41 protein-coding genes, 1 tRNA gene and 1 pseudogene are annotated in these 44,658 nt (G+C 68.4%); 28 read left to right on the plus strand and 15 right to left on the minus strand.

The window, feature by feature from the left end; genetic code table 11:
* The 3 genes from ABIC51_RS39320 to ABIC51_RS39330 all read left to right on the plus strand — a co-directional run.
* The coding region (locus tag ABIC51_RS39320; protein ID WP_502916293.1) for an AMP-binding enzyme at positions 1-303 on the plus strand (303 nt) is incomplete at its 5' end.
* 83 nt (positions 304-386) lie between these two features.
* Positions 387-740: a DUF4212 domain-containing protein gene (locus ABIC51_RS39325; protein WP_175852513.1), complete on the plus strand. Its 354-nt coding sequence runs from the start codon at positions 387-389 to the stop codon at positions 738-740.
* Positions 734-2,749: a sodium:solute symporter family protein gene (locus ABIC51_RS39330; protein WP_027786903.1), complete on the plus strand. Its 2,016-nt coding sequence runs from the start codon at positions 734-736 to the stop codon at positions 2,747-2,749. Before ABIC51_RS39325 ends, ABIC51_RS39330 begins: the two co-directional genes overlap by 7 nt.
* A gap of 63 nt (positions 2,750-2,812) precedes the next feature.
* Here the strand turns inward: ABIC51_RS39330 and ABIC51_RS39335 are convergent, their stop codons facing one another.
* From ABIC51_RS39335 to ABIC51_RS39350, 4 genes and pseudogenes are all read right to left on the minus strand, one after another.
* A complete protein-coding gene (locus ABIC51_RS39335; protein ID WP_226153356.1) occupies positions 2,813-3,466 on the minus strand; it encodes a hypothetical protein in 654 nt (217 codons plus the stop codon).
* Positions 3,467-3,468: 2 nt separating this feature from the next.
* Complete coding sequence (locus ABIC51_RS39340; protein WP_226129833.1) at positions 3,469-3,630, minus strand: hypothetical protein; 162 nt, start codon at positions 3,628-3,630, stop codon at positions 3,469-3,471.
* 324 nt (positions 3,631-3,954) lie between these two features.
* A tRNA-Ser gene (locus ABIC51_RS39345) sits at positions 3,955-4,045 on the minus strand.
* A gap of 57 nt (positions 4,046-4,102) precedes the next feature.
* Positions 4,103-4,291, minus strand: a pseudogene (locus tag ABIC51_RS39350) (hypothetical protein); the annotation flags it as partial.
* Between the two features lie 155 nt (positions 4,292-4,446).
* Between ABIC51_RS39350 and ABIC51_RS39355 the strand changes: the two are divergent.
* From ABIC51_RS39355 to ABIC51_RS39390, 8 genes are all read left to right on the plus strand, one after another.
* Entirely contained in the window at positions 4,447-5,076 is a 630-nt protein-coding gene (locus tag ABIC51_RS39355; protein WP_091925877.1) for a LysE family translocator, read from the plus strand.
* A gap of 45 nt (positions 5,077-5,121) precedes the next feature.
* Positions 5,122-5,538, plus strand: a complete 417-nt coding sequence (locus tag ABIC51_RS39360; protein WP_027786908.1) for a hypothetical protein — start codon at positions 5,122-5,124, stop codon at positions 5,536-5,538.
* A 353-nt stretch (positions 5,539-5,891) separates the two neighbouring features.
* Positions 5,892-6,983, plus strand: a complete 1,092-nt coding sequence (locus tag ABIC51_RS39365; protein WP_027786909.1) for a toxic anion resistance protein — start codon at positions 5,892-5,894, stop codon at positions 6,981-6,983.
* Positions 6,984-7,003: 20 nt separating this feature from the next.
* Positions 7,004-7,750 carry a VWA domain-containing protein gene (locus ABIC51_RS39370; RefSeq protein ID WP_027786910.1) on the plus strand — a complete coding sequence of 249 codons (747 nt, stop codon included), beginning with the start codon at positions 7,004-7,006 and terminating at the stop codon, positions 7,748-7,750.
* 45 nt (positions 7,751-7,795) lie between these two features.
* Positions 7,796-8,812 (plus strand): DUF475 domain-containing protein, encoded by a 1,017-nt coding sequence (locus ABIC51_RS39375; protein ID WP_027786911.1) that lies wholly within the window; start codon positions 7,796-7,798, stop codon positions 8,810-8,812.
* Between the two features lie 101 nt (positions 8,813-8,913).
* Entirely contained in the window at positions 8,914-9,570 is a 657-nt protein-coding gene (locus ABIC51_RS39380; RefSeq protein WP_021163605.1) for a TerD family protein, read from the plus strand.
* Positions 9,571-9,621: 51 nt separating this feature from the next.
* Positions 9,622-10,488, plus strand: coding sequence for a hypothetical protein (locus ABIC51_RS39385; RefSeq protein ID WP_175901677.1), 867 nt, complete (start codon positions 9,622-9,624; stop codon positions 10,486-10,488).
* 142 nt (positions 10,489-10,630) lie between these two features.
* Positions 10,631-11,251 carry an HAD family hydrolase gene (locus tag ABIC51_RS39390; protein ID WP_021162444.1) on the plus strand — a complete coding sequence of 207 codons (621 nt, stop codon included), beginning with the start codon at positions 10,631-10,633 and terminating at the stop codon, positions 11,249-11,251.
* A gap of 23 nt (positions 11,252-11,274) precedes the next feature.
* Here the strand turns inward: ABIC51_RS39390 and ABIC51_RS39395 are convergent, their stop codons facing one another.
* The gene (locus tag ABIC51_RS39395) at positions 11,275-12,384 is read right to left on the minus strand and encodes a fatty acid desaturase (protein ID WP_124920140.1); all 1,110 of its coding nucleotides are present in this window, start codon (positions 12,382-12,384) and stop codon (positions 11,275-11,277) included.
* Positions 12,385-12,588: 204 nt separating this feature from the next.
* Here ABIC51_RS39395 and ABIC51_RS39400 point away from each other — a divergent pair, with 204 nt between their 5' ends.
* The gene (locus tag ABIC51_RS39400; RefSeq protein ID WP_060084097.1) at positions 12,589-13,626 is read left to right on the plus strand and encodes an AraC family transcriptional regulator; all 1,038 of its coding nucleotides are present in this window, start codon (positions 12,589-12,591) and stop codon (positions 13,624-13,626) included.
* Between the two features lie 61 nt (positions 13,627-13,687).
* On the opposite strand, the gene ABIC51_RS39405 is transcribed toward ABIC51_RS39400, so the two are convergent.
* The 5 genes from ABIC51_RS39405 to cysD form a co-directional block, all read right to left on the minus strand.
* Positions 13,688-14,737, minus strand: coding sequence for a lactonase family protein (locus ABIC51_RS39405; protein WP_175901679.1), 1,050 nt, complete (start codon positions 14,735-14,737; stop codon positions 13,688-13,690).
* Positions 14,724-16,091, minus strand: a complete 1,368-nt coding sequence (locus tag ABIC51_RS39410; protein WP_027786917.1) for an MFS transporter — start codon at positions 16,089-16,091, stop codon at positions 14,724-14,726. The genes ABIC51_RS39405 and ABIC51_RS39410 overlap by 14 nt, the downstream gene beginning before the upstream one ends.
* 257 nt (positions 16,092-16,348) lie before the next feature.
* Positions 16,349-17,536, minus strand: coding sequence for a helix-turn-helix transcriptional regulator (locus ABIC51_RS39415; protein WP_124547036.1), 1,188 nt, complete (start codon positions 17,534-17,536; stop codon positions 16,349-16,351).
* 138 nt (positions 17,537-17,674) lie between these two features.
* Positions 17,675-19,588 carry a sulfate adenylyltransferase subunit CysN gene (gene cysN / locus ABIC51_RS39420; protein WP_175901682.1) on the minus strand — a complete coding sequence of 638 codons (1,914 nt, stop codon included), beginning with the start codon at positions 19,586-19,588 and terminating at the stop codon, positions 17,675-17,677.
* Positions 19,588-20,568 (minus strand): sulfate adenylyltransferase subunit CysD, encoded by a 981-nt coding sequence (gene cysD / locus ABIC51_RS39425; protein ID WP_226129810.1) that lies wholly within the window; start codon positions 20,566-20,568, stop codon positions 19,588-19,590. The genes cysN and cysD overlap by 1 nt, the downstream gene beginning before the upstream one ends.
* Positions 20,569-20,698: 130 nt before the next feature.
* Here cysD and ABIC51_RS39430 point away from each other — a divergent pair, with 130 nt between their 5' ends.
* From ABIC51_RS39430 to ABIC51_RS39445, 4 genes are read left to right on the plus strand one after another with little or no spacing between them, the layout of a single operon-like run.
* Positions 20,699-21,808, plus strand: coding sequence for a DUF1214 domain-containing protein (locus ABIC51_RS39430; RefSeq protein ID WP_175901686.1), 1,110 nt, complete (start codon positions 20,699-20,701; stop codon positions 21,806-21,808).
* A complete protein-coding gene (locus ABIC51_RS39435) occupies positions 21,805-22,998 on the plus strand; it encodes a sulfotransferase family protein (protein ID WP_175901688.1) in 1,194 nt (397 codons plus the stop codon). Before ABIC51_RS39430 ends, ABIC51_RS39435 begins: the two co-directional genes overlap by 4 nt.
* Positions 22,999-23,039: 41 nt before the next feature.
* A complete protein-coding gene (locus ABIC51_RS39440) occupies positions 23,040-23,831 on the plus strand; it encodes an SDR family oxidoreductase (protein ID WP_021162436.1) in 792 nt (263 codons plus the stop codon).
* A gap of 17 nt (positions 23,832-23,848) precedes the next feature.
* Positions 23,849-24,829: an acetyltransferase gene (locus tag ABIC51_RS39445; protein WP_175852525.1), complete on the plus strand. Its 981-nt coding sequence runs from the start codon at positions 23,849-23,851 to the stop codon at positions 24,827-24,829.
* Positions 24,830-24,879: 50 nt separating this feature from the next.
* On the opposite strand, the gene ABIC51_RS39450 is transcribed toward ABIC51_RS39445, so the two are convergent.
* Complete coding sequence (locus tag ABIC51_RS39450) at positions 24,880-25,332, minus strand: nuclear transport factor 2 family protein (protein WP_175901690.1); 453 nt, start codon at positions 25,330-25,332, stop codon at positions 24,880-24,882.
* 13 nt (positions 25,333-25,345) lie between these two features.
* On the minus strand, positions 25,346-25,825 hold the full coding sequence (locus ABIC51_RS39455) for an SRPBCC domain-containing protein (protein WP_175901692.1): 480 nt from the start codon (positions 25,823-25,825) through the stop codon (positions 25,346-25,348).
* Positions 25,826-26,184: 359 nt separating this feature from the next.
* Between ABIC51_RS39455 and ABIC51_RS39460 the strand changes: the two genes are divergently transcribed.
* Positions 26,185-27,663, plus strand: a complete 1,479-nt coding sequence (locus tag ABIC51_RS39460) for a cryptochrome/photolyase family protein (protein WP_175901695.1) — start codon at positions 26,185-26,187, stop codon at positions 27,661-27,663.
* Between the two features lie 135 nt (positions 27,664-27,798).
* Here the strand turns inward: ABIC51_RS39460 and ABIC51_RS39465 are convergent, their stop codons facing one another.
* Entirely contained in the window at positions 27,799-29,031 is a 1,233-nt protein-coding gene (locus ABIC51_RS39465; RefSeq protein ID WP_175901697.1) for an MFS transporter, read from the minus strand.
* A 191-nt stretch (positions 29,032-29,222) separates the two neighbouring features.
* Positions 29,223-30,164, minus strand: coding sequence for a LysR substrate-binding domain-containing protein (locus ABIC51_RS39470; RefSeq protein WP_175901699.1), 942 nt, complete (start codon positions 30,162-30,164; stop codon positions 29,223-29,225).
* Between the two features lie 202 nt (positions 30,165-30,366).
* Between ABIC51_RS39470 and ABIC51_RS39475 the strand changes: the two genes are divergently transcribed.
* Together ABIC51_RS39475 and ABIC51_RS39480 are read left to right on the plus strand one after the other, a co-directional pair.
* The gene (locus tag ABIC51_RS39475; RefSeq protein WP_175901701.1) at positions 30,367-31,407 is read left to right on the plus strand and encodes an alpha/beta hydrolase family protein; all 1,041 of its coding nucleotides are present in this window, start codon (positions 30,367-30,369) and stop codon (positions 31,405-31,407) included.
* A gap of 183 nt (positions 31,408-31,590) precedes the next feature.
* The gene (locus ABIC51_RS39480; RefSeq protein WP_175901703.1) at positions 31,591-32,346 is read left to right on the plus strand and encodes a 4'-phosphopantetheinyl transferase family protein; all 756 of its coding nucleotides are present in this window, start codon (positions 31,591-31,593) and stop codon (positions 32,344-32,346) included.
* 21 nt (positions 32,347-32,367) lie between these two features.
* Here the strand turns inward: ABIC51_RS39480 and ABIC51_RS39485 are convergent, their stop codons facing one another.
* Positions 32,368-33,300 (minus strand): glutamate/aspartate ABC transporter substrate-binding protein, encoded by a 933-nt coding sequence (locus ABIC51_RS39485; protein WP_175901705.1) that lies wholly within the window; start codon positions 33,298-33,300, stop codon positions 32,368-32,370.
* Between the two features lie 213 nt (positions 33,301-33,513).
* On the opposite strand from ABIC51_RS39485, the gene hutH reads away from it, so the two are divergent.
* From hutH to ABIC51_RS39535, 9 genes are all read left to right on the plus strand, one after another.
* Complete coding sequence (gene hutH / locus ABIC51_RS39490) at positions 33,514-35,037, plus strand: histidine ammonia-lyase (protein ID WP_027786934.1); 1,524 nt, start codon at positions 33,514-33,516, stop codon at positions 35,035-35,037.
* Between the two features lie 4 nt (positions 35,038-35,041).
* Positions 35,042-35,737 (plus strand): histidine utilization transcriptional repressor HutC, encoded by a 696-nt coding sequence (gene hutC, locus ABIC51_RS39495; RefSeq protein WP_027786935.1) that lies wholly within the window; start codon positions 35,042-35,044, stop codon positions 35,735-35,737.
* A gap of 38 nt (positions 35,738-35,775) precedes the next feature.
* Positions 35,776-37,464, plus strand: coding sequence for a urocanate hydratase (hutU, locus tag ABIC51_RS39500; RefSeq protein WP_027786936.1), 1,689 nt, complete (start codon positions 35,776-35,778; stop codon positions 37,462-37,464).
* A 2-nt stretch (positions 37,465-37,466) separates the two neighbouring features.
* The gene (locus ABIC51_RS39505) at positions 37,467-38,117 is read left to right on the plus strand and encodes a HutD/Ves family protein (protein ID WP_175901707.1); all 651 of its coding nucleotides are present in this window, start codon (positions 37,467-37,469) and stop codon (positions 38,115-38,117) included.
* Positions 38,118-38,121: 4 nt separating this feature from the next.
* The gene (gene hutI, locus ABIC51_RS39510; protein WP_124840969.1) at positions 38,122-39,345 is read left to right on the plus strand and encodes an imidazolonepropionase; all 1,224 of its coding nucleotides are present in this window, start codon (positions 38,122-38,124) and stop codon (positions 39,343-39,345) included.
* 8 nt (positions 39,346-39,353) lie between these two features.
* Positions 39,354-40,730 (plus strand): formimidoylglutamate deiminase, encoded by a 1,377-nt coding sequence (locus ABIC51_RS39515; RefSeq protein ID WP_175901709.1) that lies wholly within the window; start codon positions 39,354-39,356, stop codon positions 40,728-40,730.
* A 60-nt stretch (positions 40,731-40,790) separates the two neighbouring features.
* Positions 40,791-41,588: an N-formylglutamate deformylase gene (gene hutG, locus ABIC51_RS39520; RefSeq protein ID WP_175901712.1), complete on the plus strand. Its 798-nt coding sequence runs from the start codon at positions 40,791-40,793 to the stop codon at positions 41,586-41,588.
* Positions 41,589-42,345: 757 nt separating this feature from the next.
* Complete coding sequence (locus ABIC51_RS39530; protein WP_059693038.1) at positions 42,346-43,152, plus strand: gamma-glutamyl-gamma-aminobutyrate hydrolase family protein; 807 nt, start codon at positions 42,346-42,348, stop codon at positions 43,150-43,152.
* Positions 43,153-43,164: 12 nt separating this feature from the next.
* Entirely contained in the window at positions 43,165-44,502 is a 1,338-nt protein-coding gene (locus ABIC51_RS39535; protein ID WP_027786942.1) for a glutamine synthetase family protein, read from the plus strand.
* Positions 44,503-44,658 lie beyond the last annotated feature (156 nt).

Here is a 44,658-nt window from a genome sequence, read left to right on the forward strand (position 1 = left end):
GTCGGCCGTCCTGACGACACGACGGGCGAGGCGGTGGTCGCGTTCGTGGTGCTCAAGCGTGCGCGTCCGGAAGGCGAGGAGGCCGCGGCGCTCGCCAAGACGCTGCGCGACTGGGTCGGCAAGCAGATCGGGCCGATCGCGAAGCCGAAGGACATCCGCTTCGGCGACAACCTGCCGAAAACGCGCTCGGGCAAGATCATGCGGCGCCTGCTGCGCTCGCTCGCCAAGGGCGAAGCGATCACGCAGGATACGTCCACGCTCGAGAACCCGGCCATCCTCGAGCAGCTCGCCGAAGTGCGCTGACCGTACCGGTTGCGCATCACGCGTACGAGCCCCTGCGCGGCAATCCCGATTGCCCGCGCAGGGGCTTTTTGTTACATAACGGCATGACCGTTCCGACCCGATCCGCGCCTGCCGCGCCACCGCCCGTTCCCGAGCCGCTCGCGCGTGCCCACGCACGCTACTGGCGCTTCAATGTCGCGCTGATCGCGGTGCTGATGGCGATCGGTTTCGCCGTGTCGTTCATCGTGCCGTTCTTCGGGCCCGCGCTCGCGAGCGTGCGCTTTGCCGGGTTCAGCCTGCCGTTCTACGTCGGTGCGCAGGGCGCGATTCTCGTGTATCTCGTGCTGATCGTCGCGTATATCGGGCTGATGCAGCGCGCCGACCGCACGCTGCGCCGCGCGTACGACGATCATGCGGGCGTACCGGCCATCCGAACGGCGGGCGCTGATTCATGCTGACGCATCGACTGATCCGCGCGTATGCGCTCTACACGCTGGGGTTTCTCGGATTCGTGCTGCTGATGTGGCGGATCGAGCGCGCCACCGGCTCCGGCGTCTGGATCGGCTACGTGTTCCTGTTCGTGCCGATCGCGGTGTACGCGGTGATCGGGTTGCTGTCGCGCACGTCCGATCTCGTCGAATACTACGTGGCCGGGCGGCGCGTGCCGTCCGCGTTCAACGGGATGGCGACGGCGGCCGACTGGCTGTCGGCCGCGTCGTTCATCGGCCTGGCCGGCTCGCTCTATACGACCGGCTACGACGCGCTCGCGTACGTGATGGGCTGGACGGGCGGGTTCTGCCTCGTCGCGTTCCTGCTTGCGCCGTATGTGCGCAAGCTCGCGCGCTACACGATTCCCGATTTTCTCGGTACGCGCTTTTCGAGCACGGCAGTGCGTGCGCTTGCGGCCGGCGCGGCGATCCTGTGTTCGTTCGTGTACCTGGTCGCGCAGATCCAGGGGATCGGCCTGATCGCGACGCGCTTCATCGGCGTCGATTTCGCGATCGGGATCTTCTGCGGGCTCGCGGGCATTCTCGTGTGCTCGTTTCTCGGCGGGATGCGCGCGGTCACCTGGACGCAGGTCGCGCAGTACATCATCCTGATCAGCGCGATCCTGATTCCGGTGTCGCTGATCGCGATGAAGAACGGGCTCGGCCCGGTGCCGCAGTTCAGCTACGGCAAGCTGATGGAGCGCGTCGCGGCGCGCGAGGCGCAGGTGCGCGATGCGTCCGACGAACAGCAGGTGCGCGACGCATATCGACGACAAGCCGCGGACATCCAGACGCGGCTCGACCGGCTGCCTTCGTCGTATGCGGATGCACGCCGGCATCTCGCCGACCAGTTGGCCGACCTGCGGCGCCACAACGGACCGCTGCGCGAGATCAGCCAGCGCGAGCGCGAGCTGGCGGACTTTCCGCGCGATCCGGCGGCGGCGCGGGTCGCGTGGACGCAGGCGCGTGACGACCTGCTGGCCCGTGCCGAGCCGCCCGTGCCGATGCACGAACCGTTTCCCGCCGCGAGCGATGACGAGCGCAAGCCGCGCGAGCGGAACTTCCTCGCGCTGCTGCTGTGCCTGTCGCTCGGCACCGCGAGCCTGCCGCACATCCTGACGCGTTACAACACGACCACGTCGGTCGCGTCGGCGCGGCGCTCGGTCGGGTGGACCCTGTTCTTCATCGCGCTGTTCTACCTCAGCGTGCCGGTGCTCGCGGTGCTGATCAAGTACGAGATCCTCGCGAACCTCGTCGGGCGGCCGTTCGCCGAATTGCCGGCGTGGGTCACGCAATGGCATCACTTCGAGCCCGACCTGATCAGCGTCGTCGAGGTGATTCGCGATGGCATCGTGCACTGGTCGGAAATCCAGATGCAGCCGGACATGGTCGTGCTGGCCGCGCCGGAGATTGCCGGGCTGCCGTACGTCGTGTCGGGACTGATCGCGGCCGGTGCGCTTGCCGCGGCGCTGTCGACCGCGGACGGGCTGCTGCTGACGATCGCCAACGCGCTGTCGCACGACGTCTACTACTGCATGGTCGCGCCCGACGCATCGAGCCAGCGGCGCGTGACGATCTCGAAGGTGCTGCTGCTCGGCGTCGCCCTGTTCGCGTCGTATGTCGCGTCGCTCAATACGGGGAAGATCCTGTTTCTCGTCGGCGCTGCGTTCTCGCTGGCGGCCTCGAGCTTCTTTCCGGTGCTGGTGCTCGGCGTGTTCTGGAAGCGCACGACGACGCGCGGTGCGATCGCCGGGATGGTGACCGGGCTCGCGGTGTGCGTGTACTACATCGTGTCGACCTATCCGTACTTCACGCAGCTGACGGGATTCGCGGGGCGCACGTGGTTCGGGATCGAGTCGATCAGTTCGGGCGTGTTCGGGGTGCCGGCGGGGTTCGCGGTGGCGATCGTCGTGAGTCTGTTCGATCGTAAGCCGGATGACTATACGCGGGCGCTGGTGGATTACATCCGGCATCCGTGACGCGGGTGTCGTTCGGCATGCTCGCGTGCCAGGGCAGCCAGTGCCGGCGCCGTGACGGGCGGGTCAGAGCGCGGAAATGCCGAGCTCGGCGCCCTTGGTCGTCTGTACCCGGCTGAAATCGCAGCTTCCGTCCGTCATGCCCTTGGCGTTCGGTATCGCGACGCACACATACGCACGGATGCCATGCGGCAGTGCCACGTGGCGAAACTCGCCGACCTTGATCGTCGCGACCCGGTCAACGGCAAAGCGATCGTTGATCGGTGTCGCGCTCGACGGGATCGACATCGTCACTTCCGACGCGGCGTTCCCGGTTTGCGATTTCAGAGTCTGGCTGCTGCCGATCTCTCCGCTGACCGAGAAGCGTATCGCCGCCTGTCCTTCGGACACGCGTTGAACCGTGACCGCGAGCGTCGGCATGGCGATTCCCGCCGCGCATTTGCCGGCAGCGCACTCGCGAACGGAAAGCAGCGTGCGAAACGGGGATGCAGGCTGACCGATGACCGACAGGTCGGTGGACGATCCGCCGTCGCGCAGCGCCTTGTCGACCGGCGGGGGAGAGGTCACCGCGACGGTGGTGGTGATCGACGGCGGCGAAAATGCCGTTGCGCAAGCTGACAGCATCGTCGAAGCGACAATCGTCATGGCGAACCCTGGATTGAATCGCATGGATCTGACTCGCGGAGCTGAAACCTCGGATATCGTCAGAAGAATACACATCTTTAGCGAGCGGGGTTCGGGGGGCGATGTGCGATGGGTGCCGGCGAAACCGCCGTGTCGATGACCTGATTCGCAAAGCCCATGGCCATCATCATTCCCGGGCCGGCGAATGCATTTCCGTTCATGGCGGGCGAATGCGCCATGTTCGCTTGCATCATGGTCATGAACTGCGCACGCAGATTTTCGCGCAGTGGCGGACAGTCGACGCGGGATGAAAAACGAGTCGGCATCCTTGTCGGCGATGCCGAAATGCGATCGTTATCGAGTTCGGAACGATGGATTGAATGGCGCTGTCGTCGCGTCGAGAAAAACGATGAAGCGATGAGTCGCAGTATTGAACTGCATGGCCGACCCGCTTGCCCGATGCCTGAAGGCGGAAGTCGATGCGAAGCGCATGATGGCGGGCATGTCGGCGCAGCGACGATTGTCGGGCGCTTGGGCGTGCAGAAACGAAAAACGGGCCGAGCGGCCCGTTTTTGCTGACATCCTGGCGGAGAGAGGGGGATTCGAACCCCCGATAGGCGATTAACCTATACACGCTTTCCAGGCGTGCGACTTAAACCACTCATCCATCTCTCCGGAAGACCGAGAGTATAGCAAACTCTGGCGGCAGCCCGCCACTCCCTTCCGCAATCGTCAAAAATCCGTCGTCATCGACAGCCACACCGACCGCGGATCGCCCTGTGTCAGGTACCCGCCGGTCGTCGACGACCAGTACGACTTGTTCGTGACGTTGCGCACGGCCGCTCGGAACGTCGTCTTCCTGCCGAACAGCGCCGTCGCATAACGCGCACCGAGATCGTAGCGGTCCCCCGCCGGGATCGACGCCACGCAACCGCCGAGCGGATCCCGGGGCGAACATGCGATCATCGGCCGTTCGAATGCGTCGTCATGATTCGCGCGCGCCGGCAGCGGCCCGCGCGGCCGAAGACGGCGACGCCATCCCGTTCGCAAGCTCCCTTCAGAAGGAACGCCACGCCATGTCGCTGTCCGCCTTGCTCGCTTTTGCCCTGATCCTCTCCGTCGGCGTCGCGACGCCCGGTCCGACGGTGTTGCTCGCGATGAGCAACGGCTCACGGTACGGATTGCGTCACGCGCTGGTCGGCATGCTCGGCGCCGTTACCGCCGATGTCGTGATGGTCGCGCTGGTCGGGTTCGGTCTCGGGATGCTGCTCGACGCATCGGAAACGGCGTTCGTCACGCTGAAGCTGGCCGGTGCCGCGTGGCTTGCCTATGTCGGTGTGCGGATGCTGCTCTCGTCCGGCGGTCGTGCTGCCGCGCAGGCAGTCGATCAGGCGATGCCCGATCGCCGGACCGCGTTCCTGAAGAGTTTTTTCGTCGCAATGAGCAACCCGAAGTATTACCTGTTCATGTCCGCGCTGCTGCCGCAGTTCGTCGACCGGTCGCACGCGATCGCGCCGCAGTACGCGATCCTCGCAGCGACGATCGTCGCGATCGACGTCGTCGGGATGACCGGCTACGCGCTGCTCGGCGTGCACTCGGTGCGCGTGTGGAAAGCGGCCGGCGAGAAGTGGCTGAACCGCGTCAGCGGGGCGCTGCTGCTGATTCTCGCGGGATATGTCGCGTTGTACCGCAAGGCCGCGAACTGACGCGCCGATGCTTCCGGCACACGATCTCGGCCAACCGGCCCGGCGATGAAGCCGATCGAGCGTTTCGCGCTCGAAACGCACGACGGTCCGTACGAAACGTGGCCGTCGCGTACCGCCGTGCTCGTGAACGGCGAGCGCTCCGGCCTCACGGTTTCCGGTTACGTACTGCTTCGCCAGTTCGAGACGCCGGCCGCTTATCTGCTCGTCACCGACTACGACTGCCTGTTCGAGGAGGCCGTCACGTTCACGCTCGTGTCGAAGGATCCATTGAAGGAAATCGCGCGGCGCACGGTCGGCGCGATGTATGCGTCGTGCCATCTGGACGACCTCGCGTGGGCCGACGACCGGCATTTCAGCGCGACGTTCGTGGACATCGACGGACGATGGGATTTTACGATTCGTGACCGATCGGTGCCGTTCATCCTGCCCAGGCTCGGGATGAGTCGCGTGCGGGATCGGTAATGCGCGATCGATGCCCGCGAGGGGCTTGGCCGCGTGTGTGCGCCGTCTGAAACCCGCTCAAACAGGCGGTTTCATTTCTCTTTCGCATTGATCCGACATGTAAGTTTCGGCGCGTCCGAATCTCGCGTGGCCAGCCCGCATCGCGGCAGGAGCGGCGGCGCTCCTGCATGACGTCCGTTCGCCACCTTACAAAATGAATGGAAATTGAAAGAATTCCTTCCCTTGACGCAAGGCGCTCGGGCCATTTATTGTCCGTCTGCCGCCCGTGAGAGAGCACGGCGGCAATCGCGGATGCGCGCCACGCGCGCACGACAACACGCAGCAGAAAGCAGAAAAGGAAACGTGGTAGCCACATGAAGCCGCTATTCGATGACAAGAACTCCGATGCGGTCAGCGATCGTCCTTCCACCCCGTCTTCGTCACCCGTCGCCGTGCCTGCCGCCGCCGTCACCGTGCCGGCCGCGCGCCCGGCGGAGAATGTCCGCCTGATCACCGTCGACGAGATCGACCAGCTCGGCGCGACGCAGGGCACGCGAATCGCCGCTTTTTCCCAGCAGATTCTCGCGAGCGTCCGCGCGTCGGATGCCGACCAGTTCGGTGACAAGCTCAACGAACTGATCGCGACCGCGAAGGGGCTCGATCCGCGCGGCGCCGACAAGGGCGGGCTGCTTACGCAGGTCACGCGGCTGTTTCGCTCGACCAAGGAGAAGCTGCTGTCGCAATACGAATCGGTGAGCAAGCGGATGGACACGCTCGTCGTCGAGCTCGAGAGCCATGCGCGGCGCCAGAAGGCCGGCATCGACGAGCTCGAGCGGATGTACAACGACAACTACGCGCTGCACCAGGAGCTCGCGCAGTCGAAGGCGCACGGCGAAACGGCGCTCGCGACGCTGCGTGCGCATCTCGCGGCCGGCCAGCAGCCGGCGGACGACGCGTTCGCGGCACAACGCCTGCTCGACGTGAAGCGCAAGGTCGACGCGCTCGAAAGCAAGCTCGACGACCTCGACCGCGCGATGCTGATGTCGAAGCAGCTCGCGCCGCAGATCCGCATGGAGCAGGACCAGAAACGCACGCTGACGTCGAAGTTCATGACGATCAAGACCGTGCTGATCCCCGCGTGGACCAATGCGTTCGCGCTCTACCTCGAGCAGCTCAGCACGAAGCGCGCGGCGGCGCTCGCGAACGCGACGTACGACGCGGCCGACGAGGCGATCCGCGCGCAGGCCGACCTGAACCGCCAGAACGCGCAGGAAGTCGCGAAGCTCGGCCAGCGCCCGGTGATCTCGACCGACACGTTCGAATACGCGCAGCAGCAGCTGTTCGGCGCATTCGACGACATCACGCAGATCATCGCCGACGGCAAGCGCCAGCGCGAGCAGGACGCGCCGCGCCTGCGCCAGCTCGAACAGGACCTGATCACCCGATTCGCTCCGAAGCACAACTGAGAGAACTAAGAGAACACCGCATGATTACGCTTGAGAAACGCGCGGCGAAGGTCGCGATCGTCCTCGAAAAACGCCAGATCCTGAAGCCGCCCGTCGTGCGCGTCGGCGCGGCGCTCGACATCTCCGGCTCCGCGAAGCCGCTCTACCAGTCGGGCGTGATCCAGGAGACGCACGACCGGATCCTCGGCATCGCACTGAAGTTCGACGACAACGGCGAAGTCGACACGTGGACCTTCACCGAAGGCTACAACCGGCTGCCGACCGCGACGCCGGACAACTACGGCTCGTACATTTCCGACCACGTGCTCGAAGCGCGGATCGACAAATGGGGCGGCACGCAGTACGCGCCGGTGATGAACGACATCGTCGACTTCTTCTTCCGCGCGCCTCAGCCGTCGCCGCAACGCGAAGAGAAGCGCGGCTTCCTGAGCCGGCTGTTCGGCGGCGCGGACGAGACGCCGGCACCGGCGGCTTCCGCGCCGGTGAACGGCCATCTACCCGCATGGGTGCTGTTCGTCACCGACGGGCAGAACCCGAAGAACGATCGCAAGCGCGTGCGCCAGTTGCTGGCCGAGTCGCAGCACTACCCGCTGTACTGGTCGCTCGTCGGCGTCGGCGACCCGAGCGAATTCGGCTTCCTCGCGGAAATCGCGGAAGAGATGCCGAACGTCGGCTTCCTGCATCTCGAATCGCTCGACATCAGCGACGAACAGATCTACGAACAGTTGATCACGCAGGAATTCTGCGACTGGGTGCGCGCGAAGTAAGCGCGGCCCGCACGTCATTTTTCACGAAACTCGAAACTCCACATCATGTTGAAAGACTTCAAGATCCCGCTGTCGCTCACGGCGCTCGCACTGGTCGCCGCGTATTTCCTCGGCGGCGTGAAAGACATGCTGATCGTCGCGGTCCTGTGCGTGCTCGAAATCTCGTTGTCGCTCGACAACGCGGTCGTCAACGCCTCCGTGCTCAAGAACTGGTCGGAGAAGTGGCGCAACCGCTTCATGGTGTTCGGCCTGCCGGTCGCCGTGTTCGGCATGCGGCTCGTGTTCCCGCTGCTGATCGTCGCGGTGATCGGCCACATCGGCATGTGGGATGCGCTGACGCTCGCGATCGAGTCGCCGGAGAAGTACGCGGCGATCCTGACTTCCGCGCATCACCAGGTGTCGGCGTTCGGCGGCGCGTTCCTGCTGATGGTGTTCTTCAAGTTCATGCTCGACACCGAGAAGGACGAGCACTGGATCGGCTTCCTCGAGGGCCCGATGCGCCATCTCGGCCGCATCACCGCGCTGGAAGTGGCGCTGACGCTCGCGATCGTGATCGTCGCGTCGTTCTACGTGCCGTCGGCGGAACAGGTCGCCTTCCTGCTGGCGGGCGCGTTCGGCGTGATCAGCTTCGTGATCGCGCACGGCATCGGCGACCTGATCGGCGGCGAGGAAACGGGCACGCGCGTGGTGCGCGAAGGCGTCGCGGGTTTCATGTATCTCGAGGTGCTCGATTCGTCGTTCAGCTTCGACGGCGTGATCGGCGCATTCGCGCTGTCGAACAACATCTTCCTGATCGCGCTCGGCCTCGGCGTCGGCGCGGCCTATATCCGGGAGATGACGCTCGTGCTGCTGAAGAAGGGCACGCTCGCGCAATATCGCTATCTCGAGCACGGCGCGTTCTGGGCGATCGGTGCGCTCGCAACGATCATGTTCCTCGGCGTGAAGTTCGAGGTGCCCGAGGTCATCACGGGCCTGGTCGGCGCGGCGATGATCGCCGCGGCCGTGTGGTCGTCGATCGTCGTGCAGCGCAAGGAAGACCGCACCGCGGTGGCCGGCGAATAAGCACGCGCCGCACGCGGCACGCAAACCATCAACGAGGGGGCCGCGCAGGGCGGCCCGGCATTGCCGCCGGCGCAACGGCGGTTCCAGCAGAAGAGGTTCAGATGATCAATTTGTCGAAAGGCGGTCGCGTCAACCTGTCGAAGGAAGCGCCCGGCACGCAGAAATTCCGCATCGGTCTCGGTTGGGACGCGAACGCGACGGACACGGGCACGGATTTCGATCTCGACGTGTCGGTGTTCCTGTGCAAGTACGACGCGCAGAGCAATCCGAAGCTGATCTCGGATCAGCATTTCGTGTTCTACAACAGCGAAGTGCGCACGATGGAGCGCAAGGAAACCTTCATCCAGCCGGGCGACGATTTCCCGAAGCGCGGGATGCCCGCGTCGAAGTGCCTGGGTGTCGTGCACAGCGGCGACAACCGCACGGGCAGCGGCGGCGGCGACGACGAAGTGATCTTCATCGACGTGACGAAGCTCGCCGCGGATATCGAGGAAATCTCGGTGGTCGTGACGATCGACCAGGCCGAAGCGCGTCGCCAGAATTTCGGCCAGGTGCGCAACAGCTACATCCAGATCGCCGACGAGGTGTCGGGCGCGGTGATCGCGAAGTACGCACTCGAGGAAGACTTCTCGATGGAGACGTCGGTGCAGGTGGGCAGCTTCTATCGCCGCGACGGCCACTTCATGTTCAAGGCGGTCGGCGCCGGCTACAACCGCGGCCTGGGCGACTTCGTGCGCGCGTACGGCGGCGCGGTCTGACTGGCGGCAGTCCGGCCGGCGGGACACCGCCGCGCCGGGCAGGAAGCAGCGATGACGAATCCGTCCGACGAGCCGAAGCGGCTCGAGTTCGATACGACGCCCGAGCGCACGCCCGGGCGTCTTGCGTTCGACGCGCCGCCCGCGGCCGCGACGCCGGGTGCGCGCGCGCCCGAGCGGCCGGCACCGCAGGCGCTCGACTTCGGGCCGGCGCCCGACAGGCCCGTGCGCACCGCGCCGGCCGAGGCGGTCGGCCGCGCGGTGTTCGGCGAATCGAACCATCCGCAGCTCGAAGCGTGCTTCCGCGCCGCGCAGGCCAGCTTTCCGAATCTCTATCCCGACTACGCGCCGCGCATCGAGCGGCACATCCGGCAACTGGTGCCGCTGAAGCTCACGACGGTCGCGACGATCGGCGACGGCGCGCTGGAGACGGCAGGCAACCTCGTCGAAGCCGTCGCGGCCGCCACGCGCGAATTCAACGAACTCGGCGCGGCCGACATGATGGCCGGCATGCTCGCGCAGGCGACGCGCAAGGCCGGCATGTTCGAACGCTGGTTCGGCGGGGCGGCGGGCCATGTCGACTACCGGGCGGCGCTCGGTGCGCTCAAGCAGTCGCTCGGCTTCTTTCCGCGCCGCACCGAGGAACTCGCCGCGAAGGTTCGCCATGCGGAAGAAAATCTCGTGGTCGTGCTCGCGGCGCTGAGCGCGGTGTCGGACGTCGTGCGCGCACCGGACGATGCGGGCGTCGAGCGCACGCTGTTCGACCGCCGCAATATCGTCGGGCAGGCGGTGCAGCAGATCCGCATGCAACCCGCGCAATTGCGCGGGCTCGACGAGCGCGTGACCGATCTGCTGTCGCGCGCCGATCACCTGATGAACGTCGTGCTGCCGGCGGCGCTGGCGGCGCGGCCGCAGCGCTGAGCGAACGGCGCGAAGGGCACGGATGCGCGCGCCGCGGCGCGCGCGTTCGCTGCGCGGGCCACGCCGCGTCACGCCATTTCACGTGCACCGGCGCGAGTCTGCTATCTTCCCGGGCATCTCATTGCTTTCCCGCCGATTCTCCATGACCGACCGCATCGTTGCCGCATTCGATTTCGACGGCACCATCACGACGACCGACAGCTTTCGCCATTTCGTCCGCTATGCGGTCGGCACGCCGCGCTTCGCATGGGCCGGGCTCCGTGCGCTGCCGTGGATCGTCGCGATGAAGGCCGGGCTGCTGTCGCGTGGCGATGCGAAAGCGAAGTTCGCGTCGTTCGCGTTCGGGCCCGTGCGCGAGGACGCGCTCGATGCGCAGGCGCGTACGTTCGTCGACACCTACCTGCCGGGCCTCGTGCGTCCGGAAATGCTCGAACGCATTCGCGAGCACCGGGCACGCGGGCACGAAGTCGTGCTGGTGAGCGCGTCGCCGTCGCTGTACCTGGAGAAGTGGGCGAAGACGGCCGGCTTCGATGCGGTGCTCGCGACGCGGCTCGCGTTCGAGCGCGGCACGTTTGCCGGCCGGCTCGACGGCGAAAACTGCTGGGGGCCGCAGAAGGTCGTGCGGCTGCGCGGGTGGTGGGGCAACCGGCCGCCGAAACAGCTGTTCGCGTACGGCGACAGCCGCGGCGACAAGGAAATGGCCGAGCTCGCGAACTGGTCGTGGATCCGCGGGCAGGGGCCGATGCCGCCGATCGGCGGCTGAGCCGGCGCGGCGCCGGTTTTACATCACGCGTCGGCTTGCGCGTGGCGAGCGCGGCGCGACGGTCGATACGGGCCCCAGCGATTCGCACGCGCGAACGTGCCGACGTCGTTGAAGCGCACGCCGACTTCACGCAGCGCCGCATGCGCGGTGCGCGCGGTCAGCTGGCGAATGTAGAACGGGTCGCGCACCACGAAGTGATGGATCGCATGCGTGCTGCCGAAGTTGAAGCAGAACAGCTGGAACGGCAGCATCCACCACGGGTTGAGCACCTGCGTCTGCTGGATCACGTTGCGTGAATCGATATCGCCGAAGTAATGCATGTTCGAGCTGACGAAGTTGATGCAGAAGCTGCGCACGAAATTCGGCCCGAGCCACACCACGGCCAGGAAATCGACGACGCTCATCACGCGCGCGACGATGGCCGGCACCGTCACCGCGTAGCCGAACGCATGCAGCGCGAACAGGCCGGCGTGATAGACGATGAACGCATGCCACAGCACGTAATACACGTGACCGACCGGCATGTACGACGACACTTGCTCGACGCGCAACTGCAAGCGTTCGGACGGGTCCTGCACCGGCTGCGCGGCCACGTACTGCTTCACCTTGCGGCGCATCGCGGCCGGCCGCAGCACGACGGCGAGCATGCCGTCGGCGATCATCAGCAGGCGCTTCACGCCCCAGCGCTCGCCGTTGGTGATGCCGAATTCCTCGAGATCCGATTCGCCGCCCGACACCTTGTGGTGATGCAGGTGCATGCGCCGCCGCGTCCACGGGTTGATCGTGCCGGGCCGCGTGAGCCAGCACAGCGCCATCATCAGGTGATAGGCCCACGGCGTCTTCTTGAAGTACATCAGGTGGATCAGGTCGTGCTCGAGCTCGTGGATCAGCGACGTGACGAACGCGGCGAGCGGCAGCGCGACGTACCACGCGATCGCCCCGCGCGCATACAGCCAGGCGATCGCGAGCATTGCGCTCACCGACACGGCCATCACGGTCGCGCCGACGAGGTTCTGGTTGTCGAGCAGCGGAAAGCGCGCGCGGATCGCGTCGCTCGCGGCGTTGACCTCGCGGCGGACGTACGCGACCTTGTCCGCGTCGTGGCGAAAGGCGGTTCGTGCGGGTTGGCTCATCGACCGGATTCCTGCGGAAAGAGTGGGGCGTTATGCCGATGTGACAAGCATAGGCGCGCACCGGGCCGCCCGCGAGGGCCGCGGGTGCCAATGGCGGTGTCATTTCGGGCCACGTTGGCCGGCCGGCGCGGCTAGAGTCTCGCCCCGGTGTCATTGCGGGCCAGCGGCGCTACAATCCGCCGAAACCGCTCCGGAGTCCTCCGCATGGCCCTGTCCGTCCCGGATGCCGCGCGCCAGTTGAACAAGGCGACGGTGTCGTCCGCGTATGCGCTGTTCATGCTGATGCTGGCCGAGGAGCGCGGTATCGACGGCGGCCGCATTCTCGCGGGCTCGGGTGTCGAGCGCGACCGGCTCGCGCAGCCCGATGCGCGCATCACGCCGCTGCAACAGGCGGCGATCGTGTTCAACCTGCTCGACGCGACGGACGATCCGTCGATCGCGATCGAGATCGGCCTGCGCAGCAGCCTGACGAAAGCGGGACTGATCGGCTTCGGGCTGATGAGCTGCGCGACGCTCGGCGAGGCGATCTCGCTCGGCATCCGCTACCTGCCGACGCGCGTGCCGTTCTTCTCGGTGCGGCTCGCGCGGCTCGACGGGACCGTCGACATCGACGTGCTCGAAGCGTTTCCGCTCGGCCGGCTGCGGCAGTTCGCGGTCGAGAACTTCCTGGTCGAGACGGCGATCCTGTTCAATTCGCTGCTCTATCCGGTGCCGGGACGCACGCTGCAGTCGCGCGCCGAACTCCATTTCGAATGGCCCGAGCCGCCGTGGTTCGAGCGTTATCGCGCGCGGCTGCCGCGCTGCCATTTCGACGCGAGCGCGAACCGCATCCGTTGCGATGCCGCGCTGCTCGACGAACCGATCGGCACCGCGAACGCGCACACCGCGCAGATGATCGTGCAGCAGTGCGAGGCCGAACTCGCGCGGCTCGGTTATGCGGAAAGCATCGTCGAGCGCGTGCGCAACCTGCTGATCTGCGGCGAGGGCGGCTATCCGGCGGTCGACGACGTCGCGCGCGAGCTGCATGTATCGGCGCGTACGCTCAAGCGCAAGCTCGCCGAATACGGTGCGACCTATTCGGCGCTGCTCGACGAGATCCGGTTGCGCGACGCGCTGCGGCTGCTCGAGGGGACGCGGCTGCCGGTGGACGAGATCGCCGCGCGCGTCGGTTATACGGATCGCGCGAACTTCACGCGTGCGTTCAAGCGCTGGACAGGGGTTGCGCCGAGCGAGCGGCGCTGAACGCGGGCATGCGCCGGCCCGCGTGGCGGGACTGCCGGTTCATGCTCCACGTATCCCTTCTTCAGACGATCGCGACCCAGTTCGCGCCGCGCCCGCCCGGCACGCGTGCGTGCGGCGACAGCGCGCCATCGTCCTGCGAGATCGCATACACCGACACGTATTCCGACTGTTCGCCGCACGCGACGAGCCAGCGCCCCGACGGGTCGATCGCGAACCCGCGCGGCTGCGTCTCGGTGGCCGTTGCATGCGCGGGCTCGAACGTGCCGTCTGCGGTGCGGCGATAACAGAGCAGGCGGCTCGACGTGCGTTCGCTGACGTAGGCGAAACGCTCGTCGGGGCTCAGGTGCAGGTCGGCGGCCCAGACGGAGGGCTCGGTGGGCGCGGGCGGCCGCGCATGGCCCGGCGCGAGTTCGGCGACGGCCGGATGGCGCGCACTCACGTGCGCATCGCCGAGCCGGCCGGTATCGGGGTCGCGCGCGAACGTGGCGAGCGTGGCCTGGAATTCGCTGACGACGACGAGCGCTCGGCCGTCGCGCGCGAACTGCAGGTGGCGCGGGCCGAACCCGGCCGGCACGCGCGTTTCGCCGTGTTCGAGCGCGCGCAGGCCGGCCGCGTCCTCGACCAGCGCGAAGCTGAACACGCGATCCGAGCCGAGCGAGCTGACATAGGCGAAACGGTTGTCCGGCGACACGATCACCGAGTGCGCGTTCGCGATGCCGCCCACGACCTGCAGCGGCGTGCCGTCGCCGTCGCGCACGCGCGCGGCGTCGTAGAGGCTCAGCGAATTTCCGCCGTACGACGCGCCGAGCAGCCAGCGGCCGCCGCGGTCGAGCGACAGGTACGCATGGCTCGCGTCGATCGCGGTCGCGCCGATGCGCACGAGCGCGCCGGTGGCCGGCACGACGCGGAACGCGACGATCGTCGGCTGTTCGCCGCGCGTCGCGACGTAGAGCCGCGCGCGGTCGGCCTGCACGGCGATCGGCATCGCGACGTCGGCTGCGGGATAGCGGGCGAGCGGCGCGAGCGTGCCGTCGGCCGCGAGGGAAAACGTGGCGAGGTCGGCGTCGGCGGCGTTCGAGACGACGACGGTCAGGCGGTCAGTGTTCGGCATGGCGGAGCATCGATGCGTTCGTCAGGGCGGTGTCGGCCGGCAGGCCGCGCGGCGGATCGCTGCGCCGGTGCGTGCGCGCGAACAGCGCGGCCACGGCGGCGACGAGCGAAGCGATCGCGAGCGCATACAGCCCGCCCGTGATCGAACCCGTATGTTGCTTCAGATAGCCGAAGGCCGTCGGCGCGACGAAGCCGCCGAGGTTGCCGACCGAGTTGATCAGCGCGATCACGGCCGCGGCCACGCGCGTGTCGAGATAGCCCTGCGGGATCGGCCAGAACAGCGACGCCGCGGCCTTGAAGCCGAGCGCGGCGAAGCAGATCGACGCGAACGACCAGGCCGGATCGTGCGACGTCGACGCGAACAGCCCGCACGCGGCGAGCACGAGCGCGAACGCGAGCCAGCGCTGCGGATGCTTCCATTTCGACGACAGCACCGCGAAGCCGTACATCGCGCCGATCGCGATCATCCACGGAATCGTGTTGTACAGGCCGACCTGGAAATCGGTGAGGCCGCCCATCTTGCGGATGATCGTCGGCAGCCAGAACGTGGCCGCGTAGATCGTCAGCTGGATCGAGAAATACAGGAAGCAGAACAGCGTGATCTGCGGATCGCGCAGCAGCGCGGTGGCGCGCACCGGCACGTTCGAACGGACGTCGCGCGCCGCGCGTTCCTCGTCGAGCGCGTTCTGTAGTGCCGTGCGTTCCTCGGTGGTGAGCCACGTCGCGTCGCGGATGTGCGATTTCAGCAGCAGCCAGCTCGCGCCGCACAGCGCGACGGAGAATAGCCCTTCGATCAGGAACATCCACTGCCAGCCTTCGAGGCCGAAGCCGCGGATCGACAGCAGCGCACCGGTGACGGGCCCGGACAGCACCGACGCGAATGCGGAGCCGCCGAGGAAGATCGCCATCGCCTTGCCGCGTTCCTGCGGCGGCAGCCATTGCGACAGGTACAGCACGACGCCGGGGAAGAAACCGGCCTCGGCCGCGCCGAGCAGGAAGCGCAGGGCATAGAACGACGTGTCGTTCCACACGAACGCCATCGCGGCCGCGACGATGCCCCACGTCGCCATGATCCGCGCGAGCCACACGCGGGCGCCGTAGCGTTGCATCAGCAGGTTCGACGGCACCTCGAACAGCGCGTAGCCGACGAAGAACAACCCGGCACCGAGGCCGTACGCGGCCGCGCCGATGCCGATCGACGCTTCGAGATGGCGGTCGACGAAGCCGACGTTCACGCGGTCGATGTAGTTCGCGATGAACATGATCAGCACGAGCGGCAGCACATGCCACTTCACTTTCGAGACGGCGGACGCGAGCGGGTCGCGTCCGGGCAGGGCGGGCGAGGGCGGGTTCAAGCGTGTCTCCGGTCGGGCGGGGCTGTGTAGTATGTCGTCGTATGACATGGTACGCCTGAGTGCCGATGGAGACGTCGCGGGTTTACCCGTGAATTACCCGGATATTGGGGAATTTCATGAGATTTGTCGGGCGACCATCAATGTCTGATGACATATGACATGAAACGAGTGTGTACCAATCGCCGGGATACCCGGTGGCGATCCGCGCGCGTGGTGCATCTCCTAGGCAACCCGTCCGGCGGCTGCCCTCGCGGCGGCTACGCCATCGAAACGACGCTGTTGAGCAGCGTCTTCACGAGCACGGCCTGCCGCGTTGCGCCCGTTTTCGCGAAGATGCCGCGCAGGTGCGCACGCGCGGTGTTCTTCGTGATGCCGGTCGCGGCGGCGGCCTCGTCGAGCGTCAGCCCGTCGACGAGCAGCAGTGCGATTTCGGTTTCCATCGGCGTGAGCCGGAACAGCCGGTGCAGCATGTCGCGCGACGTCTGCGGCGACGACACGGGATCGCGCACGAACACCGCAACGGCCGGCCGGTGCCGGCGGTCCTCGGCGCCGCGGTAGGGCGCGAGCGGGCGCAGCAGCACGCTCAACGGCATCGCGCCGCCGGGGCGCGACAGCGTGGTGGCTTCGATGCGGGCGAGCGCGCCCGCGCGGAAATGCTCGAGCGCGGCCTGCAATGCCTTCTGCAGCCGGCGCTCGTCGAGCGGGCACGATGCGTGGAGCCGCTCGTGGCGCACGCACAGCCCGTCCTGCTGCTCGATCAGCCGCTCGGCGATGCGGTTGCGCTTGATCACGCGGCCGTCCTCGTCGACGATCGCGGTGCCGACATCGAGCCGGTCGACGGTGCCCGCGTACAGCGCGCGTTCGGCGTCGAGCACGTCGAACGCCGCGTGCAGCTCGACTGCCCGCTGCAGGTGCGGCAGCAGCGTCGCGACCTGCGCGCGTTCGGCCGCGTCGAAGTCCCGCCCGCCGTGCGCGCGGCTCACGAAGAACGCGCATTCGACGCCGCGTTCGCCGCGCAGGTTCGCGCCGAGGATGTAGCGCAGGTCGAGCGGCTGCAGGTACTGCCGGTAGAAATCGTGCGCGCGCCACGCGGTTTCGCCGAACAGCCGGTCGGCCGTGAAGACCTGGCCGGGCGGCTGATCGAGAAACGGGCACAGCGCATAGAACTGCTCGCTGTACGACGGCTCGCCGGGCAGCAGCGGGCCGTGCGCCGACGCGTTGATGATGAGCCCGTGCCGCGTGCCGCCCGGGTTGCGCAGCACCAGTGTCGTGAAGCGCGCGTCGAGCCGCACGCGGACCGCTTCGAGGAAGCCGGCCCACGGGGTCGCTTCCGACGGGCCCTGATAGACGAGCCCGAGCCACGCGCTGAGTTCGCGCGCCGTCCACGCGGCGTCGTCGAAGCCGTCGTGCGCGGCCGGATCGCCGGGTGCCAGCGCGATGGGCATGCTCGTGTTCTCCTGGATCGGGGTGAAGGGTTCCCGAGCCAGCATACCGGCCGCCCGGCGGCCCGCGTCATCCGAACGGAGGAGGCGGCGCGCCCGGGCGGGCCGGCGGGCAACCGCCGGGCTGCCCGCCTGCGGCGCCTACGCCGCGCGCTCGCGCAGCAGGTAAGCGACGATGCGCCCGGCCGCTTCGTCGGGGGACTCGGCGACCGTATCGACGCGCAGTTCGGGTCGCGCGGGCGGCTCGTACGGCGAATCGATGCCCGTGAAATGCTTCAGCTCGCCGCGCCGCGCCTTCTTGTACAGGCCCTTCGGGTCGCGCTCCTCGGCAACCGCGAGCGGCGTGTCGACGAACACCTCGACGAACTCGTCGGGGCCGGCGAGCGCACGCGCCATCTCGCGTTCCGAGCGGAACGGCGAGATGAACGACACGAGCGTGATGAGCCCCGCGTCGAGCATCAGCCGCGCGACTTCGGCGACGCGCCGGATGTTCTCCACGCGATCGGCTTCGGTGAAGCCGAGATCGCGATTGAGCCCGTGCCGCACGTTGTCGCCGTCGAGCAGGTACGTGTGCTTGCCGAGCACGTGCAGCCGCTTCTCGACGAGGTTCGCGATCGTCGACTTGCCGGCGCCCGACAGCCCCGTCAGCCACACGATGCGCGGCGTCTGCGCCTTCTGCGCGGCACGCGCGGCGCGGTCGACGTCGACGGCCTGCCAGTGCACGTTGTGCGCGCGGCGCAGTGCGAAGTGCAGCATCCCGGCACCGACCGTGTCGTTGGTGAAGCGGTCGATCACGATGAAGCCGCCCGTGTGGCGGTTGCGGTCGTACGGATCGAACGCCACGGGCCGGTCGAAGCTCAGGTTGCACACGCCGATTTCGTTGAGCGCGAGCGTGCGCGCCGCGAGATGCTCGCGCGTGTTCACGTCGACCTTGTACTTCGGCGTCGCGCAGGTCGCGCCGACCGTCTGCGTGCCGAGTTTCACGAGATACGGGCGGCCGGGCAGCAGCGGCGCGTCGTGCATCCACACGAGCGTCGCCTCGAACTGGTCGGCCACCTCGGGCGGCGCATCCGCGCGCGCGATCATGTCGCCGCGGCTGATGTCGATCTCGTCGGCGAGCGTGAGCGTCACCGCGTCGCCGGCGCGCGCGATGTCGCTTTCGCCGCGTTGCGTGATCACCGACGCGACGCGGCTCTCCTTGCCGGACGGCAGCACGCGCACGCGCTCGCCGACGCGGATCTCGCCCGATGCGATGCTGCCCGCGTAGCCGCGGAAATTCAGGTGCGGGCGGTTGACCCACTGCACCGGCAGCCGGAACGGCTCGTCGCGCGTCACGCGCGCGGCGAGCGGCAGCGTGTCGAGATGCTGCATCAGCGTCGGGCCCGCGTACCACGGCATCCGCGTGCCCGGCGCGATCACGTTGTCGCCGCGCAGCGCCGACATCGGGATGCTGACGATCTCCGCCAGCCCGAGCTCGGCCGCGAACGCGCGATAGTCGGCGTCGATGCGCTCGAACACGGCCCGGTCGTAATCGACCAGGTCCATCTTGTTGATCGCGAGCACCACGCGCCTGATGCCGATCAGCGCGACGAGATGGCTATGACGGCGCGTCTGCGTGAGCACGCCCTTGCGCGCGTCGATCAGGATCACGGCGAGCTCGGCGGTCGACGCGCCGGTGATCATGTTGCGCGTGTACTGCTCGTGGCCGGGCGTGTCGGCGACGATGAACTTGCGGCGCGCGGTCGCGAAGAAGCGGTACGCGACGTCGATCGTGATCCCTTGCTCGCGCTCGGCCGACAGGCCGTCGACGAGCAGCGCGAAATCGAGCTCGCCGCCCTGCGTGCCGACTTTCTTCGAATCGGCTTCGAGCTGCGTGAGCTGGTCGTCGAACAGCATGTTCGATTCGTAGAGCAGGCGGCCGATCAGCGTGCTCTTGCCGTCGTCGACGCTGCCGCACGTGATGAAGCGCAGCAGGTCCTTCATCTGCGCATCGTCGGCGTGCATGTTGGGCGTTGCGTGCGTGGGCGCCTCGGGCGCGGTGAGAACGTGTGCCATCAGAAATATCCCTCCTGTTTCTTCTTTTCCATCGAGCCGGCCGAATCGCTGTCGATCAGGCGTCCTTGTCGTTCCGACGTGCGCGTCTCGCGCATTTCCCGAAGGATGTCGTCGAGCGAGCTCGCATCGCTGTCGATCGCGCCTGTCAGCGGATAGCAGCCGAGCGTGCGAAAGCGCACCTTGCGCATCTGCGGCGCTTCGCCGTGGCGCAGCGGCAGGCGTTCGTCGTCGGCCATGATCAGCGCGCCGTCGCGTTCGACGACGGGCCGTTCCTTCGCGAAGTAGAGCGGCACGATCGGGATGTCGTGAAGCTGGATGTACTGCCAGATGTCGAGTTCGGTCCAGTTCGAGATCGGGAACACGCGCAGGCTTTCGCCCTTGCGCTTGCGCGCGTTGTACAGCGACCAGAGTTCGGGGCGCTGGCGCTTCGGGTCCCAGCGGTGCTGCTCGGAGCGCAGCGACACGATGCGTTCTTTCGCGCGCGATTTCTCCTCGTCGCGGCGCGCGCCACCGAACGCGGCATCGAAGCCGTAATGATCGAGCGCCTGCTTGAGCCCCTGGGTCTTCCACACGTCGGTGTGCATGGCCGAGCCGTGCGTGAACGGATTGATGTCGTTCGCGATGCCGTCGGGGTTCACGTGCACGCGCAGGTCGAGGCCGAGGCGCGCGGCCGTCTCGTCGCGAAACGCAATCATCTCGCGGAATTTCCACGTCGTATCGACGTGCAGCAGCGGAAAGGGCGGCTTCGCCGGGTAGAACGCCTTCATCGCGAGATGCAGCATGACCGAGCTGTCCTTGCCGATCGAATACAGCATCACCGGGTTCTCGCTCTCGGCGACCACCTCGCGCATGATGTGGATGCTTTCGGCCTCCAGTCGCTCCAAGTGGGTCAACATCGTTCGTCTCCTTGTTTCATGCCGGCGCCGCGCGACATGTGCGGCGTTTCGTGCATGACGCCAACGGTATCGAGCGAGCGGCATGCCGCTCTTCGTCCGGGTGGACTAAACCGCGGCACGGCGGTGGAGCGGATCTTTCCTTAGTCCACCCGGACGAAGAGGTGCGCGACGGCGGCGCTTAAGGTGAGCGCTCGACCATCGGCGGAGACGACACATGACGGACGACACACGTGCCACGCAATTGCTTTCGGGCCAGACCTGGGCCGATTTCTGCGACACCCTGAAACGCAGCGGCGAGCAGATCCTGCGCGCCGAGGCGCCGGACGATCCGCTGACACGCGCGGAAGGCTTCCGTTACCTGAGCCGGCTGATGCGTATCGCGCTCGAAATGCACGTCGAATTCGCGGACGGCGCGTGGCCCGGCTTTTTCTCGCCGTCGCACGAGACCGCGAAGATCGGCGCCGACAATCCCGACAACCTGTACCAGTACGCGCGGCTCGACGGCCGTTGCGAATACCGCGTGACGGGGCGGCGCGGCACGGTGGCCTACCTGAGCTTCGGCACGCAGAAGGGCGGCTACGAGACCGACGGCAAGATGCTGCAGACGGGCTTTCTCGATGCGAAGCAGCTCGAGATCGCACCGGACGGCAGCTTCGAGATCGTGCTCGGCGGCACACCGCGCGCGGGCAACTGGGTACGCATGGAGCCGGGCACCAATGCGTTGCTGGTGCGACAGACATTCCTCGACCGGCGCGCGGAGACGCCCGCGCAACTGAAGATCGAACGCATCGGCGCGCACGATCGCCCGGCGCCGCTCGATCCGCTCGCGTTGCAGGGCGGCCTCACGCGCGCCGCGCAGTTCGTCGAGCAGACGGCGAAGCTGTTCGCCGACTGGGCCGCGGGCTACCGGTCGCACGTGAACGCGCTGCCGCCCGCCGACCAGGCGCTGTGCCAGTCGGTCGGCGGCGACCCGAACATCTACTACTACCACTCGTGCTGGGAACTGGCCGACGACGAGGCGCTCGTGATCGACGTCGACACGGTGCCCGACTGCGATTTCTGGAACGTGCAGCTCAACAACTACTGGATGGAGTCGCTCGACTACCGGCACTTCGATATCTGCGTGAACAAGCACGGCGCGCGACGGAATGCGGACGGTGGCGTGACGGTGGTCGTCGCGGCCGCGCGGCCGGGCGACGCGAACTGGCTCGATACGGCCGGGCATCGCACCGGCACGATCTGCTGGCGCTGGGTCGGCGCCGCGCAGCCGGTGCATCCGCGCACGCGGGTCGTGAAGCTCGCCGCGCTGAAGGAGGCCGCATGAACGCGCCGATCGACCTGATCCGCACGCGGCTCGACGCCGACGGACTGATCGCCGAGGCCGTGTCGCGCACGGGCGGGGTCACCGCGTTCGGCGACGGACCGTATCGCGAGGCGCTCGACGTGATGTGCGCGTCGCTGATCGACGAAGCGAAGCTGTCCGAACGCGGCGCGGCGATGATGCGCGAGAAGCTCGTCGGGCAACTCGTGAACCGGCTGGTCGTCGAGGATTACTTCCGGCGCCATCCGGAGATCGCGGACATCGCGATCGACGATCCGCTCGTGATCGTCGGCCTGCCGCGCACGGGTACGACGCTGTTGCAGCGGCTGCTGGCCGTCGATCCGCGCTTCCATACTGCCGCGTGGTGGGAAACCCGCTACCCGGCGCCGCTCGCGGGAGAGACGCTGGCCGAGCCGGCGGTGCGCATCGCCCGCGCGCAGGCCGAAGTCGCGACGATGATCGACTGCATTCCGCAGATCCTGACGATTCATCCGCTCGATGCGATGCTCGCCGACGAGGAGTTCATGCTGATGGAACACTCGTTCGTGTGCGCGATGGATTCGTACGCGAACGTGCCGCGCTATACGGCGTGGCTCGCGCGGCAGGATCTCACGCCGGTCTATACGTACCTGAAGCGGATGCTGCAGTTCCTGCAATGGCAGAAGGCACAGCGCGGGGTCGCGCCGGCCGCGCGCTGGCTGCTGAAGACGCCGCAGCACCTGCATGCGCTCGACGTGCTGTGCCGCGTGTTCCCGCGCGCGCAGGTCGTGCTCACGCACCGCGACCCGGCGCAGACGATTCCGTCGATGGCCAGCATGGCGCACACGCTGTGGCAGATGTATGCGGACGATCCCGATCCGCTTGCCGTCGGCGCGCAGTGGAACGCGGGGATGGCCCGCGCGATCGGTGCCGCAATGGCCGCGCGCGACGCGCTGCCGGCCGGCCGCTTCCTCGACGTGCGTTTCGAGGACACGGTGTCGAATCCGCTCGGCGTGGCCGAGGCCGTGTACGCGTTTGCCGGCCTGCCGCTCGATGCGCGGCGGCGCACGGCGATGACCGACTGGATGGCGCGCAACGGCCGCGACAAGCGTGCCGCGCACGACTATTCGATCGCGCGCTTCGGCTTCACCGATGCGCAGCTCGCGCGCGACTTCGCCGCGTATCGCGCGCGGCACCTGCGGGCGGCCGGCTGACGGCCCGGCTCGCGAGACCAACGACAACCAGGAGACAAGCCATGTTGCTGAAGGACAAGATCGTCGTGATTTCCGGGATCGGGCCGGGGCTCGGCGTGAAGCTCGCCGTCGAGGCCGCGCGCGAGGGCGCGTGCGGCGTGGTCGTCGCGGCGCGCACGACGGAAAAGCTCGACGACGCCGAAACGCGGATCCGTGCACTCGGCGTCGATTGCGACGTGCTGAAGGTGAAGACCGACATCACCGACCGCGCACAATGCCGGCAGCTCGCGACGCAGGCCGTCGAGCGCTTCGGCCGGATCGATGCGCTCGTGAACAGCGCATTCGTGCACGGCAGGTTTCCCGAACCGGTGGAGGACGCCGACCTCGACGGCTGGCGCGCGGTGTTCGACACCAACGTGTTCGGCACGATGGCGCTTACGCAGGAAGTCGTGCCGCACATGAAGCGGCACAAGCGCGGTGCGATCGTGATGATCAACACGCAGGCGACCCGCAAGCCGTTTGCAGGGGAAGGCGGCTACGCTGTATCGAAGGGGGCGCTCGCCGTTGCGGCAAAATACCTGGCGCGCGAACTCGGCGTGCACGGCATTCGCGCGAACAGCATCCACATGGGGTGGATGTGGGGCGTGCCGACCCGGACGTATTTCCGGCAGGCGGCGGCCGAATACGGGATGACGGAAGAGCAGGTCATCGCGCCGGTCGCGTCGAACATCGCGCTCGCGAAGCTGCCGACCGACGACGATTGCGCGCGCGCGGCGCTGTTCCTCGCGTCGGACTACGCGAACGCGGTGACGGGCGCGACGCTCGACGCAAATGGCGGCGATTTCATGCCCTGACGACGGAGCAAAGGATCATGCAGGACAACCACGACGAACGACACTTCCTTGCGTTCAACGGCGACGCGGACGGCCTGTGCGCGCTTCAGCAACTGCGGCTCGCGGAGGGCGTGCGCGGCACGCTCGTGACCGGCGTAAAGCGCGACATCAAGCTGCTCGAGCGGATCGATGCGCGCGCGGGCGACATCGTCACCGTGCTCGACGTGTCGCACGACCAGAATCGCGATGCCTGCGCGCGGCTGCTGCGCGCAGGCGCGACGGTCCGCTATTTCGACCATCACTTCGCGGGCGAGCTGCCCGACGATCCGCGCTTCGACGCGCATATCGACACGGCGGCCGACGTCTGCACGAGCGCGATCGTGAACCGTTATCTCGGCGGCCGGCACGTGCGCTGGGCGATCGTCGCGGCATTCGGCGACGAGCTGCCGGCGCTCGGCGACGCGCTCGCGCGCGAACACGGGATCGACGACGCGGCGCGCGACACGCTCGCCGAACTGGGCCTCTACCTGAACTACAACGCGTACGGCGAGTGTGTCGGCGATCTGCATTTCGACCCGGCGGCACTTGCCGATGCGATGCTGCCGTGCGTCGACCCGCTCGAGTTCGTGCGCGAGACCGCCGTGTTCGCCGCGCTGCGCGACGGCTACCGCGACGACATGGCACGGGCGTGCGCACTCGCGCCGCTGCGCGAGGTGCCCGGCGCGACGCTGGTCCGGATGCCCGATCATCCATGGGCGCGGCGCGCGACGGGCATGCTCGCGAACGAGCGAATGCGCAACGCGCCGCATGCGGCGCTCGCGGTGCTGTCGCCGCGCGCGGACGGCGGGCTCGTCGTCAGCGTGCGCGTGCCCGACGGCCGGCCGCTCGGCGCCGACGAGTTCTGTCGCGGCTTTCCGACCGGCGGCGGGCGCAAGCGCGCGGGCGGCATCAATCACCTGCCGGAAACCGAGTTCGACGCGTTCGCCGAGCGGTTCGAGGCGGCGTTCCGGCTCGATTGATGCGACGGCCCGCGACGCGTGCGCCTCGCGTGCGCCGGGTTGCGGCGCGATCAACCGGTCGCGCCCGCGAGCACGGCCGGCACGTTGTGGCCGTAGCAGCGCGCCTCGACACGCTCGGCGATGCGCCAGCCGAGCGCGGTACGCGCGAACCGGTCGACGTACCACAGCCCGAGAAACATCACCTGCGTGCCGCCGTCCGGCAGCGCGACTTCCATCGGATTGAAGCAGATCGTGCGGCCGCGCGCGGTGTCGCCGTCGAGCCGGATCGACAGGTTGCCGACCAGGTGCTGGTACTGCGGAAACCGCGGCAGCACGGTGCGCAGCCACGCCTTCACTTCCGGATAACGGCCTGCGATACCGCCCATCGCGCGATAGTCGATCGCCGCGTCGGGCGTGAACACCGCGTCGAGCGCGTCGAAGTCGCGCGTGTCGATCGCGGTCGAATACGCGACGATCAGTTCGCGGATGTCGTGATGGTCGGACAGCGTTTGCAGATCGGGCATCGGCGGCTCCCGGTCAGGCGCCGTTGCGCCGGCGTGCCGCATGGAGCGCTTCGGCGCGCCGCTTCACGTCGCGCGCGCACTGGTCGAAACCCTGTTTCACCCACGCACCGTGGTTCTGCATGATCGCGTCCGCGTTGATGCCGAGGAACTGGTCGGTCGTGAAATAACGGCAGCGTTCCGCGCCGATCGCGTCGATGTACTGGTCGCGGCGCGCGGCGTCCTTGTTGTCGTCGGTCGGGCGCTGCTCCCACGACAGCAGGCGTTCCGGTTCGCACGCGACGAGGATCTCGTCGACGGGAATCACGGTTTCCGTGCCGGGAATGCGCACCTGCATGTGCACGAAATCGCCGAGCCTGCCGGTCGTTTCGAAGCCGACGCAGAACGTGTTCCATTCGCCGTAGCACGGGAAGTCGGTCAGCACTTCCCAGACGACGGAGGCCGGTGCGTCGATGTCGACGGTGATCGAGGTGACGAGATTCGAGGGTTTGGTCATGGTGGCGTATCGGGTGAGTATCAGGTGAGTAGCGGGTGAGTAGCGGGTGAGGCCGCGCGCCCGGCCGGGCGCCGCAGCAGTCGGAAAGGTCCGCGCCGGCATCGGCCGGCGCGCGTGGCAGGGGCGGGACGCGCGGTGCCGGTAGCGGCCGGCACGTGCCGCGCGGCGTACCCGACATCGAGCGTAGGCCGGCGCATGCGGCGAAGAATCGTCGGAATGGACTAAGGCGTTTCACCGGGGGCGGCAGGCGGGCGCGACGGCCGTGACCGTCGTCGGTCCGCCGGCGCGCCGAACGTCGACACCGCGCGGCGCAGCCGCGACAATACGCGTCTCTTCCCGCTTTCGTCATCGAGGTGCCCGTGCCCGCCAAGTCGTCCGTTGCTCCCGCGATCGTCTGGTTCCGCGACGATCTGCGCGTGACCGACCAGCCCGCGCTGACGCGCGCGGTGGCGTCGGGCCGGCCGCTCGTATGCGTATTCGTCGACGACACGGGCGCCGGCGCCGGGCGCGCGCCCGGCGGCGCGGCGCGCTGGTGGCTGCACGGGTCGCTGGCCGGCCTCGACGCGGCGCTTGCGCGTCATGGCGGACGCCTGCTGCTGTTGCGCGGCGACGCGCCGCGCGAGATCGAACGCGTCGTGCACGACACGGGTGCGCAAGCGGTGTACTGGAACCGTCGTTACGCGCAACCGCAGCGCGACGCCGACGCGGCGCTGAAGGCGTCGCTCAAGGCGCGCGGCGTCACGGTCGAGAGCAGCAACGGCAGCCTGTTGAACGAGCCGTGGGAGGTGCTGACGGGCAGCGGCGGGCCGTACCAGGTGTTCACCGCGTACTGGCGCGCGGCGCGCCGCGATCGCGCGGTGGCCGCGCCGCTGCCCGAGCCCGAACGGATCGGGTTTCATCGCTGGCCGAAGGCCGTGAGCGACCGCGCGCTGGCGCTCGATGCGCTGGCGTTGCGTCCGCCGGCGCCGGATTGGGCCGGCGGCCTGCGCGACGCGTGGCCCGCGCCCGACGAAGGCGGCGCGCACGCGCAGCTCGACGCGTTTCTGACGACGTCGCTCGCCGATTACGCGGATGCGCGCGACCGTCCCGACCGGCCCGCGACGAGCCGGCTGTCGCCGTTCCTGCGCTTCGGCAACGTGTCGCCGCGACAGGTGTGGCACGCGGTGCAGGGCGCCGCGCAGGCCGGCGGCGCGGCATGCGCGGCGGGCGCCGACAAGTTCCTGAGCGAACTCGGCTGGCGTGAATTCAGCTACGCGCTGCTGTACCACTTTCCGGCACTCGCGACCGACAACTTCCGCGCGCAGTTCGATGCGATGCCGTGGCGCGACGATCCCGCCGCGCTGCGCGCGTGGCAGCGCGGGCTGACCGGCTATCCGCTCGTCGATGCGGGCCTGCGCGAACTGTGGACGACCGGCTGGATGCACAACCGCGTGCGGATGGTCGTCGCGTCGTTCCTGATCAAGCATCTGCTGATCGACTGGCGCGCGGGCGAAACGTGGTTCTGGGACACGCTGGTCGACGCCGATCCCGCGAACAACGCGGCGAGCTGGCAGTGGGTGGCCGGCTGCGGTGCCGACGCGGCGCCGTATTTCCGCATCTTCAATCCGGTCGCGCAGGGGCGGAAGTTCGACCCGGACGGTGCGTACGTGCGGCGCTGGGTGCCCGAGCTGACCGGCCTCGACGCCGCATCGATCCACGCGCCGTGGGAGGCCTCGCCGCTGGAGCTCGAAGCGGCAGGCGTGCGGCTCGGCGTCGACTATCCGGAACCGCTCGTCGAGCATGCGGCCGCGCGTGCCCGCGCGCTCGATGCGCTGGCTGCATTGCCGAAGCGCCGCTGACCGCCCGCTCCGGGTTGCCGCGTCAATTGCAGAACGCGGCGTGTTCGAGCAGCGCGTACGCGACGCCCGAATCGAAGTAGGCCGCGCCGCACCACGCGACGAACGCGAGCGTGCCGGCGGCCAGTGCCGCGCGGATCATGCCCACGCCGCGTTACCCGCTGCCGGACGCGCGACGCGCGCGTCGTTGATCGGCAGGTGCAGCAGCGCCGCGAGTACGCCGAGCGCGATCGAGCCGATCCACAGCGGCATGTACGAATGCGTCGCGTCGTACACGCGCGCACCGAGCCAGACACCGAAGAAGCTGCCGAGCTGGTGCCCGAAGAACACGAAGCCGAACAGCGTCGCGATGTAGCGCACGCCGAACACCTGCGAGATCACGCCGTTCGTCAGCGGCACGGTGCCGAGCCACGTGAACCCCATGACGGCCGCGAACACGTAGACGCTCGCGGGCGACAGCGGCGCGGCGACGAATACGGCCATCGTGAGCGCACGCACGAGGTACAGCACCGACAGCACGTACTTGCGCCGCAGCAGCCCGCCGAGATGGCCGCACGCATAGGTGCCGGCCACGTTGGTCAGCGCGATCAGCGCGAGCGCGACGCTCGCGTGGCGCGCCGGCAGCCCGTGATCCAGCAGGTACGCGGGAAGATGCGTCGCGATGAAGGCGAGCTGGAAGCCGCACGCGAAGAAGCCCGCGTTCAGCAGCCAGAAGCCGCGATGCGCGAACGCCTCGCGCACGGCTTCGCCGATCGACTGGTCGGGGCCGGCGGCGGCGCCGGCAACCTGCGCGGGCCGGTCGCGCAGCAGCACGGCGAGCGGCGCGAGCACCACCGCGACGAGCGCCAGTGCGATGAACGCATGCCGCCAGCCGATGCCGCCGATCAGTTCCTGCGCGACGGGCACCATGCAGAACTGGCCGAGCCCGCCGATCGCGCCTGCGACGCCGAGCGCCCAGCCGCGCCGGTCGGGCGGAAACAGGCGGCTCAGTGCGCCATAGATCGATGCGAACGCCGAGCCCGACAACGCGATGCCGATCACGAGCCCGGCACCGACCGTGAACATGCCGGTCGTCGCCGCATGCGCCATCGTGACGAGCCCGGCCGCATAGAGCAGCATCCCGGCGACGATCACGCGCAGCGACCCGAAACGATCGGCGATCATGCCCGTGAACGGCTGTGCGACGCCCCAGATCAGGTTCTGCAGCGCCAGCGCGAGCCCGAACGCTTCGCGCGACCAGCCGTGGTCGAGCGACACCGGCGCGAGGAACAGGCCCTGCACGTGGCGGATGCCGAGCGCGGCGCCCATGATCAGGCCGCCGGCCAGTACGGGCAGCCAGCGGCGGCGGACTTCCTGCTCGATCGGGGTCATGCGTGTCTCCGGAAGGGGGCGCGGCAAAACGGCCGCGCTCGATCCGATTAGACGATCGGGCCCGTCGACGCTCAAGCGATCATTCGGTCAGGTTGGCATGCGTGTGGGGAATGCGACGAAGGGCGCGCGGGATCGGGCGGGCAGGCCCGGCCGCGGCCGGCGGCATTCGCTGAACTGGCTTCGGCTCCGGCCTATGCCGACGCCGTATCGTGCGCACGCATCGCGATATCGCATTCGGCTGCTTCGGCGAGCATCCAGTCGCGGACTTCGGCGACTTCGCGGCGCGGTGCCGGATCGTGCTGGAACAGCCAGTAGCCGTAAGCCTCCGACAGCGCCTGCGTGTGCGGCCCGAGCACCGCGAGCCGCCCGTCCGCGAGCATCGGCGCGACGAGCGCGAGCCGCCCGAGCGCGACGCCCTGGCCCGCGATCGCGGCCTGGATCACCTGGTCGTACTGGTTGAAGCGCAGCACGCCTTTCGGGCGCGCGTCGCCGAGCCCGGCCGCGAGCAGGTGCGTGCGCCATTGCAGTTGCGGCTGCGGCGGCCCGTCGAATTCGAGCAGGACGTGGTCGGCGATCGCGGCCGCGTTCGTGACGGGCCGCGCGGCGAGCGCGGGATGGGCGACCGGCACGACGATCTCGTCGAACAGGTGCAGCGCGCCGGCCGGCGCGCGCTCGCGCGGGCAATAGCGGATGCCGAGGTCGATGCCTTCGGCGCGCAAATCGAGTACCTTGTCGTTCGCGGCGACGCGCAGGTCGATCTCCGGCAGGCGCGCCTGCAGCCGCCCGAGCCGCGGCAGCAACCACAGCGCGGTGACGCCGATGCTCGCGGTGATCGTGACGGGCTGGCGCTCGCGTGCGGCGGCGAGCGACGCGACGGTGTCCTGCAGGCCGTGCAGGGCCGCATCGGCGACGCGAAACAGCCGCTCGCCTTCCGGCGTGAACGCGATCTTCCGGTAGCCGCGCTGCAGCAGCGCGACGCCGAGATGCGCTTCGAGCGCGTGCACCTGGCGGCTGACCGCCGATTGCGTGACGCACAGATCCTGCGCGGCGAGCGTGATGCTCATGCGGCGGCCGACGGCGACGAAACCGCGGACGAGGTCGAGCGACGGGAGACGGACGAGTGGCGTTGACATGCGCGTGACTCATGCGAACGGAGCAGCAAGATTGGTTGAGAACGCGGGGCGCGTCAAGTTCAATGGAGGCTGGCGCGGGGAGCGCGGGGCTGACCGCGAGGCATGGGGTTCGGGTAAGCGCTGAAGCGGCAACTCGGACCGACCGCGAAGCATGGGGTCCGAGTAAGCGCTAAAGCGCTAACTCGGACCGACAGGAGACTCGATGACGATTTCGAACGAAAGCAGCGGGACGACGCAGGGCAGCCGTGCGGCAGGCGCATTGCCGCCCGAGCCCGTGACGCTGCGCGCGGCCGACGGCTACGAATTGCGCGGCCATGTATGGCGCCATCGCGGCGGCAGCGCCGCGCGGCCCGTGACGGTCATCAATTGCGCGACATCGGTGCGTTGCGACTACTACTTTCGTTTCGCGGCCTGGTTGTTCTCACAGGGGCGCGACGTGCTCGTCTACGACTATCGCGGCATCGGCGGGTCGCGCCCGGCGCAGCTCGCGAAGCTGCGCGCGAACTGGCTCGACTGGGGGCGGCTCGATTGCGACGCCGCGCTGCGGTATGCGCGCGACGCGTTTCCGGGCCAGCCGATCGACGTGGTCGCGCACAGCATCGGCGGGTTCGCGCTCGGGCTCGCGGCATCGAACGCACACGTGCGGCACGCGGTGACGGTCGGCGCGCAGTACGCGTACTGGCGCGATTACCTGCCGGCCGAACGGCGGCGCATGTGGTGGAAGTGGCATGTTGCGATGCCGCTGCTCGCGGCCGTGTTCGGCTACGTGCCCGCGAAGCGGCTCGGCTGGATGGAGGACACGCCGCGCGGCGTCGCGTTGTCGTGGGTGCGCTCGCAGGCGCGCTTCGAGGATGGTTATACGCGCGGCCTGCTCGCCGAACCCGCCGCAAGCCGCGCCGCGTTGCCCATCCGCTTCGCGGGACTGTCGGCGCCGATGCTCGCGATCGGCCTCGACGACGACGGGTTCGGCACGGTCGAGGCGATCGAGCGGCTGGTCGGCTACTACACGGGCAGCGACGTCACGCATCTGCGGATCGCGCCGGCCGACATCGGCGTCGATGCGATCGGCCATTTCGCGTTTTTCCACAGCCGCTTCACCGACACGCTGTGGCCGCTCGCGTTGTACTGGCTGCAGCACGGCGTGCTGCCGGCCGATGCGCCGGGCCACGTGCATGCGCTTCACCCGGCGTCGCGCGGGCGAGGGGCGGGCAGCGGCGTGCCGGGTGTCGCCGCGAACGGGTGAGGCGCGGCGGCTGCACGATGCGTCGCGGGCATGGCGTGCTGCCGCGCGCGGCCTTCGCATGCGGCACATGAAGCCGCCCCGATTCGATGCGGCCGCGGCGAGTCGCACACGGGCCGGTTCGTGCGCCGGCGCGATCGATTAACATCGGGCGTTTCCTTTCACGGCACAGGCTGCTGCGCACCGATGTCCATTCCGTCCGACTCCGCTTCTCCGGCCGATACCGCACGCGCTTGGCGCGTGCACGCGCTCGATGTGCCGCCCGCCGCGGTCCGCGCGGGTGTGCGGGCCGTGCGTATCGATTTCGACTGGAGCGTGCCGCTCGCGTCGCCGGCCTATGCGGCGCTGTGCGATGACGAGCGCGCGCGCGCCGCGCGCTTCATGCGTCACGAGGATGCGGTACGCAGCGCCGCGACGCGTGCCGCGCTGCGCGACGTGCTCGGCGCGGCGCTCGGTGTCGCGCCGCATGCGGTCGCGATCGTCGTCGACGCATCGGGGCGGCCGTCGCCGGCCCCCGCGCATCGGACGTCACTCGATTTCAACGTGTCGCATGCGGGCGATCACGCATTGCTCGCGTGGGCGCCCGCGGGCCGCGTCGGTGTCGATATCGAGTGCTGCGACCGCGCGGCCGACTGGCGTGCGCTCACACGCGAAGTCTGCGCGCCCGCCGAGGCTGCGTGGCTCGACAGCGTGCCGCCCGCCGCGCGCGCGGCGGCGTTCATGCGCGTGTGGGCGGCGAAGGAAGCGCTGCTCAAGGCGCTCGGCACCGGCATCGTCGGCGGGTTGCGAGCGTTCGCGGTCGTGCCGCCGCGCGATGTCGCGACCCCTGCGACGACGATCGTCGAGTCGGCCGCGCCCGCCGCCGGCGTCGCGGCGTTCGACGCGGCGTGGCTCGACGCGGCGCCCGGCTACGCGGCGTGCATCGCGTGGACGCGTGCGTGAGCCGGCGTCCACGCGCGGCGCTCATTCGAGCGGCGCGTCGTTCGGTGCCGCGTAGCGCGCCTTGATCACGTCGCTCATCGGGAAGTCGAACGCGAGCCCCTTCGGCGGCACCGGCTTCATGAACCACCTGTCGTACAGCGCATCGATCTCGCCGCGCTTCATCGACTGCACGAGCACGCCGTCGACGAGCGCCTTGAACTGCGGATCGTCCTTGCGCAGCATGAACCCGTAGGCCTCCGACGACTGCGGCGTGCCGACGATCTGCCAGTCGGCCGGCTTCGCGGCGAGCTGGCGCACGCCCGCGAGCAGCACGTCGTCCATCATGTACGCGGCCGCGCGGCCCGATTCGAGCGTGAGGCGTCCTTCGCCGTAGTCCTTCGCGCTGATGATCTGCATGTTCATCTTCCTTTCCTCGTTCATCCTGCGCAGCAGGCGCTCGGACGTCGTGCCCTGGTTCGTCACGACCGTCTTGCCGGCGAGGTCGGGGAAGTCGCGGATGCCCGATCGCGTGCGCGTGAGCAGGCGCGTCGTCGCGACGAAGAAGGTGGTCGAGAACGCGACCTGCGCGTGACGCGCCGCAAGGTTCGTGGTGACGCCGCATTCGAGATCGACGGTGCCGTTCTGCACGAGCGGGATGCGGTTCTGCGACGTGACGGGGATGAAGCGCACCTGCAGGTCGGGCTTGCCGACGCGCGCCTTCACGGCGGCGATCACGCGGTCGCACAGGTCCTGCGAGAAGCCGATGACCTTGCCGTTCGCGTCGACGTAGGAGAACGGCACCGACGTTTCGCGGTGGCCGATCGAGATCAGGTTGCTTTGCCGGATCTTCTCGAGCGTGCCGGCGAGCGGCTCCGCGGCGAACGAGGCGCCGCATGCGAGTGCGCACGCGGCGAAGAGCAGGGGGCGGCCGAACCGGGCGATGAACCGGGCGATGAACCGGGGCGGGATGGGCATGACGGGCTCCGTGGCGAGTGGTGATTCGTATGTTGCCAAATAAAAAATAATTGCAACATATGTTAAGAGCCGGATCCCGCCGACCGGTCCGGCGGGCCACACCGGGCATCAGGGAAACTCCCGAGTCGAAATCGGTGAAAAACGGGTTGTCTAGACAAGTTCGGGTGGCTACACTTCAAACCACTCCGAACTTGTCTAGACAGGATTGCTCACATGATTACGTTGACCCCCGGCCACCTGACCCTCCCGCAACTGCGCCAGATCGCACGCGAATCCGTTCAGCTGGCGCTCGATCCGGCCAGCTTCGCGAAGATCGACGCCGGCGCGAAGGCCGTCGCCGACATCGCCGCGAAGGGCGAGCCGGCCTACGGCATCAACACGGGCTTCGGCCGCCTGGCGAGCACGCACATCCCGCACGACCAGCTCGAACTGCTGCAGAAGAACCTCGTGCTGTCGCACGCGGTCGGCGTCGGCGAGCCGATGGCACGTTCGTCGGTGCGCCTGCTGATGGCGCTGAAGCTGTCGAGCCTCGGCCGCGGCCACTCGGGCATCCGCCGCGAAGTGATGGACGCGCTGATCAAGCTGTTCAACGCGGACGTGCTGCCGCTGATCCCGGTGAAGGGCTCGGTCGGCGCGTCGGGCGACCTCGCGCCGCTCGCGCACATGTCGGCCGTGCTGCTGGGCGTCGGCGAAGTGTTCATCCGCGGCGAGCGGGCGAGCGCGCTCGACGGCCTGCGCGTCGCGGGCCTCGCGCCGCTGACGCTGCAGGCGAAGGAAGGCCTCGCGCTGCTGAACGGCACGCAGGCATCCACCGCGCTCGCGCTCGACAACATGTTCGCGATCGAAGACCTGTACCGCACCGCGCTCGTCGCGGGCGCGCTGTCGGTCGACGCGGCTGCCGGCTCGGTGAAGCCGTTCGACGCACGCATTCATGAACTGCGCGGCCATCAAGGCCAGATCGACGCGGCAGCGTCGTATCGCGAGCTGCTCGAAGGCTCGCCGATCAACCAGTCGCACCGCGATTGCGACAAGGTGCAGGACCCGTACAGCCTGCGCTGCCAGCCGCAGGTGATGGGCGCGTGCCTGGACCAGATGCGTCACGCGGCCGACGTGCTGCTGATCGAAGCGAACGCCGTGTCGGACAACCCGCTGATCTTCCCGGATACCGGCGAAGTGCTGTCGGGCGGCAACTTCCACGCCGAGCCCGTCGCGTTCGCGGCCGACAACCTCGCACTGGCCGCATCGGAAATCGGCGCACTGGCCGAACGCCGCATCGCGCTGCTGATCGACGCGACGCTGTCGGGCCTGCCCCCGTTCCTCGTGCGGGACGGCGGCGTGAACTCGGGCTTCATGATCGCCCACGTGACGGCCGCCGCACTCGCATCGGAAAACAAGACGCTCGCGCACCCGGCGTCGGTCGACTCGCTGCCGACCTCGGCGAACCAGGAAGACCACGTGTCGATGGCGACGTTCGCCGCACGCAAGCTCGCCGACATCGCAGACAACACGAAGCACATCCTCGCGATCGAACTGCTGGCCGCCGCGCAAGGCGTCGACCTGCGCGCGCCGCACCACACGAGCCCGAAGCTCGCGCCGGTGATGGAAACGATTCGCGGCAAGGTCGCGCACTACGAGCTCGACCACTACTTCGCACCGGACATCGCGGTGATCGCGAAGCTGGTCGGCGAGCGTGCGTTCGCGAAGGTCGCGCCGTTCTCGTTCGCGTCGGAACAGTAAGCCCATGAGCGCGCCGGTCTACCAGGAGATCAAGGATTTCATCCTGGCCCGCATCCACGCAGGCGAGTGGGAGGAGGGCGACCAGGTGCCGTCCGAGAACGAGCTGGCGCGCGAGTTCAAGGTGGCGCGCATGACCGTCAACCGCGCGCTGCGCGAGTTGACGGCCGAGCAGGTACTCACGCGCATGAAGGGCGCGGGCACCTACGTCGCGCGGCCGAAGTACGAGTCGACGCTGGTGGCGATCCGCAGCATCTCGGAGGAGGTCGGCGCGCGCGGGCATGCGTATCGCGCGAGCGTGCTCGGCCTCGACACGATCCGCGCCGACGAGGTGCTCGCCGACGAGATGCAGGTAGCCGTGCGCACGAAGCTGTTTCATTCGCAGGTGCTGCATTTCGAGAACGACGAGCCGGTGCAGCTCGAAGAGCGGTGGGTGAATCCGGCGGTCGCGCCGGATTACGCCGAGCAGGATTTCACGAACACGACGCCGAACCTGTACCTGATGCGCGCGGCTCCGCTGCAGCGCGTCGAGTACCGGATCGAAGCGGCGGCCCCGGCGCCGGAGCGGCGCGAGCAGCTGCGGATGGACGACGTCGAGCCGTGTCTGGTTTTACATCGGCGCACCTGGTCGCAGGGCGTCGTCGCCTCGGTGGCGAATCTGTGGCATCCCGGCAGCCGTTATCGCTTCACCGGGCATTTCTGATTCCTATTTGATATTCATTTCCCTCGGGAGCAGTCGTCATGAACCATCCGAAACACATCGATCCCCGTCTCGATCCGACGCGCACGATCCGCGCGCCGCGCGGCAGCGAGAAAGTCTGCAAGACCTGGCTGGCCGAAGCGGCCTACCGGATGATCCAGAACAACCTCGACCCGGAAGTCGCCGAGCATCCGCATGCGCTTGTCGTGTACGGCGGCATCGGCCGCGCGGCGCGCAACTGGGAATGCTACGACCAGATTCTCGCGTCGCTGAAGGATCTCGAGGAAAACGAAACGCTGCTGATCCAGTCGGGCAAGCCGGTCGGTGTGTTCCGCACGCACAAGGATGCGCCGCGCGTGCTGCTGGCCAACTCGAACCTCGTGCCGCACTGGGCGAACTGGGACCACTTCCACGAGCTCGACCGCAAGGGCCTGATGATGTACGGCCAGATGACGGCCGGCAGCTGGATCTACATCGGCAGCCAGGGCATCGTTCAGGGCACCTATGAAACGTTCTTCTCGGTCGCGAACCAGCACTTCAACGGCGATCCGTCGGGCCGCTGGATCCTGACGGGCGGCCTCGGCGGCATGGGCGGCGCGCAGCCGCTGGCCGCGACGATGGCCGGCTTCTCGATGATCGCGGTCGAATGCGACGAGACGCGCATCGACTTCCGCCTGAAGACGCGCTACGTCGACAAGAAGGCGACGACGCTCGACGAGGCGCTCGGCATGATCGAGGAAGCGAAGCGCACCGGCAAGCCGGTGTCGGTCGGCCTGCTCGGCAACGCGGCCGACGTGTTCGCGGAACTCGTCACGCGCGGCATCACGCCGGATTGCGTGACCGACCAGACGAGCGCGCACGACCCGATCAACGGCTACCTGCCGCAAGGCTGGACCGTCGCGCAATGGCGCGAAGCGCAGAAGGTCGATCCGCAGAGCATCGTGAAGGTCGCGAAGCAGTCGATGGCCGTCCAGGTGCGCGCGATGCTGGCGCTGCAGGAGCGCGGCGCGGCGACGCTCGACTACGGCAACAACATCCGCCAGATGGCGCTGGAAATGGGTGTCGAGAACGCGTTCGACTTCCCGGGCTTCGTGCCGGCCTATATCCGCCCGCTGTTCTGCGAAGGCAAGGGCCCGTTCCGCTGGGTCGCGCTGTCGGGCGATCCGGAAGACATCTACAAGACCGACCAGAAGGTGAAGGAGCTGATCCCCGACGATCCGCACCTGCACAACTGGCTCGACATGGCACGTGAGCGCATCGCGTTCCAGGGCCTGCCGGCGCGGATCTGCTGGGTCGGCGTGAAGGATCGCTATCGCCTCGGCCAGGCGTTCAACGAGATGGTCAAGAACGGCGAACTGAAGGCCCCGATCGTGATCGGCCGCGATCACCTCGACACCGGTTCGGTCGCGAGCCCGAACCGCGAGACGGAATCGATGAAGGACGGTTCCGACGCCGTGAGCGACTGGCCGCTGCTGAACGCGCTGCTGAATACGGCAGGCGGCGCATCGTGGGTGTCGCTGCACCATGGCGGTGGCGTCGGCATGGGCTTCTCGCAGCACTCGGGCGTCGTGATCGTCGCCGACGGTACCGCCGAAGCGCACGAGCGTCTCGGCCGCGTGCTGCTGAACGACCCGGCGACGGGCGTGATGCGCCATGCGGATGCCGGCTACGAACTCGCGCAGCAGACGGCCCGCGAAGCCGGCCTGAAGCTGCCGATGCTCGGCCGCTGAGCATGACGGCGCTCCACCAGGCGCCGGCGAACGCGACGCTGGCCGCCGCGGTGATCCGCGCAGCGGATCTCGTCGCGTCGCCATGGAAGAACGGCGGCGGCGTGACGCGCGAAATCGCGGCGTTTTCCCCCACGGGGACTTCCTTCGGGGCGCCGCCGGGCGCCGCGCTCGACGCGTTCGCGTGGCGCGTGAGCGTCGCGGACGTCGGCACGGACGGCCCGTTCTCGCGTTTCGACGGCGTCGACCGCACGCTCGTGCTGCTGTCCGGCGCGGGCATGACGCTCGCCGAGGAAGGCGGCGCAGGCCACGTGCTCGACGCACCGCTGGCCCGCGCGGATTTCGCGGGCGAGGCGGCGATCGACGCGACGCTGCACGACGGCGCGACGCGCGACTTCAACCTGATGACGCGCCGTTCGGCCGCGCGCGGCACGCTCGACGTGTGGCGCGCAGGCGCGCACCGCATCGGGCACGCCGATACCGTGCTGTTGTTTTGCGCGACCGGCGAGGTCGCCGTTGAAATCGACGGCACGCGCTACACATTGGAAGAAATGGACACGTTGCGGCTCGACGGGCCGCGGCGTGCGTTTGACGTCGTCGTGAGCGGTAGCGGCGCGTTGCTCGCCGTGTCGCTCGCCATCGGCGAACGAGACTGAACGCATGAAACCGACTGTCTGGCATCACCTGAGGCTGTGTCCGCACGGCCATCCTGACGAGACGATCGACGACGCGGCGATCGCCGTCGACGAAACCGGCACGATCGCCTGGCTTGGCGCGATGTCCGCGCTGCCGCACGGTTATGCCCACTGGCGGCGCGAGGATCTGCACGGCGCGTGGGTGACGCCGGGCCTCGTCGACTGCCATACGCACCTCGTGTACGGCGGCACGCGTGCCGACGAATTCGCGCAGCGCCTCGCGGGCGTCAGCTACGAGGAGATCGCTCGGCAGGGCGGCGGGATCGTGTCGACGGTGCGCGCGACGCGCGGGGCCGACGAGACGACGCTGTTCGTGCAGGCCGCCGCGCGGCTGCAGCCGTTGCTGGCCGAAGGCGTGACCGCGATCGAGATCAAGTCGGGCTACGGGCTCGACCTCGCGAGCGAACGCAAGATGCTGCGTGTCGCGCGCCAGCTCGGCGAGCGCTTCCCGGTCACGGTCTACACGACGTTCCTCGGCGCGCATGCGCTGCCGCCGGAATATGCGGGCCGCGCGGACGAATACATCGACGAAGTGTGCGACCGGATGCTGCCGGCGCTGGCCGACGAGGGGCTCGTTGACGCGGTCGACGTGTTCTGCGAACGCATCGGCTTTTCGCTCGCCCAGACCGAGCGCGTGTTCGAAGCCGCGACGCGGCGCGGGCTGCCCGTGAAGCTGCATGCGGAGCAATTGTCGAACGCGGGCGGCACGGCGCTCGCCGCCCGCTATCGGGCACTGTCCGCCGACCACCTCGAATTCCTCGACGAAGCCGGCATCGAGGCGATGAAGGCGGCCGGCACGGTCGCCGTGCTGCTGCCCGGCGCGTACTACTTCATCCGCGAGACGCAACTGCCGCCGATCGAGCTGCTGCGCAAGCACGGCGTGCCGATCGCGCTCGCGACCGATCACAACCCCGGCACGTCGCCGCTCGAATCGCTGCTGCTGACGCTAAACATGGGCTGCACGCTGTTCCGCATGACGGTGCCCGAAGTGCTGCAGGGCGTGACGCGCCATGCGGCCGCGGCGCTCGGTCGCGCGGATCGCCACGGCGCGCTCGAGGTCGGTCGCCAGGCCGACTTCGCCGCATGGTCGGTCGGCTCGCTGGCGGAGCTCGCCTACTGGATCGGCCGGCCGCTGTGCGAGCAGGTCGTACGCGGCGGCACGACCGTGTTTCGCCGGATGAATGGATAGATAGCCTTATGACCGACACCCTGTTGTTCGCAGACCATGCGTACCTGCCCGACGGCTGGCGCCGTAACGTGCTGCTGCGCTGGGACGCGGCCGGCACGCTGACCGGCGTGACGCCCGACACCGACGCCCCGGCAGGCGTCGCGCGTGCGGCCGGGCCGGTGCTGCCCGGCATGCCGAACCTGCATTCGCACGCGTTCCAGCGCGCGATGGCGGGGCTCACCGAATACCGCGCGAATCCGGCCGACAGCTTCTGGAGCTGGCGCGACCTGATGTACCGCTTCGCGCTGAAGATCACGCCCGACGCGCTCGCCGCGATCGCGCGCTGGCTGTACGTCGAGATGCTCAAGTGCGGCTATACGTCGGTGTGCGAATTCCACTACGTGCATCACGCGCAGGACGGCTCGCGTTATCCGCAGATCGCGGAACTCGGCACGCACGTGGTCGACGCTGCACGCTCGGCCGGCATCGGCATCACGATGCTGCCCGTGTCGTACCAGTTCGCCGGCTTCGGCAACAAGCCGCCGCGCGACGACCAGCGCCGCTTCATCAATACGCCCGACGGCCTGCTCGAGCTGCTCGACGCGATGCGTCGCGCGGCGCCGGAGCATGGCGGGCTGCGCTACGGCGTCGCGCCGCACTCGCTGCGGGCGGTGTCCGAGAACGGGTTGCGCGTGCTGCTCGACGGGCTGCCCGACGACGCGCCCGTGCATATCCATATCGCCGAGCAGACGGCCGAAGTCGACGACTGCGTGCGTGCCTACGGTGCGCGCCCCGTCCAATGGCTGCTCGATCGCTTCGATGTCGACGCACGCTGGTGTCTCGTGCACGCGACGCACGTCGACGCGGCCGAAACGGCCGCGCTCGCGCAGCGTCGCGCGGTCGCCGGCCTGTGCCTGACGACCGAGGCGAACCTCGGCGACGGCGTGTTCCCGGCCGTCGACTATCTCGCGCAAGGCGGCGTGATCGGCGTCGGCTCGGACAGCCACGCGTCGGTCGACTGGCGTGCCGAGCTGCGCCTGCTCGAATACGGGCAACGGCTCGTGCACCGCGCGCGCAACGTGCTGGCGAGCGACACGCAGGCGCATGTCGCCGATCGCCTGTTCGACGCGTCGCTCACGGGCGGCGCGCAGGCCAGCGGGCGGCACGTCGGTGCGCTGCGCGAAGGGTGCCGCGCCGACTGGCTCGTCCTCGATCCCGATCATCCGGCGATCGCCGAACACGACAGCACGTCGTGGTTGTCGGGTATCGTGTTCGCGGAGCACGGCGAGACGCCGGTGCTCGACGTCTACACGGGCGGCGAGCGCGTCGTGAGCGGCCGCCGCCATCGCGACGAAGCCGTCGCGTATGCCGACTACCGCGCCGCGCTGGCGCAACTGCTGCGCTGACGCGCGGCAACCGGCGCGCGCCGCCTGCGTGCGCCGGCAGACCTTCAACGGTGATGCGACATGACTGAACAACCGGCTGTATTCACGCTGAAGCAGGGCACGCTGCCGCTGCTGATCTCGATTCCGCACGCAGGCACGTACATCCCCGACGACATCGCCGCGACGATGACGGCCGACGCGCGTTTCGTCGACGATTGCGACTGGCATCTCGAACGCCTGTATGGCTTCGCGGCCGGCCTCGGTGCATCGATCCTCGTCCCGTCGCATGCGCGCTACGTCGTCGACCTGAACCGTCCGCCCGACAACGAGAACCTGTACCCGGGGCAGGACACGACGGGGCTCGTGCCGGTCGATACGTTCGACAAGGCGCCGCTGTATCCGGCGAACGCGCTGCCCGGCAACGACGAGATCATGCGTCGCCGCGATCGCTACTGGCTGCCGTATCACGACGCGCTGCAAGGCGAGGTCGCACGCCTGAAGCGCGAGCACGGCCGCGTGCTCGTGTGGGAAGCGCATTCGATCCGCTCGCACGTGCCGCGCTTCTTCGACGGCCGCCTGCCGGACTTCAACTTCGGCACGTCGAGCGGTGCAAGTGCCGCGCCGGGCCTGGCGGAGGCGCTCGCCGCGCGCGTGCTCGAACATGACGGCTATACGGCCGTCGCGAACGGGCGCTTCAAGGGCGGCTACATCACGCGTCACTACGGCGTGCCCGAAACGGGCGTCGAAGCCGTGCAGCTCGAGCTCTCGCAGATCACCTACATGGAAGAGACGCGCCCCTACGCGTACGACGAAACGCGTGCGGCGCGGATTGTGCCGCTATTGCAGACGCTCGTCGAAACCGCGCTCGCGCATCGCTGAACCCGGGCCGCGCGGATGCGGCAGCGCGGCGGAGCCGGTGCGTGACGGCCCGCCGGCCCGCAGCGTGCCGCACCGATGCAATGCACAACACGGCATCGATCCACGAGATCGGTGCCGTTTTTTTCGTCCGGGTTTCGTCTGATCGATGTCGTCATCCGCACCTGAAAATTTGACGCAATTTTTGGGTGATATAAGCTGAATGTCAGGAAGTCGTCACGCGCGCACCGGCGGCGGGCCATCGATCGTGGCCGCACCGCACCGGAATGCGCGGCGAGACACCTTGCCGACGTGTCGCCGCGCGGCATTGCCGCATGCGCTTCATCGCGACACGTGTCCTGCATTCATCCGTCAGTCGAGTACGATCGTGAAAGCCGCCAGCCCTTCGATACGCCGGACGCGAAGTCCGTCGGCGGGCGCGCCGCCTCAGGCCGGGCCGATCCGGCATGCTGATCGCGGCACGCGTGCCGCCTCTTTGCGCGAACCTCGTTTCTTTGCCATTTCCCGTCGCGGCCTGCGCCGCTTCAACCTCGTGGCTGCCCGCGTGTTCAGCGCGGTGCAGTGCGACGGCAGCGCATCGTTGTTGCCCTAGCGTCCCTTTCCACGTCCGTTCCGAGCCGCCCCGCCTGTTGCCGCATCGTCCGCGCGGCAGGATCGCGTTTGGGCATGCGGCGCATCGTGGCGCGCGCGGGCGGTGCCGGCGCGAACCTTCATCGTCCCGCGTGCGAACGTGTCGCGCGCGATTGCCGGGGAGACACCCATGCGTGCGCGACCGATCGTAGCCGTGACCGCCGACCGCATCCTGCGCGGTGCGCATCCGAACCACACGGCGGGGGAGAAGTACCTGGCCGCGCTCGTCGACGGCGCGGGCGTGCTTGCCTTCGTGCTGCCCGCGCTCGGCGCGCGCCAGCCGGCCGATGCGATCGTCGCGGCGGTCGACGGGTTGCTGTTGACCGGCAGTTACTCGAACGTCGAGCCGCATCATTACGGCGGTGCCGCGAGCGCGCCCGACACGCTGCACGATCCCGCGCGCGATGCGACCGCGCTGCCGCTGATCCGCGCGGCGATCGACGCGGGCGTGCCCGTACTCGCGATCTGTCGCGGCATGCAGGAGCTGAACGTTGCCTACGGCGGCACGCTGCATCAGCGGCTGCACGCGACGACCGGCTTCGACGATCACCGCGAGCGGCCGGCCGATCCGCTCGAGCGGCAGTACGGCCCCGCGCACGTCGTGCAGTTCGCGCCGGGCGGCCTGCTGCAGCGGATCGCGCACGGCGCACCTGAAGCGACGGTCAATTCGCTGCACGACCAGGGCATCGCGCAGCTCGGCGCGGGGCTCGTCGTCGAAGCCAGCGCGCCCGACGGGCTGGTCGAGGCCGTCAGCGTGCGCGGCGCGCGTGCGTTCGCGCTCGGCGTGCAGTGGCATCCCGAATGGCGCTACGCGGAACAGCCGCTGTCGCGCGACATCTTCGCGGCATTCGGCGCGGCGTGCCGCGCGCGCATGACCCATCGCATTCATGCGGCCGGCGGCGCGATGCCGTCGCCGGCCGCATCCGACGTCGACTGACAGAGGCCGATCATGCAACCCGAACTGAGCGAATTCCTGCGACAGCACCGCATCACCGAGGTCGAGGCGATCATTCCCGACATGGCCGGCATCGCGCGCGGCAAGATCATTCCGCGCAACAAGTTCGAATCCGGCGAATCGATGCGCTTGCCGCAGGCCGTGATGGTGCAGACCGTCACCGGCGACTATCCGGAGGACGGCACGCTGACCGGCGTGACCGACCCCGACATGGTGTGCGTGCCCGATCCGTCGACGATCTGCCTGATTCCGTGGGCCGTCGATCCGACCGCGCAGGTGATTCACGATTGCGTGCACTTCGACGGCTCGCCGGTCGAGATTTCGCCGCGCTACGTGCTGCGCCGTGTGCTCGACCTGTACAAGGCGAAAGGCTGGCAGCCGGTCGTTGCGCCCGAGCTCGAGTTCTACCTGGTCGACATGAACGCCGATCCGGACCTGCCGCTGCGTCCGCCCGTTGGCCGCACCGGGCGTGCGGAAACCGGCCGGCAGTCGTATTCGATCGAGGCCGTCAACGAGTTCGATTCACTGTTCGAGGACATCTACGAATACTGCGAGATGCAGGGGCTCGATATCGAGACGCTGATCCATGAAGTCGGCGCCGCGCAGATGGAGATCAACTTCGTGCACGGCGATGCGCTGTCGCTGGCCGACCAGGTGTTCCTGTTCAAGCGCACGGTGCGCGAGGCAGCGTTGCGCCACAACATGTACGCGACCTTCATGGCGAAGCCGATGCAGGACGAGCCGGGCTCGGCGATGCACATCCACCAGAGCCTGGCCGACGCGCGCACGGGGCGCAACCTGTTCTCGGGCGAAGACGGCGCCGTGTCGCCGATGTTCCACAGCTATCTCGCGGGGCTGCAGAAGTACACGCCGGCGCTGATGCCGATCTTCGCGCCGTACATCAACTCGTATCGCCGCCTGTCGCGCTTCATGGCCGCGCCGATCAACGTGCAGTGGGGCTACGACAACCGCACGGTCGGCTTCCGCATCCCGCAGTCGGGCGCGTCGGCGCGCCGCATCGAGAACCGGATTCCGGGTGTCGACTGCAATCCGTACCTCGCGTTCGCGGCGACGCTCGCCGCCGGCTATCTCGGCTTGTCGCAGCAGCTCGCGCCGACCGAGCCGATCGCGTCGGACGGCTACAACCTGCCGTACCAGCTGCCGCGCAATCTCGAGGAGGGGATCTCGCTGATGGCGGCGTGCACGCCGCTCGCCGGCATTCTCGGCGACAAGTTCGTGAAGGCCTACCTGGCGCTGAAGGACACCGAATACGAAGCGTTCTTCCGCGTGATCAGCTCGTGGGAGCGCAGGCATCTGCTGCTGCACGTCTGAGCGTGCGGCAGCGTTATCCGGAGGAAACATGACCGATCGAAACGAAGCCTTCTCACCGCATTCGACCGCCGAATACCGCGCGCTCGACGCCGCGCACCACATCCACCCGTTCTCGGACATGGGCGCGCTGAACCGCGCGGGCAGCCGCGTGATCGT

This window comes from Burkholderia sp. 572 (assembly GCF_040545135.1).
In the GTDB taxonomy this organism is placed as follows: domain Bacteria; phylum Pseudomonadota; class Gammaproteobacteria; order Burkholderiales; family Burkholderiaceae; genus Burkholderia; species Burkholderia cepacia.

Coding starts and splice junctions, on each gene's coding strand:
- ABIC51_RS39325 (WP_175852513.1), top strand. CDS start 387: ATGACCGTTCCGACCCGATCCGCGCCTGCCGCGCCACCGCCCGTTCCC.
- ABIC51_RS39330 (WP_027786903.1), top strand. CDS start 734: ATGCTGACGCATCGACTGATCCGCGCGTATGCGCTCTACACGCTGGGG.
- ABIC51_RS39335 (WP_226153356.1), bottom strand. CDS start 3,466: ATGTGTATTCTTCTGACGATATCCGAGGTTTCAGCTCCGCGAGTCAGA.
- ABIC51_RS39340 (WP_226129833.1), bottom strand. CDS start 3,630: ATGACCATGATGCAAGCGAACATGGCGCATTCGCCCGCCATGAACGGA.
- ABIC51_RS39355 (WP_091925877.1), top strand. CDS start 4,447: ATGTCGCTGTCCGCCTTGCTCGCTTTTGCCCTGATCCTCTCCGTCGGC.
- ABIC51_RS39360 (WP_027786908.1), top strand. CDS start 5,122: ATGAAGCCGATCGAGCGTTTCGCGCTCGAAACGCACGACGGTCCGTAC.
- ABIC51_RS39365 (WP_027786909.1), top strand. CDS start 5,892: ATGAAGCCGCTATTCGATGACAAGAACTCCGATGCGGTCAGCGATCGT.
- ABIC51_RS39370 (WP_027786910.1), top strand. CDS start 7,004: ATGATTACGCTTGAGAAACGCGCGGCGAAGGTCGCGATCGTCCTCGAA.
- ABIC51_RS39375 (WP_027786911.1), top strand. CDS start 7,796: ATGTTGAAAGACTTCAAGATCCCGCTGTCGCTCACGGCGCTCGCACTG.
- ABIC51_RS39380 (WP_021163605.1), top strand. CDS start 8,914: ATGATCAATTTGTCGAAAGGCGGTCGCGTCAACCTGTCGAAGGAAGCG.
- ABIC51_RS39385 (WP_175901677.1), top strand. CDS start 9,622: ATGACGAATCCGTCCGACGAGCCGAAGCGGCTCGAGTTCGATACGACG.
- ABIC51_RS39390 (WP_021162444.1), top strand. CDS start 10,631: ATGACCGACCGCATCGTTGCCGCATTCGATTTCGACGGCACCATCACG.
- ABIC51_RS39395 (WP_124920140.1), bottom strand. CDS start 12,384: ATGAGCCAACCCGCACGAACCGCCTTTCGCCACGACGCGGACAAGGTC.
- ABIC51_RS39400 (WP_060084097.1), top strand. CDS start 12,589: ATGGCCCTGTCCGTCCCGGATGCCGCGCGCCAGTTGAACAAGGCGACG.
- ABIC51_RS39405 (WP_175901679.1), bottom strand. CDS start 14,737: ATGCCGAACACTGACCGCCTGACCGTCGTCGTCTCGAACGCCGCCGAC.
- ABIC51_RS39415 (WP_124547036.1), bottom strand. CDS start 17,536: ATGCCCATCGCGCTGGCACCCGGCGATCCGGCCGCGCACGACGGCTTC.
- cysN (WP_175901682.1), bottom strand. CDS start 19,588: ATGGCACACGTTCTCACCGCGCCCGAGGCGCCCACGCACGCAACGCCC.
- cysD (WP_226129810.1), bottom strand. CDS start 20,568: ATGCCGCTCGCTCGATACCGTTGGCGTCATGCACGAAACGCCGCACAT.
- ABIC51_RS39430 (WP_175901686.1), top strand. CDS start 20,699: ATGACGGACGACACACGTGCCACGCAATTGCTTTCGGGCCAGACCTGG.
- ABIC51_RS39435 (WP_175901688.1), top strand. CDS start 21,805: ATGAACGCGCCGATCGACCTGATCCGCACGCGGCTCGACGCCGACGGA.
- ABIC51_RS39440 (WP_021162436.1), top strand. CDS start 23,040: ATGTTGCTGAAGGACAAGATCGTCGTGATTTCCGGGATCGGGCCGGGG.
- ABIC51_RS39445 (WP_175852525.1), top strand. CDS start 23,849: ATGCAGGACAACCACGACGAACGACACTTCCTTGCGTTCAACGGCGAC.
- ABIC51_RS39450 (WP_175901690.1), bottom strand. CDS start 25,332: ATGCCCGATCTGCAAACGCTGTCCGACCATCACGACATCCGCGAACTG.
- ABIC51_RS39455 (WP_175901692.1), bottom strand. CDS start 25,825: ATGACCAAACCCTCGAATCTCGTCACCTCGATCACCGTCGACATCGAC.
- ABIC51_RS39465 (WP_175901697.1), bottom strand. CDS start 29,031: ATGACCCCGATCGAGCAGGAAGTCCGCCGCCGCTGGCTGCCCGTACTG.
- ABIC51_RS39470 (WP_175901699.1), bottom strand. CDS start 30,164: ATGTCAACGCCACTCGTCCGTCTCCCGTCGCTCGACCTCGTCCGCGGT.
- ABIC51_RS39475 (WP_175901701.1), top strand. CDS start 30,367: ATGACGATTTCGAACGAAAGCAGCGGGACGACGCAGGGCAGCCGTGCG.
- ABIC51_RS39480 (WP_175901703.1), top strand. CDS start 31,591: ATGTCCATTCCGTCCGACTCCGCTTCTCCGGCCGATACCGCACGCGCT.
- ABIC51_RS39485 (WP_175901705.1), bottom strand. CDS start 33,300: ATGCCCATCCCGCCCCGGTTCATCGCCCGGTTCATCGCCCGGTTCGGC.
- hutH (WP_027786934.1), top strand. CDS start 33,514: ATGATTACGTTGACCCCCGGCCACCTGACCCTCCCGCAACTGCGCCAG.
- hutC (WP_027786935.1), top strand. CDS start 35,042: ATGAGCGCGCCGGTCTACCAGGAGATCAAGGATTTCATCCTGGCCCGC.
- hutU (WP_027786936.1), top strand. CDS start 35,776: ATGAACCATCCGAAACACATCGATCCCCGTCTCGATCCGACGCGCACG.
- ABIC51_RS39505 (WP_175901707.1), top strand. CDS start 37,467: ATGACGGCGCTCCACCAGGCGCCGGCGAACGCGACGCTGGCCGCCGCG.
- hutI (WP_124840969.1), top strand. CDS start 38,122: ATGAAACCGACTGTCTGGCATCACCTGAGGCTGTGTCCGCACGGCCAT.
- ABIC51_RS39515 (WP_175901709.1), top strand. CDS start 39,354: ATGACCGACACCCTGTTGTTCGCAGACCATGCGTACCTGCCCGACGGC.
- hutG (WP_175901712.1), top strand. CDS start 40,791: ATGACTGAACAACCGGCTGTATTCACGCTGAAGCAGGGCACGCTGCCG.
- ABIC51_RS39530 (WP_059693038.1), top strand. CDS start 42,346: ATGCGTGCGCGACCGATCGTAGCCGTGACCGCCGACCGCATCCTGCGC.
- ABIC51_RS39535 (WP_027786942.1), top strand. CDS start 43,165: ATGCAACCCGAACTGAGCGAATTCCTGCGACAGCACCGCATCACCGAG.